This window comes from Paenibacillus sp. GM1FR (assembly GCF_002803315.1).
Classification (GTDB): domain Bacteria; phylum Bacillota; class Bacilli; order Paenibacillales; family Paenibacillaceae; genus Paenibacillus; species Paenibacillus amylolyticus.
In genome coordinates this window covers 288,357-346,027 of the sequence record NZ_MKZL01000054.1, presented here as the reverse complement: position 1 = coordinate 346,027, position 57,671 = coordinate 288,357, and the positions used below count along the sequence as shown (strand labels likewise).

Genomic DNA, 57,671 nt, shown 5'->3' with positions numbered 1-57,671 from the left:
GTCTCCTGCAAATGCTCATACCGAATGCTCTCCACCGATTATTCCTCCTTCTCATCCCGCAAGAAATAAATCGTATCCAGACGGAATTGTTCTGCCGCCTCACGTACATCTTCCTTGCTAATATGTTCTACCTGAGCCAACAGTTCTTCAGCCGTTCTCTCTTTGCCAGACAACTGTCGATTGAAGTCATAAGCGATCATCTCAAAAGCAGAATCCTGCATTTCCTTGAGCAGGTTACGGATCATCGCTTTGGTCTGAGACATTTCCAGATCACTGATTGTACCGCTTTTCATTTCTTCCAGCTGCTGCTTGATGATGGTGACAGCCTTCTCATAATTAGGGATTTCAATCCCGGATTGAATCGTTGCAATGCCCTTATGTCCGTCATATCGCGAAGACGCGTAATACGCCAGGCTTTCTTTTTCACGAACATTGACAAACAGTTTGGAATGAGGATAACCACCGAGAATCCCGTTGTACATTAGTGCTGCGGCATACTGAGGATCTCCATAAGTGATAGATGTACGGAGTCCCATATTGAGTTTTCCCTGACTCACATTCAGTCGCTCAACAACGGTCTCCACTTCCTTATTTCCTCGAACCGCTGCCTGTGTCTGGTAATCAGAGGAGGACGTTCGATCTACATTGAAATGACGCTGAACAAGGTTCTCGACCTCCTCCAGTGTCGTATCCCCTACCACGTACAGATCCATACTCGCCTGCTGCAGCCACTCCTGATAAGACGCAGTCAGTGTGTCAGGCTCAATCCCAGGCAGCTCCTTTCGCTCACCCAATGGATGAAGACGGTATGGCTCGTTCTTGCACATTTCCTCGATACTGCGTTCAGCCGCATAGCGCATTTTATCATTCACGATGGACTCCAGCTTTTTCCGAACAGTCTCTCGCTCTGCTTGTACATAAGACGTCCTGAAATGTCCATTCTCCTGTGCAGGTCGTGTAAGAACCTCTCCTAGGAAGGCAAATGAACGATCCAGCAACTGCTCATCCCCTCCAACAAAGGAATCATTAATGGTATCCATTCGGAACTGTACAATCTGGTAATCCCCGCGTTTATAGACGTCAAAACCAAAACCTGCTCCATACAGATGCTCCAGTTGCTCACGAAATTGCGTTGTTTCCGGATAGGACTCCGTGCCGCGTCGCAGAACAAAAGGTGTCAGCGCTACTTTGGTTACTGTATCTTCCCGTAAGGGAACTCCTGCATATAACGATATAGCAAACGTTTTAAAACGTTTAGTGGGAAGCACATGTATACGAAACTGTCTCTTGCTACCTCGTTCGAATCCTGATGTATTCAAATGTCAAAACCCCTTTACGGCGTCATTTATCATGCAATCATATTAAGCTAAACGTAACAACCATTTTAACCCATTCAAAAGGCAAGAAGCAACCGAAGTCACGCCTTCTGGTTGCTTCCAACATCATCACATACAAAAGATATGCTGTCCGATTGTTTTCACTTGTGGGCGGGTCCAGATCCATTTGGATGTTGCTGTCTTCGGGTTAAAATAATAGAGACATCCACCGGACGGATCCCATCCATTCAGGGCCTGCTCAACTGCCTTTTTGGCTTGTGCGTTTGGTTCCAAATAGATCTGTCCGTCCGCTACAGCCGTAAATGCACCTGGTTGAAAGATCACGCCTGAAGGCGTATTAGGAAAGCTTGGTGATTTCACGCGATTCATAATTACTGCCGCTACTGCGACTTGACCTTCAAACGGTTCCCCTCGGGCCTCACCATATACTGCGTTAGCCATAATTTTGAGTTCATTCTCTGAGAGACCGAGTGCATTGGCAGACCCCATATTATCTTGCTCTTTATCTGCCGTATTGTTACTACTATCACTTCCACCTGAAGGTTTTTCCTTGTGCAATGGCGGCTCTGTTGGCGACCATTTGGTTGACGCATTGTACAGCTTGAGCTTGGTCTCAGCTCCAACCACACCATCTGCCTTCATTCCAAACTCGGATTGAAACCATTTGACGGATTTCAGTGTGCTGCTGCCAAAATTACTGTCGATTTTACCATTGTAAAATCCCAGGTACTTCAGACGCCCCTGAAGCTCATATACATCCTGACCGTAACTTCCATATTTCACAGCGTTGCTGCTGAAAGTAGGCAAGGCTTTCTCTTCAACTTGTGATGTGCTTTGATTCGAACTTTCGGTTGCTGCATTCTCAGGAAGCAAATAACGGATTCCCAATGCGGACATCAGCAAAATAGCAGTGAAAAGCCATATGTTCATTTTTCGCATCGACTGTGCTCTACCTTTCTCTTGTGGGATTAACAGAATCGCTAAGGTTATTATGACAAGCCTGCTTGCTTCCTATGCACCAAATCATCCGATCATTGGACATCATGGTAAAACTTCAGTCAAATTGTATGAAAAAAACCCCCAACCATTAAGGTTGAGGGCTCGAATCGCCTGAATATTCATGTGCATTACAAGCTACGAGCTTATTTTGTTTTGTTGGTACTCTTCAAGCGAGACCAACACTTCCCGTGGTTTGCTACCCTCGTAAGGACCAATCACGCCCCGGGATTCCATGGAGTCAATCAAACGTGCGGCACGGGTGTATCCTACTCGCATTCGACGTTGTAGCAGAGAAACAGACGCTTGCTTGGCCTCCAGAATAATCTGCACTGCCTTTTCGTATAACTCGTCCTGTACTTCATCTTCAGCCTGGATAGAGTCGTCCACCTCAGGTACAAGGGACTCATCATACTGTGCTTCACCTTGACCACGTACATAATTCACAATATTTTCCACTTCTTCATCACTCATAAAAGCACCTTGTACACGAACCGGTTTCGATGCGCCCATTGGCATGAATAACATGTCTCCGCGACCCAACAGTTTCTCGGCCCCACCCATATCCAGAATGGTTCGAGAATCCACCTGTGAGGATACACCGAAGGCGATACGAGAAGGTATGTTGGCTTTGATTACGCCAGTAATAACATCCACAGAAGGCCGCTGTGTAGCAATAATCAGATGGATACCGGCTGCACGAGCCATCTGAGCGAGTCGTGCAATGGCATCCTCCACATCTCCGGCAGCAACCATCATGAGATCTGCAAGCTCATCCACTATGACAACAATATAAGGCAGAACAGCCGCAGGATTATCTTTCATCAGATTATTGTAACCTTCAACGTTACGAGTGCCTGATTTGGAGAACAGTTCATATCGTTTCTCCATCTCAACCACAATCTTTTTGAGAGCAAGTGACGCTCTCTTAGGATCAGTTACTACCGGTGCCAGCAAATGGGGAATCCCGTTATATACGTTCAACTCAACCATCTTGGGATCGACCATCAGGAACTTCACTTCATCCGGCTTGGCTTTGTACAATATGCTGGTAATAATTCCGTTAATACACACCGACTTACCGGAACCTGTAGCACCCGCAACCAGCAAATGGGGCATACGAGCCAAGTTACCAATAATCGTCTGTCCCGAGATATCTCGGCCAAATGCAATGGTCACTTTGGATTCTGCCTCCTGGAACGTTGCTGTCTCCATTACTTCACGCATCGTTACAACCGATACTTCACCATTAGGTACTTCGATACCAATAGCAGACTTTCCGGGAATCGGTGCTTCCATCCGAATATCTTTTGCCGCCAGAGCCAACGCGATATCATCAGTTAGGCTGACAATTCTGCTGACCTTGACACCAATGTCAGGTTGAATTTCATATCTTGTAACGGCAGGACCACGAACCACTTCAAGTACTTTGGCACGAACACCGAAGCTTTCCAGTGTGGCTTCCAGCTTACGTGCTGTTTGCATATAATCCTTCTGGTCACCCGCCTTGCCCCCATTGTTTGGCTTGGCAAGTAGACGGAATGATGGTAGCTTGTACGGCTTAGGAGGTGGCGGTGGTGGTTTCACCGGTTGTGTGTCCTGCCCTTCAGGAGTTGGAGTATCTGTTCCCTGCATTGCATCATTAGGTACTTCTTCTCCACTCTGAATCTCATCCACAGCATTCATCCCGTTTGTACCTGCATCGGATGCAGACCACTCTGTCTCTACCAGTTCATCCGTTATTTTAATGGCATGCTCGCCCTGTTGTACTACGTTTGGATCGGCCAGATTATCCGGGAAAGGATAAGCATCGTCCAGATCATCTTCAATGCTTGCCTCTTCTGTTCTGACATGCTCAAAAAAGTCTCGAATGATCGGCGCTGAGTTAGGTTTAGCCTGAACAGGAACACGTGATAAAGCTGATTTGTTAGTTACGTCTTCGGTTGCATCCTGCCACGCCTCTAGATTGTGATCTTGTTCGGCGCGGTACACAATCTGTTCTGTTTCTGCCGAATCGACCTCATCCATTTCACGTCCTGATGTCGCCTGTTCCCGTTTAGCTCCCCATTTCCCAAAAAGTTGGAAGAATATGGGCGAGTTTCGTTTTGGTAGATGCTGTTCCTCTAATTCATCCTCATACTCGTCTTCGTCATCTTCAACAGGAACAGGTACCACTTTACGGGCGTTACCTTTCTTTCTGGCATCAGAAGTTGAAGCAGAACGTGCAGAGGGTCTCGACTCCAGCTTTTTGTACATCGAACTCCCGGCATCCCAAATCTTTGTTCGGAATATTCGTATCAAATCCACATAAGATAGACTCGTAATCAGCATAAAACTGATGATAAACATGACAATCATGATGAGTCTCGCCCCAAGACTGCCGAACAGCCACAGGAAAAGAGCAAATTGCCCAGCTCCGAGATAACCACCGCTGATGTCCTTGTTAAGCATGGAGTCCCTCTCACCTGGCACAGCAGGGGTTAGCAACTCGGTTTGCATATCATTATGTACCTGTGTAATCACAGCTCCAGGCTCAAGCGCACCTACCGGAATGAGCTTCTGGTGCATTGCAGAGACGGTGCTCATCAGGGTTAAGGCAAAGACCAGCAATACCAGTCCTGTTTTGCGTGTGGTCCAGCCACTCGGCCATTTCCGGTGAATCATCACCATGAGACCATAATAAATACCAACAAGTGGAATCGCAAAATAAAACTTACCAAGCATCAGTCCGAACATCTTGGAAAGCGAACGTCCAACGGTGGCTTCACCCGATAATGCTATGACAGCAAGGGTAATAAGCACAATCCCGTAAATTTCATATTTTAAAACGCCACTAAAACCAGCGCCCTTTTTTTTCCTCTTTTTTCTTCTGGCCAAAATCAGGTCACCCCCAGAAGAATATTATACCATACAAATATAATCCGTACATATGTTCTTTTTCTGCTCAATTTGTCTGAATTCGTCGCGTTATGCTGATCCCAAGTTACCCGAAATCGGAATGGTCGAACCCGGCATATTGGCAGGATTGAGATAGGCTTCAAGTGGACAATCCAGCAAACGAACAATAACGGCTTCATTGTCATTAACAGGTCTTACCTGCATTAACAAACCATTCATTTTGATCTCCCTCGTATCTTCGCCCTCTTTCCACATTCCCGACCAGAGTTGTTCCGGGGGCATCACTGTATATAATGTCATTGGGTATAACCTCCCGCTTGCAGAGTCTGTCTCTTGTCTCCTATGAGCTGATTTAACTGAGCAATAGCCTGTCCAATCCCGCCCACTGCATCCATTAATCCATGTTTCACTGCATCTGCGCTTCCTACAGCTGTACCAATATCCCGATTCAACTCACCAGTCTTAAACATCAGTTCTTTGAACATCTCTTCAGAGATATTCGAATGAGAAGTCACGAACCGAACAACTCGTTCCTGCATTTTCTCCATATACTCAAACGTTTGAGGTACACCAATGACAAGGCCGTTCATTCGAATCGGATGGATCGTCATCGTTGCACTTCCGGCAATCAGGGAATATGTTGAAGCTACAGCAATCGGTACTCCAATGCTATGCCCGCCTCCAATGACCACAGTAACCGTAGGTTTGCTTAGAGAAGCAATCATCTCTGCAATGGCTAGACCCGCCTCTACATCTCCACCTACCGTGTTCAAAATGATCAGAATACCTTCAATACGCTGATTCTGTTCTGCGGCCACCAGCTGTGGAATGATATGCTCATACTTTGTTGTTTTATTTTGTGGCGGCAAAATCAAATGCCCTTCGACCTGTCCAATAATGGTCATACAGAAAATATTCGATTCACCTGCAGGCGACTGTGTCTGCCCAAATTGCTGAATAGTCTCTGTCACGGGAGAGATGGCCTTTTCCTCCTGAATCGGAATTTCCGGCGCTTCAACTTCCGGTTGATTGGATCTTGACGCCTGCTTGTCATTCATACGTTCATTCATTTCAATAATCCCCTTCTCCAGAAACATTTAATGTATTTCCTTAGTATGGGGATTTTTCCAACCGCCTTATACCCGCTGCATCAAATTGCTTCACATATTGACGCTATTGCAGATCTTCCTGAAAACGCAAAAAAAGCCCCTTCTCTACGAGGAACCGTCCAATATTACTCGTAGAGAAGGGGCGACTGTGTGCCTGAATATATGTTTTTGTTTAGCCTATTTTAAACTTCCATAATGATTGGCAAAATCATCGGTCTACGACGAGTTTGCTCATACAGGAAGCGTCCCAGTGCATCTTTAACATTTGTTTTGAGTGAAGCCCACTCGTTAACGTTCTCACTCATCAACTTCTGCAATGTGCTGCTAACGATCCGGTTGGCCTCATCCAATAGTCCTTCCGATTCACGAACATACACAAATCCGCGAGAGATGATGTCAGGACCGGAAACAATTTTTCCATCCTGTTTGCTCAGTGTTACCACAACAACAAGGATACCATCTTGTGACAACAATTTGCGGTCACGAAGTACAATGTTACCCACATCGCCTACACCCAAGCCATCGATCAACACATTACCTGCAGTAACTTTACCTGCTCTACGTGCTGCTCCACCTTGAATTTCAATCACTTCACCGATATCCGTGATGAAAATGTTCTCAGGTTCTACCCCTACAGATTCAGCAAGAACCGCGTGGCGACGCTGCATACGGAATTCACCGTGAATCGGCAAGAAGAATTTCGGTTTCATCAGGTTGAGCATCAGTTTCAGCTCTTCCTGGCTACCGTGACCAGATACGTGGACGCCACTGTTAGCACCGCTGTAATGCACGTTAGCACCCAGACGGAACAGTTCATCAATCGTACGGCCTACATATTTCTCATTACCTGGAACCGGAGTTGCTGCGATAATGACGGTGTCACCTGGCAGGATGTCCACTTTACGGTGCGTGGAACGAGCCATACGTGTCAGTGCTGACATTGGCTCTCCTTGACTTCCTGTGCAGAGAATCACGACACGATCAGCTGCCATCTTGCCTACTTCTTCAGGTTCAATGATCATGCCATCCGGAATCTCAAGATAACCCAGTTCTGAAGCAATACCAACCACGTTCACCATGCTGCGTCCGATAACTGCAACTTTACGTCCAGTCACTTCTGCTGCATTGATCACCTGTTGGATACGGTGTACGTTGGAAGCAAATGTCGCCACAACAACACGTTGACTTGCTTTACGGAAGATATCTTCCAGCACGATACCCACATTTTTCTCCGATGGTGTGAATCCAGGTTTCTCAGCGTTCGTACTGTCGGACAACAGCGCTAACACGCCATTTGTTCCGATCTGTGCCATACGCTGAAGATCTGCATATTGACCATTGACTGGAGTATGGTCGAATTTGAAGTCACCTGTGTGAACAACTGCACCTTCCGGTGTTTCGACACATACACCAACAGAATCCGGAATACTATGGTTAGTAGCGAAGAACGATGCTTTCAGAACAGATCCAAGTTGGATCTCGGAATCAGCATCAATCAGAATACGTTTTGTATCACCCAGCAAATTCGCTTCTTTCAACTTGTTTTCTACAAGTCCAAGCGTAAGTCTTGTTCCGTATACAGGAACATTCAGATGTTTGAGAACATATGGCAGACCACCAATGTGATCCTCATGTCCGTGAGTAAGGATGATTCCTCTTACTTTGTCACGGTTCTCAGTCAGGTAAGAAATGTCAGGGATGACAATATCAATACCAAGCATATCTTCTTCCGGGAATTTAAGACCAGCATCTACGACTACAATGTCGTTGGCGTATTGGATGACGTACATATTTTTACCAATCTCGCCTACGCCGCCCAAAGCAAAAATCATCAGTTTATCGTTATTATTTTTCTTAGACAAATGAATCTAAACCTCCTATGGTAGTTGGACGTCGTACCTTATTATTTATTGTAAGTTAAGAAAAGTAGTCCATACATCACATACCCACCTATCGGGATGAATGCAAAAGAACACCTTTATTCACGATATTTGGAAGAAGTTCTTCGAAGTTATTCCCTTTGACCAACAAGTTGGAGTTGAAATTCCCTCTTAGCCGTTCCTTCCTTTTTCACCGCAAAGCTACACCACGAAGCGATGTCGCTTTCAATTTCAAAAAAATACCGCACCCAGTCACTTGACATCATTATACATGATTAAAAACAAAAAAAACAAGTCACTCTCTCGTTAACCTGTAGGTTTCCCCTTAGCAGTGGAAAAGAAACCTCACATTACTCGTAAAAAAAAGAACCGCAGCCTCTACGAAGAGGAGCGGTTCTTTTGCTGATCTGAAGGATATTCCCATGATTAATAAAATAGTCCATATACAACCAAAATGATTACAAATTAAGCAAACCTTTGATATAAACCTGCTCCTCTTCCGTTGGCGGAATAAGTGGCAACCGTACGGAACCAACGTCTAGACCACGCAATGTCAGCGCATATTTCACCGCTACGGGGTTTGGTAGAGGCTGTGGACACTCAAACAGGCCTTTGAACACCGGGAACAACTGCTGATGAATCTGAGCAGCCTGAAGAGGTGCTCCGCCATAGAAGGCGTCAATCATTTTCTTCATTTCTGCCCCTACGACATGACTGGCCACGCTGACAATTCCATGTGCTCCAACCGCAATCGCTGGTAAGCCTGAAGCATCATCACCGGAATAAACTCTAAAATTTTCTGGAGCACTTGCTGCAATCAGCGTAACCTGCTCCATAGACGCACATTCCTTCGTAGCGACGATGTTAGGAATCTGTGCAAGACGAAGCGTTGTCTCTGCTGACAGGCTGGTTACTGTACGTCCAGGCACGTTGTAGAGCATAATTGGCAGCTTGGTGGAGCCTGCAATCGCTTCAAAATGTTTAAACAAACCTTCTTGGCTAGGTTTGTTGTAATACGGAACAACCAACAAAATGCCATCCACTCCGGCACGTTCAGCTTCCTGTGTCAAATGGATGGAATGTGCCGTGTTATTGCTTCCCGTTCCGGCTATAATTTTGCACCGACCGCCCGCATGTTTCACTGCAAATTCGAATAATTGAACTTTCTCAGTATCACTAAGTGTTGGAGACTCCCCTGTTGTTCCAGAAACCACAAGCGTCTCCGACTTTTGATCTACAATCAGATAGTCGATTAGACGTGCCGTTTCCTCCCAATGAATCTCTCCTTGTTCATTGAACGGAGTGACCATTGCTGTAATCAATCTTCCAAAGTCCAATTCGATTCCTCCTTCAAAACAGGTTTGGCTCCTCTAACTTCAGTTATTTACAAATGAAGTTCGAATGAGGCGTGAAGTGCCCTCAGGGCCTGAACCATATCTTCTTTTTTTACGAGTACCCAGATCGTTGTATTCGAATCTGCCGATTGCAGGATCTGAATGTCTGCCAGTGTCAAGGACTCCACGATTCGAGCCATGATTCCAGGTACACCATTAATGCCTCCGCCAATGACGGACACTTTGGCACAACCGGACAGGCTTTGTGGCTTGAGACCTATCTCCTGCAATACCTGTATGGCTTTCTCGGAATCACTGTCAAAAACCGTATAGACAACTCCCGAGGGGGTAACATTAATAAAATCAACGCTGATTGAATTCTCAGCCATGGTTTTGAACACTTTTAGTTGCAATCGATCTGCACCACCACCAGGCACATCCACCGTAATTTGCGTTACATTGCTCACGTAGGCGATGCCTGTTACATAACGGTCAACAATGCCTGTCTGCACATCCTGGAATCCTTCCGGATGCGTAACCAGCGTTCCCTCCGTGTCTGCAAAAGTAGATCTTACCCGCACTGGAATCTGGGATTGCATCGCAATCTCAACCGCACGTGGATGGATTACCTTGGCCCCGTGGTGGGCCATGTTACAGATCTCTGCATAACTCACAACAGTCAGTGGACGTGCATCCTCAACAATTCGCGGATCAGCGGTGAGTATCCCGTTCACATCTGTGTAGATATCCACCATTTCAGCACGTAATGCTGCACCGAGAGCTGTAGCAGACGTATCGCTTCCCCCACGACCCAATGTCGTGAAGTCTCCGTTCTCTGTCTGCCCCTGGAATCCGGTTACAACAACGACACGGCCAAGCTGAAGCTGCTCCAACACACGAACAGGACGGACATCCAATATCCGGGCATTCCCGAAATTGTCGTCCGTCACAAAACCTGCTTGTGCACCGGTCAGCACTGTAGTTGGAATGCCTTCATGTTCGAGTAAACTGCTCAACGTTGTCGCCGATATGATTTCACCACAGCACAGCAGTAAATCCTTTTCGCGTGCGGATAGTGCGTTTCCGTTCTGTGCAGCCCAGTCCAGCAACGTATCGGTCGCATATGGCTCGCCGCGGCGCCCCATCGCAGACACAACGATGACCAGACTCAATCCTGCTTCAAGTTCACGTTTAACATGACGGAGCACATGCTCTCTCGCCTGAACAGTGGAGAGAGACGTGCCTCCGAATTTCTGTACCATGATACGCATCTTTATTCCTCCATTTGTGTACGCAAGAAGACTGGACACGGGTCAAATCAACAAATGGATCACTCTAGGGAGCGTTCTGATGCGATAATTTCAGCATTTTATACGGCATTCCATGCCGCTCCTTATTTTCTGTAATTGTCTGGGACAATCGCAAATCAAAGGTCGCGGTTGTTATCGAGGTCATGATGCATACATTCACAATAGACCTCTCCCGCTTGCTTAACCTGTACTGCCCGCAAGCAGGAATGCCTTATAGACAGGAACGTGGACATAGTAGCTGTTCAATCCAGCATATTGTCCCCCATGATTTTCTTTGTCTCTCGAACCCTTCTTCATTTCTCCAAGCGTATAAACGTTGTCACCGAATCATTGTTCCATCAAGCCTGTGAAGAACGCTCCACAATCATCGGCTGCAACTGTTTGCCCTCAAGAGCACTCCAGCAAGCCTCTGGAATCAATTCCATTTTGGCGACTAACGAGTTTGGTTTTTTCACTGGATCGTCCTGCCCAAATGGCACAAAATACAAGTATTTAGCCACGAGCAATTTGGCGATATTCGCAGCATTCAAGCCCAGACCGTCATTCGTGGAAATCGCGAGCACAAGTGGACGCTGATTGCGCATCTGCGCTTTGGCTGCCATTAGCACTGGACTGTCGGTCATCGCATTAGCCAGCTTGCTTGTTGTATTCCCTGTGCATGGAGCAATAACCAGCACATCAAGCAGCTTGGAAGGCCCTAATGGCTCCGCTTCAACAATTGTAGAAATGATATCATTACCTGTTATATCTTTCAACTGTTTTTGCCAATTTTGCGCCGTACCAAAGCGTGTATCCGTCGTCAGAACCGAATTCGAAATAATCGGAACGACGTTGGCACCTTCAGCTACGAAGCGGCTAATTACCGGCATAACCTCTTCAAACGTACAATGAGAACCCGTAATTGCATAACCTACCGTTTTTCCCTGCCAGTTCATGATTTAACCTCCCGTGCGTTCTGTTCTTCCAAAAGCAAACGGATCAACGCGTCGGCAATAATGCCGCCAGCCGTTTTGGGAGCAACAATGCCGGGGAGGCCTGGCGCAAGTAGCGCTTTGATACCGCGTTTCTCGGCATACCTGAAATCACAGCCGCCAGGAGCGGATGCGAGGTCGATAATGACAGCCTTTTGCGGCATTCTGGACAGGATTTGTGCTGTGATTATCATAGTCGGTATCGTATTAAAAAGCAAGTCAACTTCCCCGGTCTGAGCGGCCAAATCCGTTGTCATGAAAGGCTTCCAGCCCATGATTGTAGCGCGGGCAACATCCTCTTCCCGCCTGATTCCCACCCGTACATTTGCTCCAAGTCCCTGCAGTGTTTTGGCCATTGTGAATCCTGTTCGACCAATGCCAAGCACAATGCATTCCGAACCATGGATTGTGAAGTCCGTCTCCCGAATAGCTATGGCGATGGCTCCCTCAGCTGTTGGAATAGAGTTATAAAGTGCAATATCATCACGATCAAGTACTTCAACAAGCCGCAGCCCATTTTCAAGACAAAGTTCGCGCAAGAATGGCTTTGCCATACCCGTGAACACAATACAATGCTCTGGTAATGCTGCAATATGTTCCTTTTTCAAATAGATCGGTGTGTCACTAAATGAAGTACTTACTTTTCCCTGCTCATCACAACCGACAACAGGCAGTACGAGTACATCTGCGGAAGCAAACACTTCATCCTCCAGTTCCTGGTGCTCGATCCCTAGAATGGAACGCTCTATTTTATCGAAACCCACCACACTTACCGTTGCATCCAGCTCAGCGCACTTTTGAATGACTTCAAGCTGCCGCGCATCTCCGCCCAGGACTACAATCCGGACTCCGGTCAGCATCGGGACGTCACTCCTTTCACCACATGTATGCCTTATCGTATGCAGGGGCCCACAGGGGGGTGAAAACAATAATTGCATTCCACCGTCCGTTTCTCAAATGTAAAAAAGAGCCGCCCCTGTCAGGGACGACTCTAAAGAATGAGTATATTTACGCTGCTTATTTCCCGGTATGACCGAATCCGCCTTCGCCACGTACCGTTTCCGAAAGTTCATTCACTTCCGTCAATTCAACCGCAGGCACGGTCTGGAAGACGATCTGTGCAATGCGCTCTCCCCGTACAATCGTGAACGGTTCCTGACCCAGATTAATCAACAGAACTTTAACTTCTCCGCGATAATCCGCATCAATAGTCCCCGGTGTGTTGAGGCAAGTAATTCCATGTTTGAAAGCCAGTCCGCTCCGAGGACGGATCTGTGCTTCCAATCCAGCTGGCATTGCCATCGCAAGTCCGGTAGGAATCAGCGTACGCTGACCCGGCTGCAATACAACATCTTCCTGGAGTGCAGCTACTACATCAAAGCCGGATGCCAGCTCCGACATTTTTTGAGGTAGTTTAATATCTTCATTGCCCGGCAGTTTCTGTATTTGAACGTAATGCAACAAAATCATCCCTTCTCAATCCAGCGATCGTCTTATCTGAAGCGCCAACCATAGCAAGTGCAAAAGGTTCAGCAAACATCAGATCAAGTACCGCGTTAATATCGTCCATGGTAACTTGCTCAATTTTGGTGATCATCTCATCCAACGTATGGTGTCTGCCCAGCATGAGCTCGTTTTTACCCAGACGATTCATGCGACTGCCTGTGCTTTCCAAGCTCAGAATCAAGCTACCTTTCAGCTGTTCTTTTCCTTTACGAAGCTCATCTTCGGACAAGCCGTTTACAGCCAAGTCGCGTAGAACCTCTTTGGTCAGATCGAGCACTTCTTTGGTCTGTTTCGGTGCTGTACCTGCGTATATCGTGAAAAGTCCGCTGTCCGCATGAGAGCTATGATAGGAATACACGGAGTACGCAAGACCCCGTTTCTCACGAATTTCCTGGAACAGTCTGGAGCTCATGCCTCCACCAATGGCGTTATTCAGAACAACCATAGCGAATTGCAGCGGATCTCCGATTTTACAGCCCGGGAACGAAATACAGATATGATTCTGTTCCGTTTTCTTTTTGTGAAAGAGCTGTCCGCTTTGGAAGGCTGGCATCGTGACTGCTTCCGATACTCCATTTACATCAAAAGCACCAAAATGCTTCTCCATCAGATCGATTACACTGTCATCAATATTACCTGCGATACTAATGACCGTGTTCTCAATCGTGTAGTGCTCCTTCATATATGCACGCAGATGGCTGGAATCCATCGCTTTGAGGCGTTCTTCCGTACCCAGGATCGGGTATGCGAGTGGATGCTCACCATAGGCGGCCAAGGCCATCAGATCATGAACCATATCATCAGGCGTATCTTCATACATCGAGATTTCTTCCAGAATGACGTTTTTCTCCTTGATCAATTCACCATCATCCATTTTGGAGCGGAAAAACATATCAGACAATACATCAACCGCAATCGGCAAATGTTCATCCAACACTTTAGCATAATAACACGTATATTCTTTGGAAGTGAATGCATTCACGTTACCGCCAATCGCATCGAACTGCTCCGCAATCGCCTTGGCATCATAACGATCTGTTCCCTTGAATAACATGTGTTCAATAAAATGTGATACTCCGTTACTTGCAGGTTGCTCATTACGCGAACCTGTCTTGACCCATATTCCGAAAGACACAGAACGGCAGGTCGGTATCTGTTCCATGACAACTCTGAGGCCATTGCCCAGCTGAATTTTTTTCATGGTTGGCCCTCCTACATCTCTATAATTGCCTTGATCTCAACCTTGAAATTGAAATCGACATTTGGTTCCAACTGTTTGATATTAACAAAAAAACAACGTTCACTCAACCGTAGAGGTATTTACACGTTCCGAAGACAGCGTCTCACTTACTGTTCCGAGCACCAGACCTTTGGCCCGTATGGATTGAATCATGCCCTTTAAAGCTCCCGAAGAAGCAGCTGTAGGGTGCATTAGAATTAACGTTCCAGCCTCAGTATTTTTAGCAATTTTGGCAACAACGGCATCCGGGCTTGGCTTACGCCAATCCACAGTATCTACTGTCCATAACACGGTTTTCAGTCCCATGGATGAAGCAATGTCAACGGTCTTCTGATTAAAGTCACCGGATGGCGGAGCAAACCAACGATTCTCTACGCCCAGTGTTTTATGGAGCAGATCCTGGGTTTTGCTAATTTCCAGCTTGGCCCGTTCTGCGCTCAATCGACTCATATTAGGGTGAGAATATGCATGGTTGGACATCTCATGCCCACGTTTCTGAATTTCTTTGGCCAGTTCAACATTTTTGCTTAACCAACTTCCATCCAGAAAAAAAGTAGCCTTCACTTTCTCGGCATCGAGCGTATCCAGCATCGGTTTAATGTATTCGTTCCCCCAGGCCACATTAATCATAAAAGAAACCATCGGTTTGTTTGCATTCCCCCGATAGATCGGATGTGCACCCAAATCCTTAAGCTGGATCTCCGGTTCAATCTGACGGTAGACATACGCTATTTTGGTATTCAACGTTCCACTCAGCGCCTTACGGTATGTCGCTTCCACATCAATCTCCATGCCATTATAACCAGGAATCGCTTTCCATACCCGATCCACTCTGGCATTTACCGGAGCAATTTTCGTTTCAGCCGCTTTATCCCGAATCGCAGACAACAGCGCATCTTCTCCAGTTGCCTCCTTAAACATGTCAAAAGCATTTTGCGTACCTGGCCCATCACGGATCTCCGTAATGTATGTACGTACACTGCCAACTTGTCCGATCAATATGACCGCAGTCACACCCGCCAGAACAGCCGCCAGCTTTTTGGATTGGTTTCCCACAGCTCCATCCTCCCGCCGTCTTTGTCCCCATCATATGAGGACAAGGGCAAAAATATGAATGCTAAGCCATGGTTTCATCCTTGCTTTACGTATTTAAACGTTAAAAAAAGAGCCAGAAATTCACATTCTGTCTCTTCATTCAATCTATCCATTTATAACCTGTCGCTTCGGTATCCTAGGATTGAGCCGGAGCTTCAGCAGTCAAAACTGCTTTACGGGACAAGTTGATTCGACCTTGTGGGTCAATTTCCGTTACTTTTACCGTAATGGAATCACCGATAGCTACAACATCTTCCACTTTGGCAACACGTTCAGTTGACAGTTGCGAGATGTGTACCAGACCTTCTTTGTTAGGAAGTACTTCAACAAATGCACCGAATTTTTCTACGCGTTTTACTTTACCGACATAAATCTCGCCGACCAATACTTCGCGCACAATACCTTCGATGATCGCTTTGGCTTTATCATTCATCTCCTGGTTGGAAGAAGCGATAAAGACACGTCCATCCTGTTCAATATCAATTTTAACACCGGTTTCTTCGATGATTTTATTGATAATTTTACCACCTGCACCGATCACATCACGGATTTTGTCCGGATTGATATGCATCGTTGTAATTTTTGGCGCATATTGTGATAACTGCTCACGTGGAGTTTTCAAAATTTCGTTCATTTTGCCCAAAATGTGCATACGGCCTTCTTTGGCTTGCGCCAATGCATCAGACAAAATTTGACGATTAATACCAGCAATTTTGATGTCCATTTGGATTGCAGTTACACCTTCAGGTGTTCCAGCTACTTTAAAGTCCATGTCACCGAGGTGATCTTCCATACCTTGAATATCACTCAGAATGGATACATGATCTCCGTCTTTGATCAGACCCATAGCTACACCCGCAACTGGAGCTTTGATTGGTACACCTGCATCCATCATAGCTAAAGTGCTGGCACAGATACTTGCCTGAGATGATGAGCCGTTGGATTCAAGAACTTCAGATACCAAACGAATCGTGTATGGGAAATCCGTTTCGGAAGGAATCACTTTGGAAAGCGCGCGCTCACCCAGAGCACCATGTCCGATTTCGCGACGGCCTGGAGCACGCAATGGACGCGCTTCGCCTACGCTGAATGGTGGGAAGTTATAGTGATGCATGAATCGTTTCGTTTCTTCAAGACTGATTCCGTCCAAAATCTGAACATCACCCAGTGCACCAAGTGTACAAACGCTAAGTGCTTGCGTTTGCCCACGCGTAAACAGTCCTGTACCATGTGCACGTGGCAGCAGAGATGTATCACATTCAATTGGTCGAATTTCAGCAAGTCCACGTCCATCTGGACGAACTTTATCATGCGTGATCAGACGACGCACTTCTTCTTTGACGATATCGTGCAGAACTTCCTTCACGTCTTTGAACAATTCCGGACTTTCAATATATTTCTCTTCAAAGTGAGCAACGGTTTCGTCATTCACTACATCGATTGCATCTTGACGAGCATGCTTCTCGGCGATTTTAACCGCTTCGACCAGACGAGCGCTGGCGAATTCACGCACACTGTTGTTAACTTCAGCATTAACGGTACGCAACTTAACAGCCATTTTTTCTTTTCCAGCAACTTGCACAAGTTGTTCGATTACAGCAATAATGTTTTGGATCTCATCATGTCCAAACATGATTGCTTCGAGCATCACTTCTTCCGCCACTTCGTTTGCTTCGGCCTCAACCATCATGATGGCATCCTTGGTTCCTGCAACAACCAGTTCAATATCACTAACTTCAAGCTGTGCAATCGTTGGGTTAATGATGAACTCGCCATCAATACGTCCAACTTTCACGCCACCAATCGGTCCGCTGAATGGAACATCCGAAATGCTCAATGCTGCTGATGTACCAATCATTGCAGCGATTTGCGGTTCGCAGTCCTGATCCACACTCATAACGATATTCAGAACTTGTACATCATTCCGGAAGCCTTCCGGGAACAAAGGACGAATTGGACGGTCTGTCAGACGGCTTGAAAGAATCGCTTTCTCACTCGGTCTGCCTTCACGTTTAATAAATCCTCCCGGGATTTTACCTACGGCGTACAATCTTTCTTCATAGTTCACCGTTAATGGGAAAAAGTCCAGATCTTTCGGCTCACTTGATGCTGTCACGGTACACAATACCACGGTATCCCCGTATGTTACCTTAACGGCAGCATTAGCCTGCTTGGCCAAACGCCCGGTCTCAAGCGTAAGTTTTCTTCCACCAAGCTGCATTTCAACACGCTGTTCCATGAAACCCCTCCTTTTATTCGTTCCTAATTCAATGGATTCTGCATATTCACAGTATTTCCTGCTTGTCCTGCATTCATTAGCTATGTATGGAACTTTCAACATGCTAACCTGCACAACAAAAGCTCCTCACGGAGCCCCATCTACAAATATATGGCAACATGTTCATCTACAAAACAACCCGGCTGTAAGTTCCGCTTGTCCTTTTAGACAAAAGAATGACGGATAACAGCCAGGTTGATTTTGAAAACATGTACGATAATTAACGACGCAATCCGAGTTTTTCGATCAGTGCGCTGTAACGTTTAACATCTTTGTTTTTCACATATGCCAAAAGCTTACGACGTTGACCTACCATTTTCAAAAGTCCACGACGTGAGTGGTGGTCTTTCTTATGCGTACGCAAGTGGTCTGTCAAACTTGTGATGTTTTCCGTAAGGATAGCAACTTGCACCTCTGGAGATCCTGTATCGGACTCGTGAGTTTTGTGCTCGTCGATCAGTTGTTGTTTACGTTCTTGAGTCAATGCCATCCTGTTCACCTCCTTCAATATAATCGCCATTAGCCTCGTCACCGCCGGTGAGAGCAAGCAACCAAGCCAAGGTTAATGTTGTCTCAATCGACAACGTAGTACAGTATATCATAATTGCCTAGTTAAAGTAAATGTAAACATGCATTTAATCCTGAACCTTTAAGATAACAGGCGGCCGGCAGTTAATGCATCTTCACGAATCTGGCTAATTAATGCATCAATGGAGTCAAACTTTCGTTCTGCACGAATATAGTGAACGAGCTCAACCTTTAGTTCCTGGTCATATAAGTGTCCATCAAAATCAAGCAGGTGCACTTCAAACGTAGGTTTCATCCCGCTTTCGTGAAACGTAGGTTTCACACCGAGATTCATTACCCCACGCAGTTCCTGTTCGCCATACTGCACACGAACAGCGTAAACACCCTTCGACGGGGTAACGTAATGATCCGTGAGTTCAAGGTTGGCTGTAGGAAATCCAATCGTTCGTCCACGCTTCTCCCCGTGAATGACGGTTCCTCTGATGCTGTAAGGTCGGCCAAGCCAATGACTGGCCTCATCCATCTCCCCACGCTTCAACAGGCCACGAATGAGAGAACTGCTTACTTTTTCACCATTTAACAAGAAAGGAGGAACGGTTTCCACCGTCATCTCTCCTTCTCCCAAAGTACGAAGAAGTTGTTCATCCCCTGCACCCTTGTGACCAAAACGGAAGTCAAAACCCACCACCGCTGTTCGTGTCTGAAGAGGAATCAACAAGTCGTGTACGAATTGTTGCGGCGTCAACCGTGAGAAATCCTCATTGAACTCCACCACATAGAGTACATCAACGCCCATTCCTGCCAAGATCTCTTCTTTATCTCTCAAGGGAGTTAAATAACCCTCGTAATCCCCTTTGCGCATAACTTCCTTCGGATGTGGATGAAAGGTCATGACCGCTGCCTGCATGCCCGTTTCCCGCGCAATGCGGACAGCTGATAAAATGACACTTGCATGTCCGAGATGCAGTCCGTCGAATTGACCAATCGCAAGCACTTGGGGCAGTGTGCTCAGCTCAGTCGAATGTAACGTCTGCGGATAGGTTAGCATTACGGTTTTCACAATCATTCACCTGCATTTCACTAGATAGGCCAAGCTAGAGCATCACCACAACTCCAAGCCCGAAACCTCTTTATTCCGGCAAAAAGACTTTAACTGCCCTCACCGTTGGTTTTAGTTCATCCCGCTCAAATATCCCCAGAAACGTACCATCCTGAGCATACAACCGCAGCAAACCAGGTTGCTCCACAGGCGGTTCCAGAAGACGCGCAGACAGTTTCTGACCTTGCAGTGCTCCTTTGGTCAGTTCTTCTCCAACCTTGTGGGCCGGAATTGAAGCAATAGCCTCGTCAACAGGAATCAGCGCCTCCGCCAAAGTCCCGTCAGCCATAAGTTGTTCCACTTCTTCAATACGAAGACAACGATCTGCAGAGATACCTGCCGATATCGTACGTTCCAGTTGAACCATGGTCGATGGATATCCGAGTTGCCGGCCAATGTCTACACACAATGTCCGAATATAAGTACCTTTTGAACATAAGGCCCGGAAGGATATATCGGTGGTCTCACCCTGAGTCTCAATCCCAGTAAGTTCGAGCTCATAGATTGTGACCTCACGGCTCTTACGCTCTACCGTCTTACCTTCACGAGCAAGCTCATAAAGACGTTTTCCGTCTACCTTTACCGCAGAATACATGGGTGGTACCTGTGAGATCGTGCCCAGAAACTGCTCAAGCACCTGTTGAACCTGTTCCTGTGTTACTTCCACAATCGTTTCAGCCCGCTCGATGACTTCCCCTGTCATATCCTCTGTGTCAGTAGACAGTCCCAATCTGAGCGTAGCCAGATATTCCTTCGGAAGCTCCTGCATGTACTCCACCACACGTGTCGCCCGTCCAAGACAGAGCGGCAGAACGCCTGTAACTTGTGGGTCAAGTGTGCCCGTATGCCCAATGCGCTTCATTTTGAGAATGCGACGCATTTTGGCTACAACATCATGAGAAGTAAATCCCGCCGGTTTATATACCGGAAGTACACCTTCAAATGGCTTTACCATTGTGAATTCACCTGCTTCAGTACTTTTGCGATAATATCATCAAGTCTACCTTCCAGACGACATCCGGCTGCGAGCACATGCCCGCCTCCGCCAAAGGTCTGTGCTAGTGCAGCAACATCAATTTTACCAGCTGAACGCAAAGAAACCTTGACTGCATTCTCGTTGATGACTTTGAAAAAGATACCAACTTCCACGCCCTGAATGTTGCGCGGATAGTTCACTACCCCTTCAAGATCTTCATTAGCTGCTCCACAAGCCACCATATCATCTGGTGTAATAACAACCCAGGCTATCTTTCCATCATCTGTCATCTGCAGGCTTGATAGTGCCTGATTCAAAATCCGAACTTGCGGAAGAGTCACCTGCTCCAACAAGGTCTGGGCGAGATAGGGTCCATTCACGCCATGTTCAAGCAGTCTGGAGGCCGTTTTCATTACATTTGGGCTGGTGTTGGCATAGCGGAATCCACCTGTATCGGTAAGCAATCCTGTATAAACTGCCGTCGCAACATCTTGATCCCATGTTACTTGGAACAGGTTAAGAAAATCGAACAAGATTTCAGCCGTAGCAGCAGCATCTGACTTAATGATGTTGACTGTACCATAACCGTCATTTGTAGGGTGATGATCAATATTCAAGATAACAGCATCATCTTCGAAATAATGACGTGTCAAACCTACTCTGGCAAAGTCTGCACAATCCACACAGATAACAGCTTTATATTTTCGCTGCGGTGGTTGTTCGGTCATGTTCACAATGTTGCCTGCTTCCCACAAAAATTGCATGCGCCCGGGGATTTCACCTTCATTAATCATCGTGAATGTCTTACCCAGACATGACAGCAGCCAGCCCACCGTTACCGTCGAGCTGACTGCGTCACCGTCCGGCTGTACATGCGACACGACCAGGTAATCATCATGCTCCAGTAGAAATTGCTTTCCGGCCTGGAGCGCCTGTTCATAAGTGTGCATTGCCGTCTCCTCTATTCTGTTACTGGGATTCGTTCTTGTCGGAACCAATATCGCCAAGCAGCTTCTCAATTCGGCTGCCATAAGCGATGGATTCGTCAATCTTAAATATCAACTCGGGAACATGCCGGAACCGGATACGTTTGCCCAGCTCCGAACGCAAAAATCCATTTGCTTTTGCCAGAGCTTTCAGCGTGTTATCTTTTTGTTCCTGTTCACCGAAGACACTCAGATAAACTTTGGCTTGCGACAAGTCTCCTGTCACTTCGACTCCCGTTACCGTAATAAAGCCGATACGTGGATCTTTCAGTTCAGACTGGATGAGCAGACTTATTTCTTTCTTGATCTGCTCGCCCACTCTACCTGTACGAATCTTAGCCATTGTTGTTCACCTCATGCTTCCTTGCTTATCGTTGTACTGTCTCCATAATGAAAGCTTCGATAACGTCGCCTTCTTTGAGATCATTATATTTATCAAGTGTGATACCGCACTCGTAACCTTGTGCTACTTCTTTGGCATCATCTTTATAACGTTTCAGGGAATCCAGCTTACCTTCGTAAAGGACAATGCCATCACGAATCAGGCGTGCTTCCGCAGAACGCGTAATTTTACCCGAGGTAACCATACAACCAGCGATGGTACCCACTTTACTGATGGAGAACGTGCTCCGAACTTCAGCATGACCGATAACTTTTTCTTTGTAGATCGGATCGAGCATACCTTTCATCGCTTGTTCAATTTCTTCGATAACACTGTAGATCACGCGATGCAGACGAATGTCTACTTGCTCTTGATCTGCAGTTGATTTCGCCTGGTTATCAGGACGAACGTTGAAACCGATCACGATAGCATTGGATGCTGCAGCTAAAATGATGTCGGATTCTGTGATTGCACCAGCGCCGCTATGAATAATTTTCACGCGTACACCTTCAACTTCGATCTTCGCAAGGGAACCTTTCAATGCTTCAACCGAACCTTGTACATCACCTTTGATGATTACGTTCAGATCTTTGATCTCGCCATCTTTGATGTGCTGGAACAGATCATCCAACGTCACACGAGTATGCGTACCCAGATCGGATTCACGTTGCGTGATCGAACGTTTGTCAGCGATGGAACGCGCTTTGCGCTCATCTTCAAACACCATGAATGGATCTCCCGCACCTGGAACTTCAGTCAGACCTGTGATTTCTACAGGTGTTGAAGGTCCAGCTTCTTTCAATTTTCGACCTTTGTCATTGACCATCGCACGAACACGACCGAAGCAGTTACCTGCAACGAAAGCATCGCCGACTTTCAATGTACCGTGCTGTACGAGGATACGTGCAACTGGGCCACGTCCTTTATCCAGCTCGGCTTCAATCACTGTACCACGGGCACGTTTGTCCGGGTTCGCTTTGTATTCGTTCACTTCTGCAACGAGCAGAATCATTTCAAGCAGACCTTCCAGACCCATTCTTTGTTTCGCTGACACGTTAACAAAGATGGTATCTCCGCCCCACTCTTCCGGAACGAGTTCATAGCTGGTTAATTCTTGTTTCACTTTATCCGGATCAGCGCCCGGCTTGTCAATTTTGTTGACAGCAACGATGATTGGAAGCCCGGCAGCTTTGGCATGGTTAATCGCCTCAATTGTCTGTGGCATAACACCGTCATCCGCAGCTACGACAATAATCGTCATATCCGTAACTTGTGCGCCACGTGCACGCATTGCTGTAAACGCTTCGTGACCCGGAGTATCCAGGAACGTGATCTTTTTGTTGTTAATTTCAACTTGATATGCACCGATATGTTGCGTGATTCCGCCTGCTTCGCCATCGGATACATTCGTGGAACGAATCGCATCCAGCAAAGTAGTTTTACCATGGTCAACGTGACCCATGATCGTAACTACTGGTGGACGAGCTTGCAAGTCAGCAGCATCATCATTCTCTTCCAGTGTTTCGAAACGGTCATCTTCAAGCACAATCTTCACTTCAACCTCAACACCGAATTCACCTGAAAGCAGAAGGATCGTTTCGATATCAAGCTCTTGGTTGATTGTTGCCATAACACCCATAGCGATGAGCTTTTTGATAACTTCGGAAGCATCCTTATGGAGCAGCTTCGCTGTTTCACCAACGGTCATATCACCACGAACGATGATTTTCTTAGGTGTGTTATCAATTTTCTCACGTTGTTGGTACTGTTGTTGATTTCTGTTGCGGTTGTTCTTGCCACCACGGTTACCACGGAAGTTGCCGCCACGGTTGTCATCATAACGACGTCCACCGCCACCGCTGTTCGAACGGTTTCCACTATTGTTGTTGCTGCCAGTAGTACCACCTGGGCCGCTTCTACGTTGGCCTTGTCCTTGGCTCTGACCTTGGCCACCACTACGGTTGCCGCCAGTACCGGTGTTTCCACCAGTGTTAGGTCCTGAAGGTCTTGCTTGACCGCCACCACTGCTGTTTGGACGTTGTCCCGTACCTTGCGGACGGGATGCAGTACTGCTTTGCCCACTTTGAGCTGGTTTTGGACGGTTACTTGATTGTCCCCCTTGGCTTGAGCCTTGGGAAGAGTTCGTTCTGTTGCGACTGTCTTGGCCGCTGGGTCTTTGAGTGCCATTGTTATTGTTGGAATTTGGTCTATTGTTCATACCTACCTGCTTTTCCTGTTGTATTTTTGTTTGTACGGGACTACCGGATGGGTTGCTGCTAATCGGCGTGTTCACTCCGCCGGCCGGCTTGTTGCTGTCCACTGGTTTGTCACTGCGTACTGCCGAAGTTGCAACTGGTTTTGCATCGTTGCCTTGTTTGGAAGCAGCAGTGGATTTTATATCTTTAAAAAATTGTTCCACCTTACCGACTGAACCATTCTCCATGACACTCATATGATTGTTTACGGGAATTTCCAGCTTTTTAAGAATGGTTATAATTTCTTTACTACTCATATTAAGGGACTTCGCATATTCATAAACCCGCAATTTATCCTTGTTTTCCTGTTTACTCAATATACTCCACCTCCGACATTATACCGACTTGCTTGGAGATCATTTTTGCAAACCCTCGATCCGTTACTGCAAGAACAACACGCGTGTCTTTACCGATACTTGAACCCAGACTATCCCGGTCAAATCCGATCAACAGAGGAACCTTATAAGTTCCGCATTTATCGCGAAATTTCTTTTGTGTATTGGCTGAGGCGTCACCCGCAACAATAACCATTTTAGCTTCGGAAGAACGGATCGCTTTAAGTACAATTTCTTCACCTGTTACAAGTTTACCTGCACGCATAGAGAGTCCCAAATAAGACAGCGTTTTAATATTAGTCATGTTCACGCTCCTGTGCTGCTATGAATTCATCCTCAACCGCGATGAAGTCAGCTGCTAATTGCTCGTAAATTTCAGGTGAGACTTTGCCTTTTAACGCCCGATCCAAAGCCCGGTTTTTGAGTGCGAGCTTAAAACAGGACTTTTTGCCGCATAAATAGGCACCACGTCCGGATTTTTTGCCAGTCAAATCGATCAGCACTTCATCCTCTGGCGTTTTAACAATGCGAATCAGCTGCTTTTTGGGCATCATTTCCTGGCATGCCACACATTTGCGCAGCGGCACTTTTTTTGGTTTCATACGTCAGCGCCCCCCGTACTTTACTTTAGTCGACGGAGACGGAATCCTGATGCATTTCAGAAGAAGAATCTTTTTCTCTGCCGAATTCCTGTTCCGCCTGGCTCTCGCTCTTAATGTCGATTTTCCAGCCGGTTAATTTGGCTGCTAATCTGGCATTTTGGCCTTTGATACCAATTGCGAGCGACAGTTGATAGTCCGGAACGATAACCCGAGCCATCTTTTCTTCCTCAAATACATGAACTTCCAATACTTTGGAAGGACTCAGTGCATTAGCAACATATTCGTCTACCTGATCGGAGAAACGAACGATGTCGATTTTTTCACCGCGCAGCTCACCCACAATGGTCTGCACGCGCATTCCCCTAGGACCTACACAAGATCCAACTGGATCAACTTCCTCGTTGCGGGAATGAACGGCAATCTTGGAGCGGAACCCTGCTTCGCGAGCGACGGAGCGAATTTCAACTACACCGTCAAAGATCTCAGGCACTTCCAGTTCAAAGAGACGTTTCAAGAGGCCCGGATGGGTACGGGACAAAATGATTTGCGGCCCTTTTGTCGTATTCTCGACCTTGGTGATATACGCCTTAATACGGTCACCATGAACAAACTTCTCGTTCGGCATCAATTCGGTCAGCGGTAAAGCCGCTTCGATTTTGCCCAGATCGATGTAGATATTGCGCAAATCCTGACGCTGCACCACTCCCGTAACGATATCTTCTTCCTTATCTACGAAAGCGTTGTAGATCAGGCCGCGTTCGGCTTCACGAATCCGCTGGGTCACTACCTGTTTGGCAGTTTGTGCCGCGATACGTCCGAAATCACGCGGCGTAACTTCAATCTCCGCAATATCTTCCAGCTGGAAGTGTGGGTTGATTTCTCGTGCAGCAGGCAATGAAATTTCGGTACGTGAATCCAGGACTTCTTCCACGATCAATTTACGGGCATACACCCGAATAACTCCCGTATTACGGTTCATGTCAACACGCACATTCTGGGCCGTGTTGAAATTCCGCTTGTAGCTGGAAATTAGTGCAGCCTCGATCGCTTCAAACAGCACATCCTTGCTGATCCCTTTTTCCCGTTCCAATTCATTCATTGCTTCAATAAAATCCGTACTCATGAATGTTGATCCCCCTTTCAAACATGGCATCTCATACGTAAAACGGCGAAAGGCTCTGAACTAATGAGCACCTTGCCGTTATCGTGAGATGTGTCTTTTTCATTAATAAAGTGAACAAGGCACTTAAAACAAAATAGCTAGGCGCGCACTGGCAACCTTATCATAAGAAATGGCATGCTGTTTTTTGCCTGCTTCGATCACGAGTTCCTCGTCATCAAAGGAAAGCAGCTTGCCTTCAAATTCCTTCAATCCGTTCACCGGCTCGTAGGTTGTAACAAAAACATTTTTGCCTACAGCTTTGGTAACGTCCTCAGGTTTTTTCAGTGGACGCTCCGCACCGGGAGAAGACACTTCAAGGAAATAGATGGTTGGAATCGGATCGTTCTCATCCAGCTTGGCGCTCAGCTTTTCGCTGATCAAGACACAATCGTCGATGTCGATGCCACCCTCTTTGTCGACATACACCCGTAAAAACCAGTTGCTGCCTTCTTTGACGTATTCGATGTCAACCAGCTCGAAGCCTTGTTCGTTCAAGTAGGGTTGGATCATTTCTTCCACGGTAGATTTAATGTTCGTTGTGCTCAAAACCAATAACCTCCAACTTAGGTTACACCAGCAAAAAAGCACTGGCAGATTATTCAATACCCAAGATTCTTGTATACCAAAGACTAAAGAGTGGGTTTCCCCACTCTTTAGAAATTCGTACTATCTCGTTCACTTCAAAAATTATAACATAGTCTGGTAATAGTGACAAGTAAGCGATGCTTCAGGCAGTTTACTTACTAATGAAGGAAAAATTACGTTCCCCCAACAATCGCTATGGTTAGATCCAAATTCAATCCTAGAAAAGGGAAAGCTGATTGCTCTCTGGCAAGCCACGGAAACATCCCATATTCGACAGGAGTTCAACAATGGTCTTACTTGCTTTCGACTTCTGCTGGAAGTCTTCCACCGACAGGAATTCACCATGATCTCTTGCCGCAGCAATATTGCGAGCTGCATTATCCCCGATTCCTGCCAAAGCTGAAAATGGAGGGATTAGTGTTTTTCCGTCAACGATGAACTTTGTCGCTTCTGAACGGTATAAGTCAATGGATTTCAGCGAGAATCCGCGTGCTGCCATTTCCAGACCCATTTCCAGGACAGGTAACATGTTTTTCTCTTTTGGAGGTGCCTGGAAACCTAATTGCTCAATTTCCGTAATTTTGCGATAGATCGCGTCATATCCCTGACACATCAGTTCGATATCAATCTCATCAGCTCGAACAGTAAAGTAAGTTGCGTAATATTCAATCGGATGATACAGCTTGAAGAACGCCGTACGTACTGCCGAAATAACATAAGCGGCCGCGTGAGCCTTCGGGAACATGTACTGGATTTTGAGACACGAATCAATGTACCATTGAGGCACTTTACAATTCTTCATCTCGTCAATCCATTCCTGTGGCAGACCCCGTCCTTTACGAACACTCTCGGTAATCTTAAATGCCAGACTTGCGTCCATTCCCGTTTTATAGATCAGAAATAACATGATATCATCCCGACAACCAATTACCGTCTTAATGTTACACGTTCCGTTCTTAATCAGATCCTGAGCGTTTCCAAGCCATACCCCTGTACCATGGGACAATCCGGAAATCTGCAGCAAATCGGCAAAAGACGTCGGCTGGGATTCAACAAGCATCTGACGTACAAACTTCGTTCCCATCTCCGGCACGCCAAACGTTGCGACTGGCGACCTAATCTGTTCCGGTGTAACACCCAAAGCTTCGGTTGAGTTAAACATGCTCATAACTTTCGGATCATTCATCGGAATGGTCGTTGGATCGACCCCTGTCAAATCCTGCAACATCCTCATCATAGTTGGATCATCGTGCCCCAGAATATCAAGTTTCAGCAAGTTTTCTTCAAAAGCATGATAATCAAAGTGTGTCGTTTTCCACTCCGCATTAACGTCGTCAGCCGGAAACTGAACAGGTGTAACGTCTTCGACCTCGATATAATCAGGTACTACGACAATACCACCGGGATGCTGGCCAGTACTCCGTTTCACCCCAGTACAGCCAGAGGCCAAACGATTCAATTCAGCTCCACGCCATTTCTTCTGATGATGTTCCTCGTACTTCTTGGCAAAACCAAATGCTGTTTTCTCAGCCACCGTACCGATGGTCCCCGCACGGAAAACACTCTTCTCACTAAATAGTACTTTCGTATAGTTATGAGCATGAGGCTGATAATCACCAGAGAAGTTCAAGTCAATATCGGGAACTTTATCTCCTTTAAATCCAAGGAAGGTCTCAAACGGAATATCCTGGCCTTCTCCTTTAAGTGTGCCACCACAATCCGGACACTCTTTCTCTGGAAGGTCAAATCCACTCCGAACACTGCCGTCCAGGAACCACTCGCTGTGTTTGCATTCTGAATTCACACAAATATAATGAGCAGGTAGTGGATTAACCTCGGATATACCCAGGAATGTAGCAACAACAGAGGAGCCAACCGATCCCCGCGAACCTACGAGGTAACCATCCTGATTCGATTTTTTAACCAAGCGTTCCGAGATCAGATAGTTGGCAGAAAAACCGTATTTAATAATTGGAATGAGCTCTTTCTCTAGTCGTGCAACGATTACTTCTGGTAATTCCTCGCCATAGATAGACTTGGCAGTGTCATAGCAGGTATTACGGATTTCTTCGTCCGCACCTTCCAGAATTGGAGTAAACAGTTTGTCCGGGAATAACTTAATTTCCTCAAAGCGGTCAGATAACTCTACCGTATTTGTAACAACGACTTCGTAAGCTTTATCTTGGCCCAGGAACTGGAACTCTTCCAGCATTTCCTCTGTCGTTCTGAAATGTGCATCCGGTTTACGTTGATCTTTGAGTGGACTAAAACCTGTAATTCCGTGAATGGTAATATCCCGATATAACTTGTCACGCGGTTCCAAATAGTGCACGTTACCTGTGGCTATGACCGGTTTATTAAATTTTGCACCTATATCGATGACTTTACGGATCGCTGTTTTGATTTCTTCGGGTGTAGCCACCAACCCTTTATCCACCAAATGCATATACATGGTAAGTGGTTGGATCTCCAGTATGTCATAGAACTCAGCGATCTCTTCCGCTTCTTCGAGCGATTTGTTAAGCACCGCTTCGAAAAACTCCCCTTTTTCACAGCCCGATATAATAACAAGGCCTTCACGCAAATTAATCAGTTTTGATTTGGGAATGCACGGTACCCGCTTGAAATGTTCCGTATGAGAGAGAGATACCAGCTTGTATAGATTTTTCTTACCGACATCATTTAATGCATAGATTCCACAATGGAAAGGTCTTGTATTCGACAAGTCGACACCTACATAATCGTTCAAACGATCAAGCCTCGTTAATCCTTTCATCTGAGCAGCATCATTTAATAATCCGATCAGTATACCCGCGAGTGCAATCGTATCATCAATGGCACGGTGATGACTTTCCAGCCCAACCTTATATTTATCTGCCATCGTATTCAGACGGTGGTTCTTATTTTTTGGAAATAACAATCGCGCCAGTTCCAATGTATCAAGGACAGGGTTAGGTAGCTCTGGCAATCCAATTTGTTTCAGGGAAGCCTGAATAAAACCCATATCAAAACGTGCATTATGCGCAACAAGTACACCATCTCCGGCAAACTGTACAAACTCTCGGATAACAGGCTCCAGCTCAGGTGCGTCTTTTACCATGTCATCATTAATATTGGTCAACTGCTGAATGTTGTAGGGAATGCGTTCATGCGGATTCACAAACGTTGCAAACCGGTCGATTTCTTTACCATCTTGCATCTTCACAGCGGCAATCTCAATGATTTTGTTCTGTGTTACCGACAAACCTGTGGTCTCGATATCAAATACGATGTATGTTGCTGTTTGCAGATCCAATGGCTGAGGAGCCATTACAACGGCAACAGAGTCATTCACGACATTGGCCTCGAGGCCGTAGATCATTTTAATCCCGTTTTTCTTAGCAGCCTTGGAAGCCTCGGGATATACCTGCACCCCACCATGATCAGTGACTGCAATTGCCTTATGTCCCCACTCTGCTGCCATTTTCACGTATTTGTCGATTGAAGTTACAGCATCCATCGTACTCATCGTAGAGTGCAAATGGAACTCCACCCGCTTCTCTGGTGCATTATCTTTGCGAGACGGCGGTGCTTTAACTTCAATCAGGTCCGATGGAATCATGGCCAGTTCAGGAATTTGCATAAACCGGTCATATTCTACACGACCACGCACTTTTACCCATTTACCGTTAGCCAACAAACTGAGAATTTTAACATCCTCTTTTGTTTTGGCAAACATCTTCATTTGCATGGAGTCCGTGAAGTCGGTCAGGTAGAAGGTAAACAACGTATTTCCGTTTCGCAGTTCTTTACGATCCAGTCCAAACACCGAACCTTGAAGCGTGACCTTTTTCTCTTCATCCTGGATTTCCTGCATAGGTACTGCTGGCTCCTTAATGTCGTAACCCATTTGCAAACGCAGATCACCCTGCTCCTCATCCACCGGGATTTCTGTGTCCACTTCACTCATCATCTTCTCGATGACCTCAAGTTCTTCTACACGTTTTTGGGCCTGGAACTGTTCCATGGCCTCTTTATTACTTCCCACTTCACCCACTTGCATCTTGATGCGAAGAGGTAGATGAAAGTATTTTTCATAGAATTTTGTAATAGCTTGATCAATCTGTTTCTTACGAGCCAATTCCATCGACGTTGCATCACTCATTGTCAGTTGAAGAAGATCCTCTTCACATTCAAAGGTTGTCCGGTTCATCCAACCATTTACAGATGGAATCTCACGGGTAACCCACTCCAGAAACAGATTCCAATATTCACTGACGATATCACCATTTTGTACTTGGTCCGTATATTTGAAGCCAAATGAAATTTTGGCGATATGATTCATTTTCTCTTGAATATGCAGGCAAAATGTGCGATAGATTGGAGCGGGTACTAACGTATCCTTTGCAATGAGAATATTCCATTCCCGATTACTTCGATTAGTCTCTACTTGTTCAATCCATCCATCCAAAAAATAGGGCTCTAACAGACCAGCCGGAAGCTCTGCCTGTTTCATCAACAACTCAAACCGTTTTCTTTTCTCCTCGAATCCGCTCATCGTGTTCCTCCTTGTACCCCCTTAAAGCATGAAAAGCCCCTGCATTCAAAAATGTCACCGATCCGAACTCGCACCGACTCATTTTATCCGACAGAAGCTCTCCATTCATTACTTAAACGGTGAATAAGTGCTTTTCGTCAAGTGATCCTGACTTAGTATGCTCTTGCAAACACAACCGTGTGTTCTGCCTGTTCACCACAAGCCAGGCACGTATGCTTTTCTTCAGCAGGCTGGAACGGAATGTTCCGGCTTGTTGCACCTGTAACTTCTCTTACTTTATCTTCGCAAGCTTCTGAACCGCACCATCCGGCCAGTGTAAACCCGCGTTTATTTTCCATCAGTTCTTTCATCTCATCGAGTGTATCCACGGAGTAGAAGTTATCCGACATAAATGTGCGAGCACGCTCTAACATATCTACCTGGATCTGTGTCAGCATAGCCTGGATCTCTTCTACCAGGTTTGCTTGTTCTACCACTTTCTTCTCACCTGTGATCCGTGATACGAGTACACAAACGCCATTTTCCATATCACGTGGACCAATCTCCAGACGAATCGGAACACCGCGCATCTCGTATTCGTTGAATTTCCAACCTGGGCGAACATCGCTGCGATCATCCATTTTCACACGAACTCCAGCTTTTTTCAACTCAGTGAACAACTCATCTGCACGCCCAACAACAGCATCACGCGTTTTCGGAGGTCCAATTGGAATCATGACCACTTGAGTCGGTGCGACTTTAGGAGGAAGTACGAGACCACGGTCATCTCCATGAACCATAATTAATGCACCGATCAAACGTGTGCTTACTCCCCATGAAGTAGTGTAAGCCAGCTCCAGCACATTATTCCGGCTAAGATACTGGATTTCAAATGCTTTTGCAAAGTTCGTCCCCATGTAGTGAGATGTACCTGCTTGTACTGCACGTCCATCCTTCATCATGGCTTCGATCGAGTAGGTATCCACCGCACCCGCAAACTTCTCGGACTTGGTTTTCTGACCCACAATTACAGGAATAGCCAAGTATTCCTCAACCACTTCACGATAAATCTGAAGCATTTTCATCGTTTCTTCACGTGCTTCTTCTTCCGTCTCATGCGCTGTATGACCTTCCTGCCACAGGAACTCACTTGTGCGAAGGAAAGGCAATGTTCTTTTTTCCCAACGAACTACGTTAGCCCACTGGTTGATCAGTACCGGAAGATCCCGATAAGACTGAATCCACTTGGAATACATGTGACCAATAATCGTTTCGGATGTAGGACGGATTGCCAGACGTTCTTCCAGCTTCTCTCCGCCAGCTTCCGTAACCCATGGTAATTCAGGGTTAAAACCTTCCACGTGCTCTTTTTCCTTTTGAAAGAAGCTCTCAGGAATGAACATCGGGAAGTATGCGTTGCGATGACCCGTTTCCCGGAAACGACGATCCAACTCATCCTTAATATGTTCCCAGATTTCAAATCCGTCTGGTTTGAACACAATACAACCGCGTACGGGTGCATAGTCCATGAGATCAGCTTTTTTGATAACATCAATGTACCAGCGTGAGAAATCCTCACCCTGTGGTGTGATTTCAGTCACGAACTGTTTATCATTTTCCTTTGACATAAGACTCCAGCGTCCTCCCATAACGACTATCTCTGAATGTCCAGAGCGTAGTCCAACCGTAATTATCCGTTAATTAAACGTAATATATCATTGTAAGTTACTGCCAGCATCAACACAAACAACATCGCAAATCCGACGAAATGCACCATGCCTTCGCGATTGGGATCAACAGGTCTGCCGCGCAGCGCTTCAATTCCCAAAAATACCAGACGACTGCCGTCCAGTGCAGGTATTGGTAGCAGGTTGAAAATCCCAAGGTACAGACTCAAAATCGCTGCCCATCTCGTTAACTGTTCAATCCCTTGTTTAGCAATTTGTCCTGTCACTTCAAATGTGCGAACTGGACCACCGATATCATCCATGTTGAACTGATTGATCAGATGTTTAAAACCTTCAAATATTATTTTGGTTGTATCAACCATGGCCACGCCTGAGACTTTAAATGTCTCTACAAATCCAACAGATCGGGTTGGTAACGTAGGTACGATTCCCACTTTACCGCCCTCTTGTCCTTCTACAGCACGTGGAGTAATCGTTATATTAAACGTATCCGAACCCCGGCGCAGCGTCCATTCCATCGGCTTGTCTTTGGAATCGGCAATCATCGACACCATTTTTTGTGAATCCGTACCAATTGCAGTACCATTGATGGTTTCGATAATATCGCCCTTTTGCAGGTTCGCCTCATCGGCTGCCCCACCTTCAAGCACTTCACCAATTACAAGATTTTTTGGATTTTCCACTGGAACTCCTGCCATCTGGGCATATACAGCAAACAGCACAAAGGCCAAGATAAAGTTCATGAGTGGGCCCGCAAAAATAGCCAATGCACGCTGTCCAACAGTTTTGCTGCCGAATTGACGATCTTTCGGTGCAATCTGCGTTTGTTTACCACGACTTACCAACATTGCTTGAGGATGAATACGATACTCCTGAATCTCTCCATCTACATCGAGTTGAAGCTTCAGCGCTCTCTCCATATCAATGGAGATGACTTCACCACGTATTACATTTTTACGGTTATCCAGCTGATCCAGATAGATCATCTTCACCTGGTCATCCGCTGATCTTACCGCAATGGTCTGTCCTTCCTGGATCTCTACCAGTTCCGGATCTTCCCCTGCCATCCGTGCATATCCACCAAAAGGCAACAAACGCAATGTAAACTGGGTCTCGTTTCTTTTATATGAGAACAATTTGGGACCAAAACCGATCGCAAACTCCCGTACAAGAATACCGGCGCGTTTGGCAAAATAATAATGCCCCCATTCATGAACCGTCACGATGACAAAGAACATGAGCACCGTTAGAAATACCACTTGTATGGTTTCCAATCCCTATCCATCCTCCTTCACGGCACATACCGCAGTCTGTCCCTCTAGATTATCATTATTCTCTGATGCCGCACAAGAGAATCACTTCTTCCAATTTGTAATGAAAAAAGAGATTACAGACTGGCCGCAAGCTTACGGCTCTCCTGATCACAACGTGCGATCTCCTGCAGATCAGGCTCGTCCACAGTGTGGTGTGCTTCCAGCACAGAAGCAATAATATTTTCTATTTTAAGGAATGAAATCTCTTTACGCAAGAAACGGGCTACAGCAACCTCGTTGGCTGCATTAAACGCCGTTGTTGCGGTTCCTCCCATTTTACCACACTCATACGCCATTCTTAAACACGGGAACCGTTCCATATCCATATCACGGAAATGTAATTTCCCAGCTTGAGCAAGAGACAGACGCTGTGCCGGTGATGGCAAGCGGTCAGGGTAAGTCAGTGCATATTGAATTGGAACTCGCATATCCGGATTCCCCAGTTGTGCGATGATGCTTGTGTCATCAAATTCCACATATGAATGAATAACACTCTCTGGGTGAAGCAATACATTAATCTGATCATATCGAAGACCAAATAACCAATGTGCTTCAATGACCTCAAGACCCTTGTTAACCATCGTTGCCGAGTCTATCGTGATTTTGGAGCCCATTGACCAATTCGGATGTTTAAGCGCATCCTCTATAGTCACGTTCTTCAACTGTTCACGGGTAAGATCACGGAATGATCCACCTGAAGCGGTGAGCGTGATGCCTGTCAGGCGTTCTCTGTTTTCACCATTTAAACATTGGAATATTGCAGAGTGCTCACTATCAACGGGCAGTAAAGAGACTCCTTTGGCAACCGCTCTTGTCGTAACGATATGCCCCGCTGTAACCAATGTCTCCTTATTGGCCAGTCCGATCTGTTTGCCTGCATCTATGGCAGCAAGCGTTGACTCCAATCCAACACTGCCCACCACCGCTGTAACAACCGTATGCGCATCGGTTCCTGCCGCAACTTCTACGAGTCCCTCGTTGCCATAAAATAGTTGCGTTCCTGCTGGCAAATGTGGAGCTATCTTCTCCGCCAGTTCTTTGGACCCCACTGATACTTTCTTCGGCCGGTAACGTTTGGTTTGTTCGATCAGCAGGTCTGTATTGCCTCCGGCAGCCAGTCCCTCCACTTGAAAGAGTTCTGGATGCATGTCAACTACATCCAGTGTCTGGGTTCCAATGGAACCGGTTGACCCAAGAATCGCAATTTTTTTCATGCTGCACCTCATCTTTAATTATCCAATGCCTACGGCGAACAATGCTGTTATCTCAGACTCATGTTCTTCTTTAGTAGGGCAGTAGCATTAGTATATGTACGAATGGAAAAACAACAATCCAGCTGTCGCACCGATCAAGAATGCCTCCATGCCCTGGGAGAAGACTGCCTGAATCCTTGATATTATATACACGTTTGTATGCAGACTGGATCAAGTCACCCATCTGACCTACAACTGCACAGGCAATTCCGATCACAATCGCTCTCTGCCAGGAAAGCAAACCGTCTGATACTAATGCAAAAATAACAGAAGTAACAATTGCAATTACGATGCCACCCAGTGCACCCTCTATAGTCTTGTTTGGACTGATGGAAGGCCACAGTTTGTTTTTACCAATGAGTTTCCCTACAAAATAAGCTCCTGCATCACTGGCCCATATGGAGCCCAGCAACAGGAACGTCCAGAACAACCCATGATGCAGATGTCTGGATTCTGCAATGTAATAGAAACCGATCCCTATATACAACACGCCGAGGAAAAGCATGGCCACTGTATTCACGGGAACCTTATTTTTGGTGACAACCGAAGCTGTCATCAGTACAAGCATTACTATCCAGATGACCTGAAATAAGGATAGCGGTCTTGCCTCCCAAAGCATTTCCCAAGGAAACACAATGGCAAAAACACCAGCATATCCAATCAGGGCTACACCTGAAAAAGGCATCACCCCGGTCATTTTAACAAATTCATAATAACCGATGAGAGCCATAAGCAATACCAAACCATGGTACCAGGGTCCGCCCAGCATGCAAAAACCTAAAAACAACACACCTGCTATGATTCCTGTCGTTAGTCGCTGTTTCAACGGCTTCATCCTCCATCTATTTCAAACCGCCGTAACGCCTTGTTCTGCGCTGATATTCGGCTACTGCTTCAAGCAAATGCTTTTTGCCAAATTCGGGCCAGTATATATCCGTAAACCATAATTCACTATATGCAAGCTGCCAAAGCATAAAGTTGCTTAATCTCAACTCTCCGCTCGTCCGGATCAGCAGATCCGGATCAGGCATGTCAACCGTCAGCATATGTCTATCAATGAGTTCAGGTGTTATATCCTCTGCCGATAGTTCCCCCGATTTCACCTGCAGAGCGATCTGTTTAACACAGTCCGTCATTTCACGACGACTTCCATAGTTCATTGCAAAATTCAAAACGAGACCTGTATTATGTTCCGTAAGACGAATGGCTTCCCGCAAGGCATTAATGGTATGAGAAGGTAAATGTTCCTCTTGACCCATCATGCGAATGCGCACATTTTTTTCTATAAGTTCATCCAGCTCTATAGCTAGAAATTCTTGCGGAAGTCGCATCAGAAAATCCACTTCTTCTTTTGGACGCGTCCAGTTTTCTGTCGAAAAAGCGTACATCGTCAGATATTTGATGCCCAGTTCATCCGCCGCGATGGTCGCACGTTTGACCGCCTTCATGCCATTTTGGTGCCCGGCTATACGCGGGAGTCCCAAACGTTTGGCCCATCGTCCATTGCCGTCCATGATGATGGCGACGTGCTGCGGGATATTGTCCTCGGATATAGTCAGCGTTTCCTGCTTGTCAGCCCCATTCCACCACGACCGAACCCGTTTGATCATTCCTGTTCCTCCAAAATCCCTGAAGTTTCTTTATCTGAAGCTTGGAAAAAGAGACAAAACCCCACCGTATTGGAGGGGCTGCGCTTGTCTTACACTTCCATGATTTCTTTTTCTTTGGCAGCGAGTACCTTATCGACTTCAGCAATAAACTTGTCGGTCGATTTTTGGATATCATCTTGATGTCTCCGGGATTCATCCTCGGAAATATCTGACTTTTCCATTTTCTTAATGTCATCATTCGCATCACGGCGAATGTTACGAATCGCTACTTTACCTTCTTCACCGAACTTCTTCGTCAGCTTAACAAGTTCCGCTCTACGTTCTTCCGTCAATGCCGGAATAGACAAACGGATCATGCTGCCATCATTGGCTGGAGTAAGACCCAGATCCGATTTCATGATAGCACGCTCGATGTCACCCATGGAGGATTTGTCCCAAGGCTGAATCATCAGTGTACGGGAATCCGGAGTACTGATATTAGCGAGTTGATTCAATGGCGTCATTGCTCCATAATACTCTACCTGAATTCGGTCCAGAAGAGCTGGAGTTGCGCGGCCTGCACGCAAACTAGCCAGGTCACGACGCAATGCTTGAATTGCTTTTTCCATACGCTCTTCGGCATGTTGTTTAACCGCTTGTGGCATTAATCTACACTCCCTTTAACGATTGTTCCGATACGTTCGCCCAGAACAACACGTTTGATGTTACCTTGTTCCGTAATGGCAAATACGATCAACGGGATGTTGTTGTCCTTACAAAGCGAGGATGCCGTCGAATCCATTACACCAAGGTCTTTGTTAAGAATATCCATGTAAGTCAACTGATCAAATTTCACAGCCGTACTGTCCTTAAACGGATCTGCTGAGTATACACCATCAACTTTATTTTTGGCCATCAAGATAACTTCTGCTTCAATCTCCGCTGCGCGCAGTGCTGCTGTTGTATCCGTGGAAAAGAACGGGTTACCTGTACCTGCTGCAAAAATAACGACCCGGCCTTTCTCCAGATGGCGAATAGCTCTACGACGAATATAAGGCTCTGCAATCTGTTGCATTGCAATAGATGTCTGTACACGCGTAGGCACTTCAATCTGTTCCAAAGCATCCTGCAGTGCCAGCGAGTTCATTACTGTCGCCAGCATACCCATATAATCGGCAGTTGCACGATCGATGCCGTTTTCACTACCGGCAATTCCACGCCAGATGTTTCCGCCGCCACATACAATAGCAACCTGTACACCAAGTGCAACAACCTCTTTTACCTGTTGGGCAATCGACGAGATCGTATCTGCATCAATACCGTAGCCGTTTTGACCGGAAAGAGACTCTCCGCTGACCTTTAAGACAACACGTTTAAATACTGGCTGTTCCAATTATTCACCCTCCACTTTGAATCGAACACGCTTGGTGTTCAACCAACAAAACTTCTCGCGCATGGCCTCCTGCTTAAAAAGAAAGGAACACAGTTGTGTTCCGCTCTTTTAGGAAAAACGTTTAACCGGTGAGGCACTGTTTTCCTGAGATATAAGGGAGTTTACGCTTCGAAGTTTCATCATTCTTATATCTTCGAAAATCAATTCTGCTCGCCGGTCTATAGAAACCGTCTTATTTATTTACTTGGGACATTACTTCTTCTACGAAGTTGTCTACTTTTTTCTCAAGACCTTCACCCAGTTCGTAACGAACGAAACGACGGATGGAGATGTTTTCACCAATTTGGCTGATTTTTTCGTTCAGCAATTGAGAGATCGTTTTGTCTGGATCTTTAACGAAAGTTTGTTCCATCAGGCAGTACTCTTCGTAGTATTTACCGATACGGCCTTCAACCATTTTTTCAATGATTTTCTCTGGTTTGCCTTCGTTAAGAGCTTGAGCTTTCAGGATTTCTTTTTCTTTTTCCAGCTCATCTGTAGGAACTTCTTCGCGTTTAACGAATTTAGGATTAGCTGCAGCGATTTGCATAGCTACATCTTTAACGAAATCCTTAAATTGATCCGTTTTACCAACGAAGTCAGTTTCACAGTTAACTTCAACCAAGACACCAATGCGTCCACCAGCGTGGATGTAAGATTCTACAACGCCTTCAGTTGCTGCACGGCCTGCTTTGCTTGCTGCTGCAGAAAGACCTTTCTCACGCAACAATTCAGCCGCTTTTGTTACATCACCGTTTGCTTCTTCCAGTGCTTTTTTGCAATCGAGCATACCAGCGCCCGTTCTTTCGCGAAGTTCTTTTACTGCACTCGCATTAACTGCCATTATAAATTCCCTCCAACATTAAGTATTGTACGTACACTCTAAAAAAAGGGCAGTGAGAGGTTATCCACCTGCCAACCACCCTTTTCATTTAGTTTATAACATATGTTCGAATCTATTAAGCGGAAGTTTCTTCGCCTTGGTTAGCTTCGATTACAGCATCAGCCATTTTACCTGTCAGCAATTTAACAGCGCGGATCGCGTCGTCATTACCTGGGATAACATAATCGATCTCATCCGGATCGCAGTTAGTATCAACGATACCTACAATTGGGATACCCAATTTGCGAGCTTCCGCAACAGCGATACGCTCTTTGCGTGGATCGATGATGAACAGGGCGCTTGGCAGGCCTTTCATATTTTTAATACCGCCCAAGAATTTCTCCAGACGATCTTTTTCTTTGCGAAGCAAGATTACTTCTTTTTTAGGCAATACAGCGAATGTACCGTCTTCTTCCCAAGCTTCCAACTGTTTCAAACGATCAATACGTTTTTGAATAGTTTGGAAGTTAGTCAGGGTACCGCCGAGCCAGCGTTGGTTAATGTAAAATTGACCAGCACGTTCAGCTTCTTCTTTAACAGAATCTTGAGCTTGTTTCTTAGTACCCACGAAAAGAATTTTACCATTCTCTCCTGCGATTCCTTTAACGAAATTGTAAGCCTCTTCGACTTTTTTCACCGTTTTTTGCAAATCGATGATGTAAATTCCGTTTCTTTCAGTGAAGATATAACGATCCATTTTTGGGTTCCAACGACGAGTTTGGTGACCGAAGTGTACCCCAGCTTCGAGAAGCTGCTTCATGGAGATTACTGCCATCTTCACACACCTCCTAATATGGTTTTTATTGTGTCCTCCGCCGGCATCATTTTTCGCCAAGACTCTCCATAAGGAAAGCACCCTCAACAAAATTAGCACATGCGTGTGTTTTAACACCGTTATCTAATATAGCATAACTGACTGTCCGATGCAACAGTCTTTGAAGCTAAAATCTACTTTTCGTTTTTTGCTAGTATCGAATCATTTTAAACTTGATATGTAACTCAGGCGCTAATTATTATCAAGCTTTGAAAATGTACCGTTTAATACGCAAAAACCGTCCTGTCCGAGCATGCTCAGTTTGACGGTTCTTTCGTGATTTTTGCGATGATGGATTTGAAACTTTCGCCTTTTTCAAGCGCATAGGTACCCACCTGGATTTTGGTATTGATTCGCTCAGCCTTGCCAGCCTTTATGAATGCTTGAGCATCATCTACGATTCCCGCAGTTTTTAGGTTTGCTGCAACGATCGCCAGACTGTTGCCTGAACGTACTTTAAATGATACTGTTGCGGCTTTCGGATTGCTTGGCGTTACAGGTTCTGTTGTCTTCGGCTCAGTTATCTCTTTCTGCCCTTCACCTTCACTTGCAGCAGGCTCTTGTGGCTTCTCAGGCTCGGTAGGTGTTTCCGTAGAGGTTGCTGTCTCTGGCGGTGTTGCTGTACTCCCCTGCAACTCACTGCTCTCCTGCTTTTTCTTTGCCACCCACTCTGCTTCTGTGTATAGTTCCTCTTCAGAACCGACCAACTTCATATCCAAGGTTTTCGCGGCCGTTTCAAGCTGTTCTTTGGTCATATTGGCAGTCTGCTCGGGGTCCAGATTACTATCCGACAATGCATTTTGTCCAACTGTGGCCAGTTGAAGCAAAACCGCACCAATAATCATGCCGCTCCCCAGACCAATCCATAAGGATCGCTTGTCCATGACTTAGCTTTCCTCCCGTTCTGCCAGTTGCAGTATTAACTGTACCTCACCTCGCTGAATGCCTGTCTGCTTGGATATGGCATCCATCGACTTACCTTCAGCATGTAGATTAAAGAGTTCTGCATATCGATCTTTAATCGATTCACGCCCAGGCAAAGATTCGGCTTCACTGGTCTGTTGGTCTGCTTCTAACGCCTGCTGGGCCGCCTCTGCTTGTACACTTTTCACGAGCGATTGTGCTTGCAAACCTTCGGAAGATTGTACGGATACATTACCGGAGTGTGGAACAGGTGATGCGACAGCTTCATTCTTTTTGCTCTGTTCCAGCTGATCCAACCGCTGCTGTAATTCCTGAAGTTGCAATTGCATACGTTGATCGGCTGCTGTCGCTTCTCCCTTCATTTCAGCCACACGTTGAATAAGAGCATCATTATCATTTTCGATCTCGGTCATGTAGTGTTCAAGCGTAGATTCCATCTCCTGCACCAGTTGATGCCCAGGCTCTTGCGCCTTGTTTTTCCGAGGCATAATACAAGCGTAGGCGATGGCGCAGGCCCCTAATATGACAATAATGATCCATGGTGACAAATTGGGTTCTCTCCTTCTGATTCAACCATCGGTGCGCAAGACTGCATGTCCATAACAACCATTTATTATAAAGACAGATCTATGTGTTTTCCCTTGTATGGGTGCTCTGCAGGTTTGACAGTTTCTTGAGCCTGAGCCGTCTCCTGTCCATCGGAACCACTCTGCTGATCCCCATCATGGTTATGACCATCACGCACCGAAGTCTGTGAAGTTTCGTCCATTGCTTCACTTCGTTGCCTTGCTTCATTTGCTTCTTTCGACGTTTGCTCTGCCAAAAGATTCTGATCCGTAATCGGTCGCTGCTGGGCTTCACTTTGATAACGTCCCGCTTCACTTGTTCGTGGTACCGCAATCTGCAACTCCACTGCTTTGAAACTCATACGCTCACCTCACGGTTTCGAATGGATTTCTTCCTGTGCCTGAATGCTGTACTTAAACGTATGGAACCATCGTAATATCACCATCGTGATAATAAAATGAAATTCGACTCACTGGATCTTTAATAAATTTCGTGTATCTGCCGATAACTATTTTAGAGCCTCCATAAATCATCTTCAGAATATCAACACGAGCATTACTTGTATCTTCAAGTGCCTTTTCAATTTCAAAGATACGCATTTTCGTTTCTTCACTTATACGAAGAGCAGATTTCTGCGTAGCATTCAGCTTGATTCGCATCGACATCTTATCTGGAGTTAGTTGTCCAGCGGCAGCTAATTGATCCAGCAATGTCAAAGCTTTCTTCGTTTTGTCCAAGGAATCCATCTGCTCTCTGACTTCCTTGCGCAAATCATTGAGTTCGTTACGCAGCTTTGGTAGCACACCAACTTCAATGGAAGTGACCGTGGACATGCTGTTGCCCACAACACGCGCTGAGACGTTCTGACCAGCCTGGATCGAGCCACCAACGATAAGGCCTTTGGTTCCCGCACAGATGACACCGTGGCCAGCACGAATATTGGAATGCATAATACTTTGGGAAACCAGAACATCTTCACCGGCATCTACGTTGCCTTCTTGAATGAAAGTACATTTAACATTATGGCCTGCTTGTACCAGTCCTTTGTTATAACCAATAATACCACCGGTAATTTCGATTGAGCCGCCTGCTTCCAGTTCAGCTCCTTCGACACCTCCGACGACACGAATGTCACCTGCTGCTTTTACTTTAAATCCGGTAAGTACATTGCCTCGTATGACAACTGTGCCTACAAAGTCGATATTACCGTTATTGTAGTCAACGTCACCATTGACTTCATAAACCGGAAACACATTCAGTTTGTTACCGTCCGTTTTGGTAACCAGCCCATCCAGTGCAGCATACATCGCAGAACCATCCGGGTTAATCACAACGTTTTTCCCAACTTTAAACCGAGCTTCTTTTCCCGGACGATAAGGAATTTCCTCACCCGTTACTGCCCTGCCTGGTATGCCATCGCTAGGAGCGATCCGCTCTGCAATGATCTGGCCACTACGGACATTGTTTAACCGGGTCACTTCTTTGTAATCGACAGTTCCATCTTCCGACTCCAGTGGTCGTCGTTCATTCGTATCGTCCATTCCAACCAGAACCTTGATGAATCCATCTGTTCCTTGAATGGGAGCGACACCTTCTGCAATCTTGTATTTATCTTTCAAATAGGTTTCAGGGTTGCTCACAAAAAGTAATAATGCCTCTCGCGATACACCTTGTTTGATGCCCTTGTTTGCCACAAATTGTTCAAGTTCATCGATCGTGCAAGCAAAGCCTTCTTCCTCTTTGGAAAATTCAAGGTAGGCTGTGCATTTGTCGTCCGATAAAACAATGTTTAAACATTGTTCCAAAGCAGTCCGCTGTGTCACCGCAATTCTTCCCCCTTTTAGACTTTCCACTCCCCAAACTCCAATGATATTACTTCTCTCTATTAATCTTTACGCATCAACAAATCTTTCTGTTTGTCCAACGTGCCGCGTAATCGTAATATTGCCTTGGAATGTAACTGGGATATACGAGACGGAGAAAGAGACATAACCTCAGCAATTTCACTAAGAGAAAGATCTTCGTAATACAAGAGTGAAACAACCGTTCTCTCTTTTACCGTCAACTTGTCAAGCCCTTGCACCAAAGCTTCCTTCAAATAAAATTCATTCACTTTATAATCCGGATTTTTGGCTTTCTCATCCACCATCAAAGACAGACGAGTCTCAGACTCTTCCTCACGAATTGGGTCCTCCAGCGAGCAAAGTGACATGACTGCCACTTCCTGAAGCATATGTTGAAAATCTTTAGTGGATACGTCCAAGTACTCGCTCATTTCCTCATCACTAACAGACCTGAGATAACTTTGTTCCAGCTGTTGGTAGGCGTCTTCAATTCGCTTGGCCTTCTCACGCACAGAACGCGGAACCCAATCACCTTGACGCAGACCGTCAAGAATGGCTCCGCGGACCCTCCATGATGCATAAGTTTCAAATTGCAGACCACGTTCATAGTCGAACTTCTCCAATGCATCAATTAACCCCATAACGCCATTGCTCTCCAAGTCATCCTTGGGAACATTTTTGGGTAAACCAACAGCCAGTCGACCGGATACATAATTTACAATATGAAGATACTTTTCAATCAACGTTTTCTTGGCTTCAAGATCTCCATGTTCTTTCCACTTTTCCCACAGATCAGAATGGTTCAAATGTGAAGCTTTACGCTCGTTCAATTACTTTCACCCTCCTTATTTGTCTGTCAGGTGACGAACGGCCTGCGCCAATTCCTCCGGATCCTTGGTCCGGACAAGTTTAGGCGGATCCAAAGGGGCGAATCCCGTTGGAGCTTTCGTCTCAGATGGCGGAAGATCGTCCCCAGATGAAGCGTTCTGTCCACTCTTGAGCAAATCATTCAGCTCTTGTCCATCGTCTTCGATTTTAATGTCCACCTGTGAACCTCTTTGATCTTGAGCACTTGGTGAATCATAACCATACCCATTTCCCTCAATCTGAGGGTTCAGCAGCAATCCCAATCCCCAGCGTAAACCATATGCAAGGACAAACCAGGCTACGAATCCGATCAATCCGCGAATTAAACTGGTCATCAGCACATTGCTGCTGTATGCTACAAAAAAAGTAAGAATAAACCCAACGATGCCTGCTCCAAGATTAATGCGGTAGTTTCCTATCATAGTCTTATAGTTCCTTTACACCCATTTGTACGCTTCGAATAGTCAAAAGTCCAGTTTCACAATCCATCTCAATCGTTCGTCCATAATTCCCACCCGTATCTTCTGCTAGAAGAGGGATATTGAGTTTTTGAAGCCACTCTCGACAAGAATCTGCATTCCTTGGTCCAATACGCATTGTATCTCCAGCGCCAGCAAAGGCAAACATCTGAGAGCCTCCGGCCATTTTAGACACAATACGTGAGCGAGAAGCGCCTAGTTTAATCATCTTTTCCAAAAGCTCAGGCAACGCCGTGTCCGCATATTTCGCAGTGTTCAGTTTCCCTTCACGGGCGATCTCTGAAGTAGGAAGCATGACATGCGCCATTCCAGCCAGCTTCAAATGTGGGTCATACATTGTTAATCCCACACACGAACCCAAGCCAGTCGTACGGATTACACCAGGAAGATGAGCGATGTTTAAATCCGCCATACCGACTTTAACGACGCTTTTGTCCTCAATCATAGCTCAGTGGCACCCCTAGCGATTCAAATATCTTTGCAAAGGATGGTGGATCCGGAATGAGGAAAAACTGACCCTCAACTTGATCTTCACCTTCAAAGAAAGATGTGTCAATCAACAATGCAGCGTCACCCATCTCGCCAAATTGCAGCAAGCCATAACTTAGAATGGCACCCGCCATGTCGATGGCAAGTCCAGGGACAGTTGGATACATAGACAACTTCGTGAAATCTGCCAGAGAAGAAAGATAGGACCCAGCCAAAATATTTCCAATCTCGGAAAGCGCTGATTGTTCCATATCTGTAAAATCGAGTCCTTCTTTCAGATCAAACCCGGCAAGTCTATTCAACAACATTTTAGCAGCCTCTGGTGTCATCATAAAGAAAAGATTTCCCGGTGCTTCGCCTTCTACACGAAGAAACACGGTAACCACGATGCGTTCATCTCCGCCCACTTTTTCGGCAACTTCTTCAAAAGGGAGCATTTGTACTGTAGGTACACCCATGTCAATCGGTCTGTTGAGGAGTTGAGACAACGCCGTTGCGGCGTTGCCTGCTCCAATGTTACCGACCTCTTTGAGCACATCCATCTGGAATACCTCAAATCGGTTGAACATCTCCACGGTACTAGCCCTCAACACTTTCCAGCTGTACAATCTCGCTTTTATTTAATACTTCGTTTAGGTTGAGCATAATCAACAAGCGTGAATCTTCCAATTTAGCAACACCTCGCAGGTATCTCGCTTTGACGCCGCCAACCACTTCTGGGGGGCTATCGATCGCACTGCTTTTGATATCAATAACATCATTAGCAGAATCTACGATAAAGCCAACTTGCATGTCGTCTACACCTACGATAACAATACGAGTCTGATCCGTGTATTCCGTTTCCGGAAGGGAGAAACGACCGCGTAGATCAATGACCGGAATTACAACACCGCGTAGATTAATAACTCCTTTTACAAAGGAAAGTGTCTTGGGAACACGGGTAATTGGCATCATGCGCTCAATCGTCTGAACCTTGTCTACCTCAATACCATACTCTTCGGAACCCAATTTAAAGACGATGACTTTCAACTCTTCTTCCATGTAAAAAACCTCCCTATTAAATGTAAGACTTAGCTCTATGCTTATTTAATAAATGCATTAGGATCAAGAATCAGGGCTACTTGCCCATCTCCGAGAATGGTTGCTCCAGAGATTCCTTCAATAGCAGGAAGATAGGTTCCCATTGATTTGAGAACAATCTCACTTTGTCCAATAAATTCTTCAACAGCTACGGCTGCAAGACGGTCGCCTTTGCGAATCACGACAATTTCTGTTTCTTGCTCATCAGCGTCATTGAAATCCGGTACAGAGAATACTTCGCTCAAAGACAAGTACGGAATAAGTGACTCACGGAACGTGATCATTTTATTGCCGTGAATATTACGAACTTGCTCACGTTGTACAATGGCCGTCTCTACAATGGAAGACAACGGAACAGCATATTTCTCAGAACCAAGTCGTACAAGCATTGCAGCAATAATGGATAGTGTCAACGGAAGCTGAACAGAGAAGTTCGTGCCTTTGCCTGGAGTTGAATGAATCGTAACATTACCGCCAAGCGAAGTGATCTTCGATTTTACTACATCCAAGCCAACACCCCGGCCAGAGATATCCGAGATAATATCAGCAGTACTAAAACCAGGTGCGAACAACAGTTGATTCACTTCATCGTCACTCATCTTGGCACCTTGCTCTTCGGTTACAACACCACGTTTGATCGCGGTTTTCAAAAGCTTGTCGCGATAGATACCTTTACCATCATCTTCAATCTCGATAAATACGTGATTTCCACTGTGGAAGGCACGCAGGTTTACTGTACCCATCTCTGGTTTACCTGAGGCTACACGCTCTGAAATGGATTCCACACCATGGTCAACCGCGTTACGCAGTAAATGCACAAGCGGATCACCAATCTCATCAATTACCGTACGATCCAGTTCCGTCTCAGCACCTGTAATCACCAGATCGATTTTTTTATCAAGTGTCTTAGCCAGATCACGGATCATGCGCGGGAATCGATTAAATACGGTATCTACCGGAACCATCCGCAATTTCAGTACAATATTTTGCAAATCTGTGCTAACTCGACTTAAATGAGCTACTGTATCGGATAAATCATTGTTGCCTGTTTCACTGGCCAGTTGCTCCAGACGTGAACGGTCAATCAACAATTCACTGAACAGGTTCATCAATACGTCGAGACGTTCAATATCCACACGAATGGTACGTGAAGGTGCAGCAGCTTGCTTCGGTGCAGCTGTTTTAGCTGGTGCCGTTGTGGTTTCTTCTTTGGGTACAGAATTCTTATCCGGCGAAGCAACCTCAGCTACAGCTGTTGGTGCGGGTGGCGCTTCAACTGCAGCTGCTACCTGATTGGCCATCTGCTGAAGAGTCTCCTGATCCAGTTGAATGAGCTTTGCACTTTCAATTTCAGAGATACTCATGATGCCTTCTTCCAGTTCGTGCGCCTCTTTAGTTGTTATGTAATACAACGAGAAACTGCGCTCAAACTTCTCCTGCTCAATATCCTGAACGGATGGGTAAGCCTTAACGACTTCACCTGAACGTTCCAGCATATCAAAGACCATATAAGCCCGTACACCTTTTAACTGGCTATGCTCGCTAACAAGCACATCCACGTAGAACACACGATGACCTTCGGCGATCGACTGATCCAGCACTGAATATTGGAATTCATCCAGCTCCACAGCCGAAGAGATTGAAGCGTTAGCCGGCTTGTTTGTTTCTGTAGCAGGTCCATTTCCGTTTGTCATTTCACCATTTTCAATGGCTTGAAGTGAAGCTACGATTGACGACACATCTGCTTTACCTTGTCCACCTTCGGTAATATCCTGAACCATGGTTTCCAAAGCGTCCAGACTCTTGAACATGGTATCAAAAATGTAATCCTGCATTTTCAACTTCTCATTACGAACCAGATCCAACACATTTTCCATTTTATGTGTCAGTGATGCCAAATCTTCAAAGCCCATAGTTGCTGCCATACCCTTCAAGGTATGAGCAGAGCGGAATATAACCTGAACTATGCCCAGGTCTTCCGGATTGCCTTCAAGTTGAAGCATGTTTTCGTTAAGCGATTGCAGATGATCATTAGACTCATCAATAAACATGGATAAATATTGGTTCATGTCCATTGTGAGGCACCTCCTCCGTGAGTTACACTCCGTTATTTCACTGCTTGAACAAGTTTAGAAGCAATCTCCTGCAATGGCAGAAGATGACGAACGCATTGCAGCTCTACAGCAGAACGCGGCATACCATATACAACACATGTTTCTTCATTCTCGGCAAAGGTTGATGTAACTCCAGCTTCGTATAATCTCTTCATCATACGTGCTCCATCACTTCCCATTCCCGTCAGCAAAACAAGATGCCTTTGTAAAGATGTAAACGGCAGAAGTGACTCAAACATCGTATCCACTGAAGGTCTGTGGCCATTCACTGGTTGATCTTCAGTCAGCTTCACGATAAACTTCCCGTCTGCTGTTTTGTTAACTTTCACATGGAATCCGCCGGGTGCTATATAGGCGGTTCCTTTTTTCAGAACCATGCCCTCTTCAGCTTCAACCACATGCAGTGGACTGAATGTATTCAATCGTTGAGCCAGAGAACGTGTGAAATTGGGCGGCATATGCTGCACAATAATGACCGGTGCAGGCAAATCAGCAGGCAACTGCTCGAGCAATGTCTTGAGTGCCCTCGGTCCACCCGTAGAACAACCTATTGCCACAAGTTTGTTGAATGGTCCTTCCAGCCCCCCTCCACCTTTGGGAACAGGATTAGGCTTGATTACATCCTTGGCTTTTGCAGAGGCAGAAGTTGCCGCTATTTGATCAGCTGCCACTCTAGCTGCATTAGGTAGTCGAACTTCCTTTGGAGTCTGTACTGGATTAGCTGACCTCACTGCTTTTTCTGCCTTCGTCCCCAAATTACGTTCAGCCTTTGGCAAAGGCTCCGGTTTATTCTCTACGCGACCTGGTTTTGAAGGTGACAATGGTTCAATTGGTTTCTTTGCTTTGGCCTGAAAGGCTTCAGTCCGCTCTCGAAGAGAGCGTTGAATCGTCTCGACAGGTTCGATCGTTTTTTTCACAGGCTCCGCTCGATCCCTAGCCGGCAGTTCTTTCTGCACTGGCTGAGTTGGGGGAGCAACTGCTCCTCGCAACATGTCTCTATTTTTCATGGATAACTCACGATCAGCTTTTCTTTTGATCTCATTCATCGCAGCACGCATGCGCTCAACCAAGGCTTTACCAACTTGAGCAATATCCTGGTCATGTGAAATAGATGGTTTGCGAATGAAGTCAAATGCCCCGGCTTCAAGCGCCATAATGGTTTCTTTCATGCCTTGTTCATTGATACCAGAGAGCATAATCACAGGAACGAAAGATTCCTTCATAATTGATTTTAATGCATCCAACCCATTCATTTCGGGCATCTCAACGTCCATTGTAATAATATCGGGTTTCAATTCTAGTGATTTTTGAATCGCTTCTCTACCGTTTGATGCCGTTGCCGTAACCTTGAATTCCGGATCCGCTTGGATCAAATCCGTAACAATCTTACGCATAAAAGCGGAATCATCGACAACCAATACTTGATACGCCGCCATGTTGTGTCACCCCTGTTTCCTTTATTCAGAAATCATGTTGTTCGTTTAAGCCACTTATTCATAAATCCCCTGATTCCTGTCAAGGTTCCGGATCCCGGAGTTGCAGGTACAGCCAGATAACGAAGAGCAAGTTTCTCTATATCTTTAGAGGCTTTGGCATTGGGATAAGCCAGACTATAGGGCATTTGCCTTTTAACCGCCTTGACTACCTGGGCGTCTTCTGAAATATACCCAAGCAGCGGAATATCCGTCTGCAAAAACCGCCTCGCCACTCCAGCTATTTTTTCTGCCACCCGTTCCGCTTCTCGTTCGTCTTCCACCCGGTTAACGATCATCCGAAAGGGTGTAGCATTTTCCTGGCCGTGCATAACTTTGACTAAAGCATAAGCATCGGTTATTGAAGTCGGTTCAGGTGTAGTTATAATCAGGCATTCATCAGCAGCACCGATGAACTTCATATTCTCTCTGGAGAGTCCTGCCCCAGTGTCAAAGATGACATAATCCATTTCCTGGGCAATATCCTCGACTTGACTGGCGAAAAACTCCAGATCACGATCAGACAATGAGAACAACTCTTTCATGCCCGATCCTCCAGCAATGTAAGGCAAGCCACTGGCACCCAGTTGTATGATTTCCCTTATGGATTTTTGTCGGTACAACAGGTGGTAAAGATTATAGGAAGAAGACGTACCCATAAGAACATCAATATTAGCCATTCCAATATCGGCATCAAATACAAGTACCTTTTGCCCCAAAGCCTGCAATGCCAAGGCAAAGTTCAGTGTGAAATTGGATTTGCCAACACCTCCCTTACCACTAGCCACAGTAATGATTTTCGAGGATCGAATATCTCGCTCAATGCCTTCCAATTCCAATGGCGCGGAGACCATACTTCGAAGTGCAGCTGCCTGATCCTTCATTGTGACCATTCTCCCAGCAACTGTTTAGACAACGAATCTGCATCTGGTTTCAACAAATCGTCCGGAACATTTTGTCCATTTGCCACATATGCGAGCTTGAGTGGAAAACGGTGTAACAAGTTAAATAGCGGACCGCAGCTCCCAGTCTCATCCATTTTGGTGAAAATCACCTTATCCAGTCCATATTTACTGAAATGTTCCGTGATCTGCACCATATCAGCACTTTTGGAAGTCATACTCATGACCAGAAAGGTTTCGCTATTCTCTACAGGAGCAAGCAAACTTTGCAGTTCCGAAACAAGTAATTCATTTCTGTAGTTTCTACCCGCTGTATCCATAAAGATCAAATCACAATTCTCTAATCGAGAAATGGCACGTTGTGTATCACCAGGCGATTGCACCACCTCAAGTGGAACATTCAGTATAGATGCATACGTTCTAAGCTGTTCTACCGCCGAGATCCGATACGTATCTGATGTAATGAATCCCACTTTACGCTGTTTTTTGAACATTTGTTCAGCAGCCAATTTTGCAATTGTCGTAGTTTTCCCTACACCGGTTGGTCCAGCTACATAGACGATTCGCGTGGTAGGAAGAATGCCTTCTTCAATACGTTGCTCCAAAAAGTGCATAACCTCAAGCTTCACTATTTGCTCTACACCTTGTTCTTTTAATCCATCCTCAGACCATTTTGCTTGAATTGAATCAAACCAGCATTCCCACACTTCAGGCCAAACATCTTGTTCTGTCAAACGTTCTCGGATCGTATGCAGTTCCTCTGGCACAGGGTCTGCAGAAGTACCTTGCTTTGAAAGCCTGGTCACCATCTGTTTAAGATCCTGCAATTCAGTCATCAACTTATCCTGCTGCAGGTCAGAACCTGTTGGCTTCGGACCAGTTGTTGAACCCGAAAAATCCGCCCCTTGCGGTCGCGGTTTATGATCCGTGCTCGAAGAACCTGAGCCGCTGTCTATGTTTGAACCGATATTACGCGATTCAAACACAGACGGTGCAGCCGCAGATTGGTCCTGTACACTTTGATCAGCTGTATTCGTTGCCACCGACTCATCAGAAGCCGCAACAAACGAACGAGCTGTTTGCCGATAAGCCTCAGGTACAAATGCACGAGGTACAGGTGTGAATTGATTTTGTACTGGCTTTGTTGTTTGCTTGTTTTCTTCCTTATCCACTGCAGCTACAACTTCGATCCGTTTTTTGCGAAACATTCCCATCACACCGCCCACCTTAATCTCTTTGGTGGACAGAATAACGGCATCACTTCCCAGGTCTTTGCGAATTTGAAGCATAGCTTCGGGCATGGTCTCAACAACGTATTGTTTTACTCTCATAAGTTCACCACCCCGATACTTTGAATTTCAACATTCGGCTCCAACTCGCTGTAGGAAAGCACAGGAATGTCCTGCATAGTACGTTCAATAACCTGACGCAGATACATCCGAATGGTTGGAGAAGTTAATACAACAGGTTGTTGACCTGATTGAATCAAACGGTTCACTTGTTCACTGAGCTTCTGATATACACTTTGTGTAGATACAGGGTCTAGCGCAAGATAACTGCCTTGATCCGATTGTTGCACACTTTCAGCAATTTTCTTCTCAAGACCAGGTCCAACCGTAATCACTCGAAGTGTCTCACCTTTCTGTGAGAACTGCTGAGTAATCTGACGTGAGAGGGATTGTCTGACGTATTCAGTCAGCACATCAGGATCTTTCGTATACGTACCATAGTCAGCCAGTGTCTCGAAGATGGTCACCATATCTCGAATAGATATTTTCTCACGCAATAACTTGGCAAGCACTTTCTGTACATCACCAATGGAAAGTAGAGAAGGGATCAGTTCATCCACAAGGGCAGAGTAGTTCTCTCTGAGATTATCCACAAGTGCTTTTGTCTCTTGTCTTCCAAGTAACTCATGCGCATGTTTCTTAATCAGTTCCGTCAGATGTGTAGCCACAACGGAAGGTGGGTCAACAACCGTATATCCTGCAAGTTCGGCTCTGTCTTTGGTCACTTCATCTATCCATAGTGCTGGAAGCCCAAAAGCAGGCTCCGTCGTTTCAATACCTGTCACAGACTCCTCATCATAGCCAGGACTCATGGCAAGGTAATGATTCAACAACAGTTCTCCGCCACCTACCACATTACCCTTGATTTTGATAACATACTCATTGGGTCTGAGCTGGATATTATCTCGAATCCGTATAACCGGAACGACCAACCCCAGTTCAAGAGCACACTGCCTCCGAATCATAATGATCCGATCCAATAAGTCCCCACCCTGCTGATTATCAGCAAGCGGGATTAAACCATAACCAAATTCAAACTCAATAGGGTCCACCTGAAGCAGGTTAATTACACTTTCAGGACTTCTAACCTCTTCAATCTGCTGTTCTTCTTCCAACTGTTCTTCCGCTACTTGTTTCAAATTCAGATTATTCTGCATACGCCACGCGGCATATGCCAACACACCTGCCAACGGAAGCGTAGTAATAACATGAATTGGTGTGAAGAAACCGAGCATGGCAATAACGAAAGCTACGATATAAATTAGTATTGGATATGTAAACAGTTGCCCCGTAATATCATCTGCCAGGTTTCCTTCTGATGACGCTCTGGTGACGATAAGTCCTGCTGCTGTGGAAATAAGCAGAGCAGGGATTTGGCTTACCAATCCATCTCCGATAGTCAGTACAGAGTACGTTGCCATCGCATCTGCGAAAGCCATCCCATGCACAGTCATACCGATAATAAATCCACCAATGAGATTGATCAGGAGGATGATAATACTTGCAATTGCGTCACCTTTTACGAATTTACTTGCTCCATCCATCGCTCCATAGAAATCGGCTTCACGTTCAATTTTGGAACGACGCTCACGAGCTTGTTGCTCGTTGATCAGACCCGCATTCAGATCCGCATCAATACTCATTTGTTTACCAGGCATCGCATCGAGGGTGAATCGGGCAGCAACTTCAGCTACGCGCTCAGACCCCTTTGTAATAACGATAAACTGAACGACAACGAGGATCAAAAACACGATAAATCCAATTGCAATTTGCCCTCCAGCAATCCAGCTACCAAAGGTAGCAACTACAGCTCCAGCATCCCCATCACCAAGAATTAGCTTGGTAGTCGAAATGTTCAGAGCCAGTCGGAATAGTGTAGTGATCAACAGCAAAGCTGGAAAGATAGAAAACTGCAACGCTTCTTTGCTGTTCATTGCAACAAGGAGTATCATCAGTGCAATTGAAATATTGACGACCAGCAACAAGTCCAACAGCCAGGTTGGGATCGGAAGAATCATCATCAACACAATGCCAATGATACCCGCAAGGACAGCTATATCTTTAATCTTCAATGAATGTACGGCCTCCGATCCCCTTTTATTTCGTTCTGCCCTTTAGTTTATATACATAAGCCAGCACTTCAGCTACCGCTTGAAACAAATCGGCCGGTATAGCGTCACCAATCTCGGCTCTCTGGAACAATGCCCGTGCCAGCGGCTTGTTTTCCATCGTAATAACACCGTTTTCTTTGGCAATTTCCTTAATTCGCAAGGCGACATAATCCTGACCTTTGGCAATAATCTGTGGTGCCTCCATCTCAGAACCTTCATACTTTAGCGCAACCGCAAAGTGGGTCGGGTTCGTGATGATTACATCCGCATTTGGCACTTCCTGCATCATACGCTGCATAGCCATACGACGCTGGCGTTCCCGGATTTTACCTTTGATCAGCGGATCACCTTCCATTTTCTTGTACTCGTCTTTGATGTCTTGCTTGGACATACGAATCTTCTTCTCATGGTCATACTTCTGATACATGTAATCAAATATCGCAAGTATCATTAATGCCACTGCAATCTTGATACCAAGACTTAAAGTGATCGACGCAGCGAAATGTAAAATAGCATCCAATGAAAAATGAGAAAGTGAAGCAATATCTGACTGGTAGCCTTTAATTGTACTGTAAACGAGATAACCGATAATCGACATTTTTAAAATGGATTTAGCAAATTCCACTAATGAGCGGAGAGAGAATATATTTTTGAAACCTTTAATCGGGTCCAGTTTCTCAAGTTTTGGCTTCAATCCTTCCCCTACAAGAAGAAAACCAACTTGCATGTAGTTAACAATCAAAGCAACCAGTAACGCACCCAGCAAAGCGGGAGCGATCAATAACAAAACTTCAATGCCATAGCGCATCATAAGCGCCATCACATTCTCTCCGGTGATATCCATACTCAATCGATTGATGAAGATATCTGTAAACAGACGAACTATACGTTCTTTATAGAAATTGCTGAATACCATCATGATCAAAAACACGATTAGGAGAATGGATGCGCCAGATAGTTCAGCGCTTTTTACAACCTGTCCTTTTTTTCGTGTATCCTGTCTCTTTTTCGGGGTAGCTTTCTCCGTCTTCTCCCCTGAAAACAACTGGAGGTCGAGTTGAAGTTTCATCCGTGTCTTTTCCTCCGTTTCACTCAGCCGGGCCTTTGTCCAATGGTTCCAAGCAATTTTTCCATCGATCTGAATATCGCTTCGAACAATTGACTAAATACAAAGGAGAAACTGGGAACCAGCAAAAGCAAAATAGCAAGACCAACGAGTAACTTAAGCGGCAACCCAACTGCAAATACATTAAATTGAGGAGCAGTTTTGGCCAAAAAACCCAATCCAACATCCGTCAAAAACAACGCAACTACAATCGGAGCCGACATCTGAAAAGCCAGCATAAATGATTGACCTAAGGTCTGAATCAAAAATTCAGCAATACTTCCATCTGCCAACCGTATGAAAAACACATTAGATAATGGTACCCACCGGTAACTGTAAACTATCGCATCCAGCAAATAATGGTGACCATTCATCGTCAGAAACAGAAGCATAGCAAATGCATACTTCAAGTTACCCGTAAGTGGAGCTGAAGCACCTGTCATTGGATCGTATACATTGGCCATACCAAAACCGATCTGTAGATCGATAAAGGTCCCCGCAGTCTGAACTGCCGTCATCAACAGATAAGCCACAAAACCTAAAAGCAGGCCAATTAGAATCTCTCTGATGATCAATAAGACATAACTCAGGTCTGTGGGTACGGTCTGGTCTATTCCGTAAATCAGATAGACAGATAATGTGACAAATGCAGAGATACCTATTTTAACTGAAGCCGGCACATTTCGAGCCGAAAAAACTGGCGCAGTTACAAAAAATGATGTGATTCGACAAAACATAAGCAGAGCGACAGGGAAACTTTGCAACAATGTCTCCATCTGCTAAAGCCTACCCTATGTATCTGTATAGATTATCGAGAATGTTAAACGTAAAATCGACCAAGATATTTAAGATCCAGGGTCCAAACAAAAGTACTGACAGAAGTACGGCAACAATCTTGGGCACAAAAGCTAATGTTTGTTCCTGAATTTGAGTTGTCGCTTGAAAAATACTGATTGCAAGTCCTACAACCAGAGCTAGTATAAGCATGGGTGCGCTGGCCAGCAATGACGTGTATACCGCTTTCCCGGCCAGACCGATAATAAATTCCGAAGTCATGACCGTCCTCCTTTAACTTTCCGGATCAAGTGTTAAAACTCAGTAACAGTGACTTGACAACCAGATACCACCCGTCCACAAGGACAAAGAGCAGTATTTTGAAAGGTAATGAGATCATGACCGGCGGAAGCATCATCATCCCCATTGCCATGAGTGTACTCGCGACAACAATGTCTATAACCAGAAACGGAATAAAAATCATAAACCCCATCTGGAATGCTGTCTTCAACTCACTGATTACATATGCCGGCACCATAACAGTAATTGGGATATCCTGATAGGTCTTTGGTTGTTCAGTCTGATTGTACTTCATAAATAGCAGAAGATCTTTTTCTCTGGTGTGACTAAACATAAATTTCTTCATGGGATCCGCTGCTTTTTCAAGTGCCTCGGTTTGCGTAAGCTCTCCCTGGAGATAGGGCTGAAGCGCTACCTGATTTATGGAAGACAACGTCGGCGACATAATGAAAAGTGTCAGAAATAGCGCCAAACCGACCAGCACCTGATTGGGTGGCATTTGTTGTGTACCCAAAGATGTACGTATAAAACCGAGCACAATTACAATCCGGGTAAAACTGGTCATCAGTACAAGCATTGCTGGAGCAATACTAAGCACCGTAATTAACAGAATGATGGACAGTGAACTCGTGCTTGGTGTCCCTCCATCACCGTTTCCAATCTGAATATCAATATTCGGAATGGGTTCGGCAAAGGCAACCGTTACAGATGCCAGACTGATAAGTCCTAATAAACAACACGCTAACCAAATCTTTTTCTTCATGAATCCCTCGACCGATCTGTAGTATTGTCTTTATCCAGGAGCTTTTCCATCTTCTCTTTACGGTTAGGCATCTGCCGAAGTTTGGATTCAAACATTTCGTGAAAAGAAGTTGTGTCCTCTAGTTCCATTTCCCGCGGCGGTTCTTCTTTACGGAAACGTTTTGTGAGCTTGGCAATGAGAGGTGAGAGATTTCCTTGTTGTGCAGCAGCATCTCGTTCGAAGGAATCAATGATTCTTTG

55 protein-coding genes (2 of these 55 cut by a window edge) are annotated in these 57,671 nt (G+C 45.6%); all 55 read right to left on the bottom strand.

The features are described 5' to 3' along the window. Positions 1-35, bottom strand: partial view of an EF-P 5-aminopentanol modification-associated protein YfmH gene (gene yfmH / locus PAEAM_RS25785; protein WP_076318533.1) — the 5' portion only. It extends 1,246 nt beyond the left edge of the window; 35 of the gene's 1,281 nt are visible here — the first part of the coding sequence; its start codon is at positions 33-35; its stop codon lies beyond the left edge, outside the window. A 3-nt stretch (positions 36-38) separates the two neighbouring features. Beyond that, entirely contained in the window at positions 39-1,319 is a 1,281-nt protein-coding gene (gene yfmF / locus PAEAM_RS25780) for an EF-P 5-aminopentanol modification-associated protein YfmF (protein ID WP_100529414.1), read from the bottom strand. A 126-nt stretch (positions 1,320-1,445) separates the two neighbouring features. Beyond that, positions 1,446-2,276: a spore cortex-lytic enzyme gene (sleB, locus tag PAEAM_RS25775; RefSeq protein WP_100529413.1), complete on the bottom strand. Its 831-nt coding sequence runs from the start codon at positions 2,274-2,276 to the stop codon at positions 1,446-1,448. 195 nt (positions 2,277-2,471) lie between these two features. Further along, positions 2,472-5,210, bottom strand: a complete 2,739-nt coding sequence (locus tag PAEAM_RS25770; RefSeq protein WP_100529412.1) for an FtsK/SpoIIIE family DNA translocase — start codon at positions 5,208-5,210, stop codon at positions 2,472-2,474. 90 nt (positions 5,211-5,300) lie between these two features. Beyond that, complete coding sequence (locus tag PAEAM_RS25765) at positions 5,301-5,531, bottom strand: YlzJ-like family protein (RefSeq protein WP_017689125.1); 231 nt, start codon at positions 5,529-5,531, stop codon at positions 5,301-5,303. Continuing rightward, positions 5,528-6,289: a ClpP family protease gene (locus PAEAM_RS25760; RefSeq protein ID WP_036609439.1), complete on the bottom strand. Its 762-nt coding sequence runs from the start codon at positions 6,287-6,289 to the stop codon at positions 5,528-5,530. The genes PAEAM_RS25765 and PAEAM_RS25760 overlap by 4 nt, the downstream gene beginning before the upstream one ends. Before the next feature lie 233 nt (positions 6,290-6,522). Beyond that, positions 6,523-8,202 carry a ribonuclease J gene (locus tag PAEAM_RS25755; protein ID WP_036609284.1) on the bottom strand — a complete coding sequence of 560 codons (1,680 nt, stop codon included), beginning with the start codon at positions 8,200-8,202 and terminating at the stop codon, positions 6,523-6,525. Positions 8,203-8,678: 476 nt separating this feature from the next. Next, positions 8,679-9,557: a 4-hydroxy-tetrahydrodipicolinate synthase gene (gene dapA / locus PAEAM_RS25750; RefSeq protein WP_100529411.1), complete on the bottom strand. Its 879-nt coding sequence runs from the start codon at positions 9,555-9,557 to the stop codon at positions 8,679-8,681. A gap of 47 nt (positions 9,558-9,604) precedes the next feature. Beyond that, positions 9,605-10,825 carry an aspartate kinase gene (dapG, locus tag PAEAM_RS25745; protein ID WP_036670402.1) on the bottom strand — a complete coding sequence of 407 codons (1,221 nt, stop codon included), beginning with the start codon at positions 10,823-10,825 and terminating at the stop codon, positions 9,605-9,607. Between the two features lie 377 nt (positions 10,826-11,202). Then, positions 11,203-11,799, bottom strand: a complete 597-nt coding sequence (locus tag PAEAM_RS25740; protein WP_017689130.1) for a dipicolinate synthase subunit B — start codon at positions 11,797-11,799, stop codon at positions 11,203-11,205. Then, a complete protein-coding gene (gene dpsA, locus PAEAM_RS25735; RefSeq protein ID WP_100529410.1) occupies positions 11,796-12,695 on the bottom strand; it encodes a dipicolinate synthase subunit DpsA in 900 nt (299 codons plus the stop codon). The genes PAEAM_RS25740 and dpsA overlap by 4 nt, the downstream gene beginning before the upstream one ends. A gap of 157 nt (positions 12,696-12,852) precedes the next feature. Next, positions 12,853-13,299, bottom strand: coding sequence for a dUTP diphosphatase (gene dut, locus PAEAM_RS25730; RefSeq protein WP_017689132.1), 447 nt, complete (start codon positions 13,297-13,299; stop codon positions 12,853-12,855). Further along, on the bottom strand, positions 13,259-14,542 hold the full coding sequence (locus tag PAEAM_RS25725) for a M16 family metallopeptidase (RefSeq protein ID WP_076318531.1): 1,284 nt from the start codon (positions 14,540-14,542) through the stop codon (positions 13,259-13,261). Before PAEAM_RS25725 ends, dut begins: the two co-directional genes overlap by 41 nt. A 99-nt stretch (positions 14,543-14,641) precedes the next feature. Next, complete coding sequence (locus PAEAM_RS25720) at positions 14,642-15,637, bottom strand: polysaccharide deacetylase family protein (protein ID WP_100529409.1); 996 nt, start codon at positions 15,635-15,637, stop codon at positions 14,642-14,644. A 175-nt stretch (positions 15,638-15,812) separates the two neighbouring features. Beyond that, entirely contained in the window at positions 15,813-17,915 is a 2,103-nt protein-coding gene (gene pnp / locus PAEAM_RS25715) for a polyribonucleotide nucleotidyltransferase (RefSeq protein ID WP_036609294.1), read from the bottom strand. Positions 17,916-18,174: 259 nt separating this feature from the next. Beyond that, positions 18,175-18,444, bottom strand: coding sequence for a 30S ribosomal protein S15 (gene rpsO, locus PAEAM_RS25710; protein WP_017689136.1), 270 nt, complete (start codon positions 18,442-18,444; stop codon positions 18,175-18,177). After that, positions 18,422-18,556: a hypothetical protein gene (locus PAEAM_RS32570; protein ID WP_256719971.1), complete on the bottom strand. Its 135-nt coding sequence runs from the start codon at positions 18,554-18,556 to the stop codon at positions 18,422-18,424. Before PAEAM_RS32570 ends, rpsO begins: the two co-directional genes overlap by 23 nt. 47 nt (positions 18,557-18,603) lie before the next feature. Next, a complete protein-coding gene (locus PAEAM_RS25705; protein WP_430213079.1) occupies positions 18,604-19,542 on the bottom strand; it encodes a bifunctional riboflavin kinase/FAD synthetase in 939 nt (312 codons plus the stop codon). Positions 19,543-19,612: 70 nt separating this feature from the next. Next, positions 19,613-20,536, bottom strand: a complete 924-nt coding sequence (gene truB, locus PAEAM_RS25700; RefSeq protein WP_036609301.1) for a tRNA pseudouridine(55) synthase TruB — start codon at positions 20,534-20,536, stop codon at positions 19,613-19,615. Then, complete coding sequence (locus PAEAM_RS25695; RefSeq protein WP_036609303.1) at positions 20,530-21,507, bottom strand: DHH family phosphoesterase; 978 nt, start codon at positions 21,505-21,507, stop codon at positions 20,530-20,532. The genes truB and PAEAM_RS25695 overlap by 7 nt, the downstream gene beginning before the upstream one ends. A gap of 19 nt (positions 21,508-21,526) precedes the next feature. Then, positions 21,527-21,886, bottom strand: a complete 360-nt coding sequence (gene rbfA / locus PAEAM_RS25690) for a 30S ribosome-binding factor RbfA (RefSeq protein WP_017689140.1) — start codon at positions 21,884-21,886, stop codon at positions 21,527-21,529. Between the two features lie 25 nt (positions 21,887-21,911). Further along, positions 21,912-24,497 (bottom strand): translation initiation factor IF-2, encoded by a 2,586-nt coding sequence (gene infB / locus PAEAM_RS25685; protein ID WP_100529408.1) that lies wholly within the window; start codon positions 24,495-24,497, stop codon positions 21,912-21,914. Next, the gene (locus PAEAM_RS25680; RefSeq protein ID WP_017689142.1) at positions 24,490-24,819 is read right to left on the bottom strand and encodes a L7Ae/L30e/S12e/Gadd45 family ribosomal protein; all 330 of its coding nucleotides are present in this window, start codon (positions 24,817-24,819) and stop codon (positions 24,490-24,492) included. Before PAEAM_RS25680 ends, infB begins: the two co-directional genes overlap by 8 nt. Beyond that, positions 24,812-25,117, bottom strand: a complete 306-nt coding sequence (gene rnpM, locus PAEAM_RS25675) for an RNase P modulator RnpM (RefSeq protein ID WP_100529407.1) — start codon at positions 25,115-25,117, stop codon at positions 24,812-24,814. The genes PAEAM_RS25680 and rnpM overlap by 8 nt, the downstream gene beginning before the upstream one ends. Positions 25,118-25,142: 25 nt before the next feature. Next, positions 25,143-26,240 (bottom strand): transcription termination factor NusA, encoded by a 1,098-nt coding sequence (gene nusA, locus PAEAM_RS25670; RefSeq protein ID WP_036609309.1) that lies wholly within the window; start codon positions 26,238-26,240, stop codon positions 25,143-25,145. Between the two features lie 123 nt (positions 26,241-26,363). Beyond that, positions 26,364-26,825, bottom strand: a complete 462-nt coding sequence (rimP, locus tag PAEAM_RS25665) for a ribosome maturation factor RimP (protein ID WP_047842499.1) — start codon at positions 26,823-26,825, stop codon at positions 26,364-26,366. A gap of 256 nt (positions 26,826-27,081) precedes the next feature. Beyond that, positions 27,082-31,401: a PolC-type DNA polymerase III gene (locus PAEAM_RS25660; RefSeq protein WP_100529406.1), complete on the bottom strand. Its 4,320-nt coding sequence runs from the start codon at positions 31,399-31,401 to the stop codon at positions 27,082-27,084. A 152-nt stretch (positions 31,402-31,553) separates the two neighbouring features. Then, on the bottom strand, positions 31,554-33,008 hold the full coding sequence (gene proS, locus PAEAM_RS25655) for a proline--tRNA ligase (protein ID WP_100529405.1): 1,455 nt from the start codon (positions 33,006-33,008) through the stop codon (positions 31,554-31,556). 62 nt (positions 33,009-33,070) lie between these two features. Further along, positions 33,071-34,342 (bottom strand): RIP metalloprotease RseP, encoded by a 1,272-nt coding sequence (gene rseP / locus PAEAM_RS25650; protein WP_036609317.1) that lies wholly within the window; start codon positions 34,340-34,342, stop codon positions 33,071-33,073. 113 nt (positions 34,343-34,455) lie between these two features. Continuing rightward, the gene (locus PAEAM_RS25645) at positions 34,456-35,595 is read right to left on the bottom strand and encodes a 1-deoxy-D-xylulose-5-phosphate reductoisomerase (protein ID WP_100529404.1); all 1,140 of its coding nucleotides are present in this window, start codon (positions 35,593-35,595) and stop codon (positions 34,456-34,458) included. 70 nt (positions 35,596-35,665) lie between these two features. Next, positions 35,666-36,460: a phosphatidate cytidylyltransferase gene (locus PAEAM_RS25640; protein WP_100529403.1), complete on the bottom strand. Its 795-nt coding sequence runs from the start codon at positions 36,458-36,460 to the stop codon at positions 35,666-35,668. A gap of 16 nt (positions 36,461-36,476) precedes the next feature. Then, complete coding sequence (locus PAEAM_RS25635; RefSeq protein ID WP_017689151.1) at positions 36,477-37,244, bottom strand: isoprenyl transferase; 768 nt, start codon at positions 37,242-37,244, stop codon at positions 36,477-36,479. 89 nt (positions 37,245-37,333) lie between these two features. Next, entirely contained in the window at positions 37,334-37,888 is a 555-nt protein-coding gene (gene frr / locus PAEAM_RS25630; protein ID WP_100529402.1) for a ribosome recycling factor, read from the bottom strand. Beyond that, positions 37,888-38,616, bottom strand: coding sequence for a UMP kinase (pyrH, locus tag PAEAM_RS25625; protein WP_017689153.1), 729 nt, complete (start codon positions 38,614-38,616; stop codon positions 37,888-37,890). The genes frr and pyrH overlap by 1 nt, the downstream gene beginning before the upstream one ends. Positions 38,617-38,848: 232 nt before the next feature. Then, the gene (gene tsf / locus PAEAM_RS25620; protein ID WP_017689154.1) at positions 38,849-39,499 is read right to left on the bottom strand and encodes a translation elongation factor Ts; all 651 of its coding nucleotides are present in this window, start codon (positions 39,497-39,499) and stop codon (positions 38,849-38,851) included. A 115-nt stretch (positions 39,500-39,614) separates the two neighbouring features. Then, complete coding sequence (gene rpsB, locus PAEAM_RS25615) at positions 39,615-40,313, bottom strand: 30S ribosomal protein S2 (RefSeq protein ID WP_017689155.1); 699 nt, start codon at positions 40,311-40,313, stop codon at positions 39,615-39,617. A gap of 296 nt (positions 40,314-40,609) precedes the next feature. Next, positions 40,610-41,236 carry an endolytic transglycosylase MltG gene (locus PAEAM_RS25610; protein WP_100529401.1) on the bottom strand — a complete coding sequence of 209 codons (627 nt, stop codon included), beginning with the start codon at positions 41,234-41,236 and terminating at the stop codon, positions 40,610-40,612. 3 nt (positions 41,237-41,239) lie between these two features. Continuing rightward, positions 41,240-41,824 carry a hypothetical protein gene (locus tag PAEAM_RS25605; RefSeq protein ID WP_100529400.1) on the bottom strand — a complete coding sequence of 195 codons (585 nt, stop codon included), beginning with the start codon at positions 41,822-41,824 and terminating at the stop codon, positions 41,240-41,242. Between the two features lie 65 nt (positions 41,825-41,889). Then, positions 41,890-42,204: a hypothetical protein gene (locus tag PAEAM_RS25600; RefSeq protein WP_036609332.1), complete on the bottom strand. Its 315-nt coding sequence runs from the start codon at positions 42,202-42,204 to the stop codon at positions 41,890-41,892. Between the two features lie 52 nt (positions 42,205-42,256). Next, positions 42,257-43,666, bottom strand: a complete 1,410-nt coding sequence (locus tag PAEAM_RS25595; protein WP_100529399.1) for a DUF342 domain-containing protein — start codon at positions 43,664-43,666, stop codon at positions 42,257-42,259. Between the two features lie 62 nt (positions 43,667-43,728). Further along, positions 43,729-44,517 (bottom strand): FliA/WhiG family RNA polymerase sigma factor, encoded by a 789-nt coding sequence (locus PAEAM_RS25590; RefSeq protein ID WP_017689160.1) that lies wholly within the window; start codon positions 44,515-44,517, stop codon positions 43,729-43,731. 15 nt (positions 44,518-44,532) lie between these two features. Then, positions 44,533-44,976 (bottom strand): hypothetical protein, encoded by a 444-nt coding sequence (locus PAEAM_RS25585; RefSeq protein WP_017689161.1) that lies wholly within the window; start codon positions 44,974-44,976, stop codon positions 44,533-44,535. Between the two features lie 4 nt (positions 44,977-44,980). Then, positions 44,981-45,478 carry a chemotaxis protein CheD gene (locus PAEAM_RS25580; RefSeq protein WP_091031874.1) on the bottom strand — a complete coding sequence of 166 codons (498 nt, stop codon included), beginning with the start codon at positions 45,476-45,478 and terminating at the stop codon, positions 44,981-44,983. Continuing rightward, positions 45,471-46,091, bottom strand: a complete 621-nt coding sequence (locus tag PAEAM_RS25575; protein WP_100529443.1) for a chemotaxis protein CheC — start codon at positions 46,089-46,091, stop codon at positions 45,471-45,473. The genes PAEAM_RS25580 and PAEAM_RS25575 overlap by 8 nt, the downstream gene beginning before the upstream one ends. A gap of 10 nt (positions 46,092-46,101) precedes the next feature. Then, on the bottom strand, positions 46,102-46,563 hold the full coding sequence (locus PAEAM_RS25570) for a chemotaxis protein CheW (RefSeq protein ID WP_036609340.1): 462 nt from the start codon (positions 46,561-46,563) through the stop codon (positions 46,102-46,104). Positions 46,564-46,604: 41 nt separating this feature from the next. After that, positions 46,605-48,677 (bottom strand): chemotaxis protein CheA, encoded by a 2,073-nt coding sequence (locus PAEAM_RS25565; protein ID WP_100529398.1) that lies wholly within the window; start codon positions 48,675-48,677, stop codon positions 46,605-46,607. A gap of 32 nt (positions 48,678-48,709) precedes the next feature. Beyond that, positions 48,710-50,152, bottom strand: coding sequence for a chemotaxis-specific protein-glutamate methyltransferase CheB (gene cheB, locus PAEAM_RS25560; protein WP_047842490.1), 1,443 nt, complete (start codon positions 50,150-50,152; stop codon positions 48,710-48,712). Positions 50,153-50,184: 32 nt separating this feature from the next. Next, a complete protein-coding gene (locus PAEAM_RS25555; RefSeq protein WP_017689167.1) occupies positions 50,185-51,072 on the bottom strand; it encodes a MinD/ParA family protein in 888 nt (295 codons plus the stop codon). After that, complete coding sequence (flhF, locus tag PAEAM_RS25550) at positions 51,069-52,421, bottom strand: flagellar biosynthesis GTPase FlhF (RefSeq protein ID WP_100529397.1); 1,353 nt, start codon at positions 52,419-52,421, stop codon at positions 51,069-51,071. Before flhF ends, PAEAM_RS25555 begins: the two co-directional genes overlap by 4 nt. Continuing rightward, positions 52,418-54,451 carry a flagellar biosynthesis protein FlhA gene (flhA, locus tag PAEAM_RS25545; protein ID WP_047842487.1) on the bottom strand — a complete coding sequence of 678 codons (2,034 nt, stop codon included), beginning with the start codon at positions 54,449-54,451 and terminating at the stop codon, positions 52,418-52,420. Before flhA ends, flhF begins: the two co-directional genes overlap by 4 nt. A gap of 25 nt (positions 54,452-54,476) precedes the next feature. Then, a complete protein-coding gene (gene flhB, locus PAEAM_RS25540; RefSeq protein WP_200904534.1) occupies positions 54,477-55,559 on the bottom strand; it encodes a flagellar biosynthesis protein FlhB in 1,083 nt (360 codons plus the stop codon). A gap of 23 nt (positions 55,560-55,582) precedes the next feature. Then, entirely contained in the window at positions 55,583-56,371 is a 789-nt protein-coding gene (gene fliR, locus PAEAM_RS25535) for a flagellar biosynthetic protein FliR (protein WP_100529396.1), read from the bottom strand. Between the two features lie 10 nt (positions 56,372-56,381). After that, positions 56,382-56,651, bottom strand: coding sequence for a flagellar biosynthesis protein FliQ (gene fliQ / locus PAEAM_RS25530; protein WP_017689172.1), 270 nt, complete (start codon positions 56,649-56,651; stop codon positions 56,382-56,384). 25 nt (positions 56,652-56,676) lie between these two features. Continuing rightward, positions 56,677-57,432 (bottom strand): flagellar type III secretion system pore protein FliP, encoded by a 756-nt coding sequence (fliP, locus tag PAEAM_RS25525; protein ID WP_036609355.1) that lies wholly within the window; start codon positions 57,430-57,432, stop codon positions 56,677-56,679. After that, positions 57,429-57,671: the 3' portion of a flagellar biosynthetic protein FliO gene (locus PAEAM_RS25520; protein WP_100529395.1), read on the bottom strand. It continues 294 nt past the right edge of the window; the window shows 243 of its 537 coding nt (coding positions 295-537); its start codon lies beyond the right edge, outside the window; the stop codon is at positions 57,429-57,431. The genes fliP and PAEAM_RS25520 overlap by 4 nt, the downstream gene beginning before the upstream one ends.

Excerpts from the sequence above, each read along its gene's own strand:
- sleB (WP_100529413.1), bottom strand. The coding sequence starts at position 2,276 with ATGCGAAAAATGAACATATGGCTTTTCACTGCTATTTTGCTGATGTCC.
- PAEAM_RS25765 (WP_017689125.1), bottom strand. The coding sequence starts at position 5,531 with ATGACATTATATACAGTGATGCCCCCGGAACAACTCTGGTCGGGAATG.
- PAEAM_RS25760 (WP_036609439.1), bottom strand. The coding sequence starts at position 6,289 with ATGAATGACAAGCAGGCGTCAAGATCCAATCAACCGGAAGTTGAAGCG.
- dapG (WP_036670402.1), bottom strand. The coding sequence starts at position 10,825 with ATGCGTATCATGGTACAGAAATTCGGAGGCACGTCTCTCTCCACTGTT.
- PAEAM_RS25740 (WP_017689130.1), bottom strand. The coding sequence starts at position 11,799 with ATGAACTGGCAGGGAAAAACGGTAGGTTATGCAATTACGGGTTCTCAT.
- dpsA (WP_100529410.1), bottom strand. The coding sequence starts at position 12,695 with ATGCTGACCGGAGTCCGGATTGTAGTCCTGGGCGGAGATGCGCGGCAG.
- PAEAM_RS25725 (WP_076318531.1), bottom strand. The coding sequence starts at position 14,542 with ATGAAAAAAATTCAGCTGGGCAATGGCCTCAGAGTTGTCATGGAACAG.
- pnp (WP_036609294.1), bottom strand. The coding sequence starts at position 17,915 with ATGGAACAGCGTGTTGAAATGCAGCTTGGTGGAAGAAAACTTACGCTT.
- rpsO (WP_017689136.1), bottom strand. The coding sequence starts at position 18,444 with ATGGCATTGACTCAAGAACGTAAACAACAACTGATCGACGAGCACAAA.
- PAEAM_RS32570 (WP_256719971.1), bottom strand. The coding sequence starts at position 18,556 with ATGATATACTGTACTACGTTGTCGATTGAGACAACATTAACCTTGGCT.
- truB (WP_036609301.1), bottom strand. The coding sequence starts at position 20,536 with ATGGTAAAGCCATTTGAAGGTGTACTTCCGGTATATAAACCGGCGGGA.
- PAEAM_RS25695 (WP_036609303.1), bottom strand. The coding sequence starts at position 21,507 with ATGCACACTTATGAACAGGCGCTCCAGGCCGGAAAGCAATTTCTACTG.
- rbfA (WP_017689140.1), bottom strand. The coding sequence starts at position 21,886 with ATGGCTAAGATTCGTACAGGTAGAGTGGGCGAGCAGATCAAGAAAGAA.
- PAEAM_RS25680 (WP_017689142.1), bottom strand. The coding sequence starts at position 24,819 with ATGACTAATATTAAAACGCTGTCTTATTTGGGACTCTCTATGCGTGCA.
- rnpM (WP_100529407.1), bottom strand. The coding sequence starts at position 25,117 with ATGAAACCAAAAAAAGTGCCGCTGCGCAAATGTGTGGCATGCCAGGAA.
- nusA (WP_036609309.1), bottom strand. The coding sequence starts at position 26,240 with ATGAGTACGGATTTTATTGAAGCAATGAATGAATTGGAACGGGAAAAA.
- PAEAM_RS25660 (WP_100529406.1), bottom strand. The coding sequence starts at position 31,401 with ATGAGCGGATTCGAGGAGAAAAGAAAACGGTTTGAGTTGTTGATGAAA.
- proS (WP_100529405.1), bottom strand. The coding sequence starts at position 33,008 with ATGTCAAAGGAAAATGATAAACAGTTCGTGACTGAAATCACACCACAG.
- PAEAM_RS25645 (WP_100529404.1), bottom strand. The coding sequence starts at position 35,595 with ATGAAAAAAATTGCGATTCTTGGGTCAACCGGTTCCATTGGAACCCAG.
- PAEAM_RS25635 (WP_017689151.1), bottom strand. The coding sequence starts at position 37,244 with ATGATCAAACGGGTTCGGTCGTGGTGGAATGGGGCTGACAAGCAGGAA.
- frr (WP_100529402.1), bottom strand. The coding sequence starts at position 37,888 with ATGCCACAAGCGGTTAAACAACATGCCGAAGAGCGTATGGAAAAAGCA.
- tsf (WP_017689154.1), bottom strand. The coding sequence starts at position 39,499 with ATGGCAGTTAATGCGAGTGCAGTAAAAGAACTTCGCGAAAGAACGGGC.
- rpsB (WP_017689155.1), bottom strand. The coding sequence starts at position 40,313 with ATGGCAGTAATCTCCATGAAGCAGCTTCTCGAAGCTGGGGTACACTTC.
- PAEAM_RS25610 (WP_100529401.1), bottom strand. The coding sequence starts at position 41,236 with ATGGACAAGCGATCCTTATGGATTGGTCTGGGGAGCGGCATGATTATT.
- PAEAM_RS25600 (WP_036609332.1), bottom strand. The coding sequence starts at position 42,204 with ATGAGTTTCAAAGCAGTGGAGTTGCAGATTGCGGTACCACGAACAAGT.
- PAEAM_RS25585 (WP_017689161.1), bottom strand. The coding sequence starts at position 44,976 with ATGATAGGAAACTACCGCATTAATCTTGGAGCAGGCATCGTTGGGTTT.
- PAEAM_RS25580 (WP_091031874.1), bottom strand. The coding sequence starts at position 45,478 with ATGATTGAGGACAAAAGCGTCGTTAAAGTCGGTATGGCGGATTTAAAC.
- PAEAM_RS25575 (WP_100529443.1), bottom strand. The coding sequence starts at position 46,091 with ATGTTCAACCGATTTGAGGTATTCCAGATGGATGTGCTCAAAGAGGTC.
- PAEAM_RS25570 (WP_036609340.1), bottom strand. The coding sequence starts at position 46,563 with ATGGAAGAAGAGTTGAAAGTCATCGTCTTTAAATTGGGTTCCGAAGAG.
- PAEAM_RS25565 (WP_100529398.1), bottom strand. The coding sequence starts at position 48,677 with ATGGACATGAACCAATATTTATCCATGTTTATTGATGAGTCTAATGAT.
- cheB (WP_047842490.1), bottom strand. The coding sequence starts at position 50,152 with ATGGCGGCGTATCAAGTATTGGTTGTCGATGATTCCGCTTTTATGCGT.
- PAEAM_RS25555 (WP_017689167.1), bottom strand. The coding sequence starts at position 51,072 with ATGAAGGATCAGGCAGCTGCACTTCGAAGTATGGTCTCCGCGCCATTG.
- flhF (WP_100529397.1), bottom strand. The coding sequence starts at position 52,421 with ATGAGAGTAAAACAATACGTTGTTGAGACCATGCCCGAAGCTATGCTT.
- flhB (WP_200904534.1), bottom strand. The coding sequence starts at position 55,559 with ATGAAACTTCAACTCGACCTCCAGTTGTTTTCAGGGGAGAAGACGGAG.
- fliR (WP_100529396.1), bottom strand. The coding sequence starts at position 56,371 with ATGGAGACATTGTTGCAAAGTTTCCCTGTCGCTCTGCTTATGTTTTGT.
- fliQ (WP_017689172.1), bottom strand. The coding sequence starts at position 56,651 with ATGACTTCGGAATTTATTATCGGTCTGGCCGGGAAAGCGGTATACACG.
- fliP (WP_036609355.1), bottom strand. The coding sequence starts at position 57,432 with ATGAAGAAAAAGATTTGGTTAGCGTGTTGTTTATTAGGACTTATCAGT.